The following is a 55,433-nucleotide window of genomic DNA, read 5'->3' on the forward strand; positions in this document are numbered from 1 at the left end:
CCGCCTGGGCGCCGTCGCTGGACATGCTGATCGGGTTCAGGTTCGTGCAGGGCCTGGGCAGCGCACTGACCCTGGTGGTCATCATGAGCATGGTGCGCGATATCAGCACGGGCGTTGCCGCCGCCAAACTGTTTGCCATGTTGATGACCATCGAGGGCGTTGCCCCGATCCTGGCCCCGGCGGCGGGTGGCTTCATCGACACGCACTTCGGTTGGCGGGCGGTGATGCTGGTACTGGCTGCCCTGGGGATCATCGTTCTGCTCAACAGCTGGGTTGCACTTGCAGAGACGCTGGCGCCTGGTAAGCGCGTGGCATTGAGCGTTGGCGCGGCCTGCAGAACCTACCTGGCGATTGCCAGGGACCGGGCATTTCTGCTGCCAGCCCTGGCGGTGTCGGGGGTGTTCTTCTTCCTGTTTGCCTACATCGGCGGTGCGACGTTGGTTTACCAGGAAAGCTACGGTCTGACTGCCCAGCAATTCGGGCTGCTGTTCGGTGCTACGGGTATCACCATCATTCTGGGCGCCATGGTCGCGGGTAAAATGGTGAGCCGCCTTGGCCTTGGCAAGCTGTCGATGCTGGGCGTGCTCTGCATGGCCCTCGGTGCAACGGTTTCGCTGGTGTGCACGGCCACTGGGGTGGGCCTGGTGGGGGTTGTGGCCGGGATGGCTATCGCGCTGTTCGGCCTGGGTATCGCCGAGTCCACGCTGATGTCCCTGGTGATGTCATCGCAGGACACGGCGCTGGGTTCAACCGCAGCCTTGCTGGGGGCATTCCAGCTGTCTTTGTCCTCCACGGCCACACCGCTTGCCGGCCTGATCGTGCAACAGGGCCCGGTGGCGTGGGCGGCATTGCTGGCGGCCAGCGCGGTGGTGGTGTGCGTGCTTACCAAAGTCAGCGTACCGGCTTCGGATGCAGACACTTACAATCTTGCTGAACATTGAGTGGAGGAAGCATGGCTTTGAAAGATTTGAGCGCAGCGGCTGACCGGATCGCCCATCTGGCGCTCAACCATTTTGCCGAACATGGCTATGACGCGGCCTCCATGAATGACATCGCGGTGTTGGCGGGCCTGAAGAAAGCCTCGCTGTACGCCCATTTTCCCAGCAAGGATGCGCTGTACGTCACCGCGCTTGAGATGGCCCTGGAAGCGGAAATCACCTATGTGCGCACGCATTTTTCCAAGGCCCCGCAAGTGAACAGTGTGCCCGGTGAGGGGTACTGGTTCGAGCTGCGCGATCGCTACACGCAAAACGACTCGCTGCGCTTTTTATTGAGGGCGGCGTTCTACCCGCCCCATGCGCTGAGAACCACCGTGATGTCCGGCTTCGATGGCTACCTGGAGGTGCTGCGAGGCTGTTTCACCGAAGCGCGCGTGGTGGGGCAGCAGCGGCTTGCGCCTGAACTGGACGCCTGGCTGGTGGATGCCTACATGGCGGTCATCGACAGCTTGACGGTTGAGCTGATCTACGGGAACGACGAAGGCTACCGCCGTCGCCTTGACGCCTTTACCGGCTTGTATCGCTGGGCGATGAACGCGGCAACAGCGCAGTTGGTGTGATGGAAAGGGACCTCATGGAAAGTACAATTTTCCGCTCGTAACGTGCATTTCAGCGGCGGGGCCGCGCTCACATACTGGATGGGTCATCAAGTACACGGCTGGCTGATCGGCCCCTGGCAAACAGGGTGAGGCGATCAGGCGCCTGGAACGAATTCTCCAATAATAAAGAGACCATCCATGAAAAAGTCCAACCCGCTGCTTGAAGACCTGAAGGCTGTGCTGCCTGCCATTGCAGCCAATGCCACGCAGGCGGAAAAAGACCGTAGCGTGCCGGCCGAGAACATCGCCCTGCTCAAGGGCATTGGCATGCACCGCGCCTTCTTGCCGAAAAAATTCGGCGGCATGGAGATTTCATTGCCTGAGTTTGCCCAGTGCATCGCCGTGCTTGCCGGTTCCTGTGCCAGCACTGCCTGGGCCATGAGCCTGCTGTGCACCCACTCCCACCAGATGGCGATGTTCCCGGCCAAGCTTCAGGAGGAAGTGTGGGGCCGCGACCCCGACGCAACTGCCAGCAGCAGCATCGCGCCGTTTGGGCGCACGGAGGAAGTGCCGGGTGGGGTGACCTTCAGTGGTGAAATGGGCTGGAGCTCGGGGTGTGACCACGCCGAGTGGGCCATTCTGGGGTTCCGCCGCAAAAATGCCGAAGGCACCCAGGACTACTGCTTCGCCATCCTTCCGCGCAGTGACTACCAGATCCGTGACGACTGGTTCGCCATTGGCATGCGCGGCAGCGGCAGCAAGACGCTGATAGTTGAAAATGCCTTCGTTCCTGAGCACCGTATCCAGAAAGCCAAGGACATGATGGAAGGTAAGTCCGCAGGCTTCGGCCTCTACCCGGACAGCAAGATTTTCTATGCACCTTACCGCCCGTACTTCGCCAGTGGCTTCTCCACCATCAGCCTGGGCGTTGCCGAGCGCATGCTCGACGTGTTCCGCGAGAAGACCAAGAACCGTGTTCGCGCCTACACCGGCGCGGCGGTTGGCGCGGCGACCCCGGCACTGATGCGCCTGGCAGAATCCACGCACCAGGTGGCAGCGGCACGGGCGCTGCTTGAGAAAAGCTGGAACGAGATCGCCGAACACAGTGAGCGTCATGAGTACCCTAGCCGCGGCACACTGGCGTTCTGGCGCACCAACCAGGGCTACGCCACCAAGATGTGCATCCAGGCGGTAGACCGGTTGATGGAAGCGGCGGGCGGTGGTGCCTGGTTCGAAAGCAATGAACTGCAGCGCCTGTTCCGCGACGCCCACATGACCGGCGCCCATGCCTATTCCGATTACGACGTTTGCGCACAGATTCTTGGCCGTGAACTGATGGGCCTGGAGCCCGACCCTGCGATGGTCTGAATACCCTTCAACGCCCCAACTGCCGATAAAAACAATCAGAGCAAGCCCTGGGTGGCTTGCTTGGGAGTCTTGCATGTCTACTGAAAGCCAAGCACTTGAATTCGATGCGCGCGCATTCCGCCGCGCCCTGGGTAACTTCGCCACTGGGGTGACCGTTGTCACGGCCCGCGACGCAGACGGGCGCCAGGTGGGCGTGACGGCCAACAGCTTCAACTCGGTATCGCTGGATCCGCCCTTGATCCTGTGGAGCATCGACAAGCGCTCGACCAGCCATGAGGTATTTGAAGCCGCGTCGCATTTTGCGGTCAACGTGCTGGCAGCCGACCAGATCGACGTGTCCAACAATTTCGCCCGGCCCCGGGATGACCGCTTCGCAGGCATCGCCCATGAAGCAGGCGCTGGCGGGGCACCGGTGCTGGAAGATTGCGCTGCGCGGTTCCATTGTGAGAAGTACCAGCAACTCGATGGTGGCGATCACTGGATTTTGGTGGGCAAGGTGGTGGCGTTCGACGACCTTGGCCGCGCGCCGCTGCTCTATCACCAGGGCGCCTATTCGATGGTGCTGCCGCACACGCGCATGACCAAGCGCGAAGAAGGCCAGGCGCCCAGTAGCCACTTCCAGGGCCGGTTGAGCCACAACCTTTATTACCTGATGACCCAAGCGCTGCGTGCCTACCAGGCCAGTTACCAGCCGCGCCAACTGTCGACCGGCCTGCGCACCAGTGAGGCGCGCATGCTGATGGTGCTTGAGAACGACGCAGGCCTGGGCCTTGCCGACCTGCAGCGGGAAGTTGCGATGCCTGCCCGGGAGATCGAGGAAGCCGTGGCGAACTTGAAGCGCAAAGGCCTGGTGGAGGATTTTGGCGAATGTGTTCGGTTGACGGTCAAAGGTGTCGATGACACAGAAGCGCTGTGGACCATTGCCGCTGAGCAGCAAGAGAAAGTGTTTGGTCAGTTCAGCAAGGAACAGGTCGAGACGTTCAAAGAGGTATTGAAGGCCGTTATTCGCGGCTGATAAACGGGTTCAGCCGGGTAGTGCGCCAAGCAGACTACCCGGCCTAAACCTAGCGCCTGTACTCAATGGTGTAGGACTCATCGGTTCTCGGCTCTATGGTGACCGGCATACCGAAAAGCTTCCCGCCACACTCACTGACCACGCAGCGATGGACAGACCCCTGTCGAAGCTGAGCCCACAAGCCTTCGTCATGTATCACGATGCACATGACGCGCTTTTCCGGGTCGTCTCTGACCTGAGCCTCCTGATAGTCCAGGTCGCAGCCGAATTCAGCGCCGGTAAACTCGGTGTCATAGCCAATCAGTACGCCATGTCGCTTCAGGTCGTCCCTTATGCGCTCAATCACCTCATCCGCTTCTTGTTTTAGCATGATGTTCATCTCATGGTGTTTGTACTCAGCAGAATTTTAGCTGACCTTGAGGGTTTGCGTTATCTGCTGGCGAAACAGGCGTCATTGTTCGTAGGGGGCCGCCATTACTGTGGTTGCACGGTTGTTCAACCCCTCCACCGCGGTGAGCCGCGCAATTTCGATACCGTTGCGCACAATCACCACCTCCGTTCCGTAGATCACTTGTTCAAGAATGAACTCAAGGCTTGTCTGGGCCTCGGGGAGGTCGTATTTCACCTGGTGCACGATAGATTCCTTTTGGGAGATTCAAGGGTGGGATAACACCCGTAGGCATGGCGCCGAGGTAGGGCGGCAGGCTCTGCAATATGATGATGCGCGCGAGGAGAAATGTGCTTTCTAATGTTGCTGATATCTTGGCCACCAAGGCATAGATTTTTCAGTTTAGCGGTGCTTGGCGCAACGGTTATGCCTACGGGCTAGCGCTCGCGCCAGCTAACGGTGAATCCGCAAGCACCCTGCCGGCCGCGTTTTGTTAAATGGATCCAACCGTCGGTCCGACTCTTTTAATCCTTCGATGGCATTGATTTGCGCATCCAGCCACGCCCGCTATGGTGGCAGTTAAGCGTTTGATTAATACTAAAGTCGTAGGAGAGTGGAATGAGAATTCGTGGTGATGTCTTCTGGACATGGGCTGATCCAACCCTGCATCACCGCACTCATGACGAAACGCTTGGCGATGGAACATTCATCGATGTTCAGGTACGCCTGTCGCGAACAGGTACTACCCAGATGTTCATAGGCGTCTACGCGCCTGCCGGCATGGCACTGCTTGAAGAGTCCTTCGAGTCGAGGCCGGGGGAGTCCATGACAACTGCATTGGCCTGGGGTGTGGCGCGTGCGAAGCAGGTGGCCAGGGACTGTGGCCCGGCAGCCGGGCGGTTTTCCCACGAGATGTAAAAGTTTGTGGCGAAGGTATTTTGACGCTGGTTATTTGGCTTTTTTCCTGTACGCTGACCGGACAGTCAAACCTCTTCCACTTGTTGAAGGTCCAGCCATGCGCGCTCGCGGCAAGCTTTATTGGGACTGGGCCGACCCGGCGTTGCATTTTCGCAACTACGACGAACGCCTGCCCTGCGGTAAATTGATTAATATTCAGGTGCGGCTCTCACCACAGAACATCACCCAGTTGTTCTTCGGCATTTATGGCGACAAGGGTGTGATGCTGCTCGAAGAGCATTATCCGCAATGCGATGGGCAAACACTGTCGGCTGCCATGGCGTGGGCCCTGCAGCGTGCTCAGGCATGGGTAGGCACGACCTTTGCGCCGCCTGCGGACAAAAGGCCTGAACGGCTGCCAAGGAAAGGCTCGCGGCTCTACAAGTAAGGGGCTGCAAGGCAGCCCTGGTATCTCATCCTTCAGGCGGTGTTACACCGCAAATGAACGCATCCGAGCCTAGGCGGTGCGTGCCGTATTCGACGACATAGCCCTCACCGCGCCGTTGCGCCTCGGCCAGGGCGGTCTTCTGGTCGACATAGACATCCACAAAGTGCCAGGGGTGGCGGTCCCTGAGCACTCCCCAACCGAGTACCCAGCCTGGTTTGTCGGGGTCTGCTGGAAGGTTTCTGGCCAGGCTGCGAATCGACATGCGTTACCTCCGATGGCGTGGGGTTCTCCTACATGAAACTTCACGGGCACCCATGAGTTCCATGAACCTCCCATTTCTGCGCAGTCAAATGATACGCAGGGCCACGCTTCGCCTGGCCGGAGGTACTCACATGAAACGTAAAGCCGCTTGGGTTGTTATCTTGTCTGGCGTGTTGCTGCTCAGTGGATGTTGGCCGTATTGGCATGATGGCTGGCACCACCGGCACTATTACGATGATCACCATGGGCAGGACTATCGCCGCTGGTGAAGCCTGGACGGCTTGAAGTCGGTCTGCTAACAGGGTGTGCCGGAAGGGTGGCGCACCCTGTACAAACTGTAAAGAATTGGAAAAGCTCACCCGAACGGATGAAGGCGGCCTCTACAATCGCCTCGCTGCCCGGCCAAGCGTCAGGCGGGCATCAGATCCTGTTTTCGGAGTGTTGTAATGAAGTTGAATCACGTTTTGCGCGCCGCAGTAGTCGCTACCCTGATTTCTGCGCTTTCGGGTTGCTGGATGTTCATGCCACCCGGCGGTGGCGGCGGGCACGGTGGTGGCCATGGCGGCCCTGGCATGGGCATGGGTGGCATGCATGGCGGCGGCCCGCGTTAATTCGGCCCTTGCTGCACGCATATATCAACGGGAGCCCGCGCAAGCGGGCTCTTCTATTATGAAAAACGAGAATACCGTTCTGCCATTATCCAGCGATACTAAGGTGACAGAACACCCATAACAAAAAAGGGCATCGGGCTTCGCTTTCCAACCTTGATGAAGGGGGCAGCAGGAGCGTGTCGCGTGAAAAGTTCAAGATCGGTTGCAGGTGCAATCATGCTGTCAGCGTTTGCCACCCTGTTGTTGTCAGGGTGCGCGCAGAACCCGGATGTGCGTGATGGCCATGATTCTACATCCGGAATAACCGAAAGAAGCGCGCCCGCTTATTTGGGTTGCGTAAAAGGCGAGTTACCTGGCAATGCCAAGGTCTATGAAGTGGATGATGCCGGCGCGGTGAGGTTGTTCGTCGACAGCACCGACCCTGATAAAGCCAACGGCCTGGTCGAAGTTCGCGGTACGGGCACGCAGCATCAGTTCACGGCTTATCAGCGTGATGCCTGGTATGACCATGGGCGATTGCTCGATGCTGCGCTGATGTGTTCCAAGGCCTGATCTGGCGCAACTTGGAACATGACGTTGGCCCAAAAGCCCGCGCCCGAACGCGGGCTTTTCATAGGGGAAACCCTTGCAAGACTTTGGTGGGTTAGTGCTTTTTTTCAAGTACCGTTAACATGCACCACGCCACTGATGGTTTATTGCAAATGCCAATTCTTCGTATTTTCTTCTATGCTGTTTTTGCCGCAAGCCTCGCGGCGTGTGCAAATCCTGGTAAACCGACTGCCAGCAAGGAAACAGCCAAATCGCCCAGTGAATATGCCGCGTGCGTATTGCCCAAGTGGCAGGCCATTGCACCGCAAACCACGCAGAAATCGATTGCCCACGGTTACCGCCTGACCGCCCCCAGCGCGGTGACCTCTGATGTGGTACTGGAGGTTGTGGAATTCCATAAGGGCAGCCGTGCCACCTTCTACCGGGGCAGCTTCCTCAGTGGAGACACATTGCGCATGGCCGCCCGGGAATGCCTCGATTGAAGGCTGGGTAAGGGTGCTGGCGGCTAGCCAGTACGAAACCTGACGATGCAGTCGGATTGAGTAAAGTTAAGTAAAAGTTGTCTACGCCTTGTCCAAAGGCTGGTTACTTTGTTCTGAACACTCATTACCGATAGCAATCGATGAACACACTTCCGTCGCAGCCCAGTGCTGAACGCGGGGCGTTCTCCAGTTTCGAGGCGTGTCGCAATACCCAGAAAGGCCCCGTGGTGATTCTTGCGTCGGGTGCTTCAGCCCGGCATTTCCCGTTGGGTGATTTTGCCCACCTGCCGGTGATTGCCATGAATGGGTCGGTGTCGCTGACCGCCGCCTGCGGTGTTCGGCCGTTTTTCTACGTGTGCACCGACACCAGCTTCCCCAAGCAGCAACCCGAGCTATTCGCCACTGCCTTGCGCCAGAGCCAGCGGTTGGCCCTGTGGCCCGAGCAGTTCGCCGATGCCGCGATACCCCGTGGCACCGAATGCTACCCCTTGCACAAGGCCGATACCCCGGGTGTTCTGGATGGCCTGCGCGGGGGCGGCAGCCATCACGTCTGCAACCGGGCGCTGTGGAGCAAGCGTGGGCGTTCCATTGCGTTCAGCAAGGACATGTCGAACGGCTATTACGATGCCCGCACTGTTGCCTTCGTGGCCTTGCAACTGGCCTATCACCTGGGGTTTGAGCAGGTGCTGTTGGTGGGGGTCGATCTTGACCAGGGGGCAGGGCGGTTCTACGAAGATGGCAACGCCCAGGTGTCTCCCTGCGGCCTCGATCAGCACTGGGGCAGCCGTATCCTGCCGTCCCTGACACTGATGGCCGAGCAGGTGGTCAACGAGCAGTTTCGGGTTTACAACCTGTCGCAGCAGTCGAGGATTCCCGAGCAGTTGATCCCAAAGATCGGCCTGGATGAAGCCCGTCGCATCGCTGCCTGAAAACAACAACAGCAAGAAAGCGGATGCGCCGCCAACCCTGCGGCGCTACAGTGCGCTGACCTTGGCCTGTAGTGGAATTCCCCGATGTCTTGCGCATTCACCCTGATGCAATCCCCCGTCGGCACCTTGACCCTGGTCGCCCGTGGCGAGCGGCTGGCGGCGGTGTTGTGGCAAGAAGAGCGGGAAAACCGCGTGCGTTTGGGGGAGCTGCACCGGGATGACCAACACCCGACCCTGCGCGAAACTGCCCGTCAACTGGGCGAATACTTCGCCGGCAAGCGTCAGCAGTTCGACCTGATGCTGGATTTCGCCGGTACCGAGTTTCAGCGCCAGGTGTGGTCAGCCTTGCTGACCATCCCGTTTGGCCAGACGCGCAGCTACAGCGACATCGCCCGGCAGATTGGCAACCCTAATGCCGTGCGCGCCGTAGGCGCCGCCAATGGGCGTAACCCCATCTCGATCATTGCGCCGTGCCACCGGGTGATCGGTGCCTCTGGCGGGCTGACCGGGTTTGCCGGAGGCTTGCCGGCCAAGCAGTACCTGTTGGCCTTGGAAGGCCGGCAGAGCTTCACGCTGGATTTGTGATCTGCCTTGGTAGGAGCGAGCGTAGCTCGCGATGGGGCGCGCAGCGGCCCCAGGGTTCCAGCTTCACGGCGGGGCTGCTTTGCAGCCCATCGCGAGCTGCGCTCGCTCCTACAGGGGGATCGCGGCGCGCCTGGTGGTAATGGCCTTGGAAGGCCGGCAAAGCCTCACGCTGGATTTGTGATCTGCCTTGGTAGGAGCGAGCGTAGCTCGCGATGGGGCGCGCAGCGGCCCCAGGGTTTCAGCTTCACGGCGGGGCTGCTTTGCAGCCCATCGCGAGCTGCGCTCGCTCCTACAGGGGAGATCGCGGCGCGCCTGGTGGTAATAATCCCAGGCCGATGCCCTTAGTTGAACCAGCTCACCACCATGCACACCAGCACCGCCAGCACGGTGCCAGCGGCCAGCGTGTACTGCCAGTGCGCCTTGCGAGCATGCGCCCTGATGGCGTCAAGATACTCGGCAGGCGAGGGCGCATCCGGTTGGTGGCGCAGCCCGTCGGCCAGGTCGGCCAGGCGCCCCTGAATCAACAGGCCAACCAGGTAATACGTCAGGGCAAAACTGCCCAAGGTCAGTAGCAGATACTTCATACGCGACCCAGGTCCAGTACCTTGCAGCTGGCCGTTTGCGCCGCGGTATCCAGTATCACCAGGCCTTCCTGGCGCTCATCCAGTGTCGCCAGCAAGTTGCCCTGGCGGTCCCAGGCCGCCGACCCGCCTGCGCCGATGAAAGTGTCGGCCGGGCCTACGCAGTTGGCCAGCAGCACCGGCATGCCCAGGTTGCGGGCGACCTGCGGGTAGTGCTCATAGCCTTCGCGCACGCCTTTGGCCGTCTTGGCCACGCTGACCAGGTACAGGTCGGCGCCCAGCTCCCTGGCGTGCAGGGCATGCTCGATGAACATCGATTCATAGCAGATGGCCGGGGCAATCTGGTGCTCGCCGCCACCGAATACGAACGGCTGCTTGCCCGGGGCGAAGAACGGCAGCTCGTCAGCGTGCAAGCGCTGTTTGGCATAAGCCAGTGGCGCCTGCCCGGGGCGCAGGATTGGCATGCCGATCAATACCCCGTTCGCGCTCGGCAGCGGCAGGCCCGCTGCCACGCTGATACCCAGGCGGTCACACAGGGCCTGCAGCGGCGCAAGGCGCGGGGTGTTCACTGGCAAGGCCAGTTGGCGCGCCAGGGTGGGCTCATAACCGGTCAGGGACAGTTCGGGAAACACCACCAGCCCGGCACCCTGTGCCGCCGCCTGCTCGATACAGTGTTGATGGCGGGCCAGGTTGGCTTCGAAGTCGCCCTTGCGCGAAGCCAGTTGAACAGCACAGAGTTTCATGGAGAGTCCTTCCCCCGGACCAAGTCTAAGGGCCGAGCATACTGCCAGAGCGCGCCGAGGATCAATCAGGACGCTGGCTGCGCCGCGAAGCGCTGGCGGAACCAGTCACCAAGCATGGCCTTCTCGGCGTACAGGCGGTCGCTGCCGTGGCTGGCGCGCCCCGGGCGGCTGAGGTACATCTTGTCGCTGACCCGCTCCTGGGCCTGGCGGTCTGGCTGGCCGGGCTGGCTCAGGGTGTAGTTCAGGTCGATGCTTGGCCAGGTAATCTCGCGCATGAAACGGACGTCGTTCGCACCGCGGTGCCAGGGCTCGTAACGCCCGGCCAGGTCGATGTCGCGGATGTTGACGACCAGGTGCTGGCCCGGCTGCAGATAGCGCTGGCCAAGCGTTTGCAGATACTGGTCGAGGGTCTTCATGACGTAATCATCGGCACCGCGCTCATAGCCTGGGCTGTTCAGGCTGGCGTCGCGAAATTTTTCCGGGTGGTCGAAACGCACCTCGACCTGCGCAGGTGGGGTGCCTTGTGCCATGCTGTTGGCAGACAGCGCCATGAGCACGGCACATACGAGAATGGTACGCATGATGCGGCCTCCAGGGTGGCTTGCGTGTGCCTCCATTTTACGCTTGTGCAGGTAACCCAGCAGAGGAAGATTGTAATGAGCCGGTTTCGGCGGGTAGCCGCCAACAGCAAGGGGCGCGACCTGGCGGTGGGCGATATCCATGGCCATTTTCACAGGCTGCAAGCGTGCCTGGATGACGTTGGGTTCGACCGCCATGTGGATCGCCTGTTCAGTGTCGGTGACCTGGTCGACCGCGGGCCCCACAGCGAAGAGTCCCTGCAATGGCTGGCCCAGCCCTGGTTCCATGCCGTGCAGGGTAACCATGAGTCATTGGCGATCACCCACCTGCGCGGCGGCCGACTGGACCTTGAGATGTACCGCGCCGCAGGGGGAGGCTGGTTCCTTGACCTGCCGGCCGACGAGCAGGCCGTCTACGTGGAGCAGTTCCTGCAACTGCCGATTGCCATGGAGGTGCAGACCGAAGCCGGCCTGATCGGCCTGCTGCATGCCAACAGCCCCTTCGACGACTGGGCTGCCCTGCGCGATAGCCTGCTGTTCGACGATGACCCGCAGGTGCGTGAGGTGTGCCAGTGGTCACGCACGCGGTTGAAAGAGGGCAATACCCAGCCGGTGGCCGGTGTGCGCGCAGTGCTGGTGGGGCACACGCCGGTGCTGCAGGCCAAGGCGCTGGGCAACGTCTGGCACCTGGACACCGGCGGTTGGGCCAACGGCCATTTCAGCCTGATGGACATGGCCAGCCTGGCACTGCTCTACCCGGCAGCGCCAACGCCAGCGCCATCAGCCTGAACCCTGCGCACACGCCGCCGACGGCCATACAGTTTTTGCCTGCGGCTGTACCTTGACCCACGGCTGGCCGGCGGGGACAGTAGCGGCTGGTTGCCTGGAGAACACAATGGACCTGTCGAGCCTGCTGCTATTCATCCCCGCCTGCTTTGCCTTGAACATGGCGCCGGGGCCGAACAACCTGCTGTCGCTGCACAACGCCAGCCGTTATGGCTTGCGCACGGCCTGCGTTGCCGGCGGCGGGCGCATTGCCGCCTTCAGCGCCATGATCGCGCTGGCGGCCATGGGCCTGGCAGTGGTGCTGCACACCAGCGAATACCTGTTCATGGCGATCAAGGTGGTGGGTGCGGCGTACCTGTTCTACATCGCCTGGCAGTTGTGGCGTGCGCCGGTGGGCGAGGCGGTGCTGGCCAGCGAACACCCCCGTGGCACCTGGCGCCTGGCTCGCCAGGAGTTTTGGGTGGCAGCCGGCAACCCCAAGGCCATCCTGATCTTCACCGCATTCCTGCCGCAGTTCGTTTCGGTGGGCAGCGCCACCCCGGTCAGCGAGCAGTTCCTCTGGCTGGGTGTGCTGTTCCTGTTGCTGGAATGGGCGGCGATCGCCATCTATTCGGGCCTTGGCGCCTACCTGCAACGCTGGTTCAGCCAGCCAGGGCCGCGGCGTATGTTCAACCGGATCAGTGCTTCGCTGCTGGGTTGCGCAGGTTTGGGCCTTTTGGCTGCACGCCGCTAGAACTGCCAGCGCACGCCAAGGTTGACGCCGCTGGCTTGCTGCTGGCGGCTGTCGAGGTTGCTGGTGTACTGCACGCCGCCATGCAGGCTCAGTGCCTTGCTCAGCTGTGCTACCAGGCCGCCCTCCAGTTGTAGCGAGGTGAAGCGGTAGTCGGTCTTGATGAGGTCTGTACCATCGAATTTCAGCGTGTCGCGACCGCCATCGCCGTGCCACAGGTTGGCTTGCACGTAGGGCTGCAGCAGGTGGCCGCCGCGGCTGCTGAAGGCGCCTTCCAGGCGCACACCGACACGCCCGGTAAGCTCCACCTGGGCGTTGTGGCTGACCGAGGAAATACCGTCGCTGGCCGTGTCGAGCGAGACTTTCTGAGCGATCAGCTGCGCTTGCGGCTCCAGCGTCCAGTGTTGGGAAAGTGCCATGGGGTAGCCGGACTCCACCGAGGCAGTCCAGGCATGGCCGTCGAGGTTTAGCTGGCCACCGCGGTCGGAGCGGGCACGGCCCTCCAGGTGGGTATATTGCAGCACGGTGTCGAGGTACCCGCCTTGTGGCCCTACCAGGGTCCAGTAGCCGCCCACGCTGTCCCCATCGAGCGTGAGGTCGCCAACCCTGCGGTTGTACATGGCCAGGGCGAAGCCGTTGACGTCGCCGTCTAGCCGGCTGTGGCCGACATACAGGCCCACGTGCTGGCGGTAACCGTTGTCCATGGGTGTGGCGTAGAGGTCCTGGCCGACCTTGAAACCATACAGGTTGCCGTCCAGGGTGGGGCTGACCGTGCCGCTCCATTGTTCGCGTAGGGCACTGCCGTAGGCCTGGCCCCAGCTTGCCGGCAGGGCGCCTGCGCCGGCCAGCAGCATCTGGTCGCCCTGGCGCTGGTGGAAGGTGCCCAGCGCCTGGCGGGCGATGATCGCCGCACCCCGGGGCGCGGCGGCATACACCGCTACCTCGGGGCGGTACAGCGGCAGGCTTTCACCGGCCACCGGGGCTGGCAGTTCAGGCTGGCCGGGGGCAGGGGCCGCCACCGGGGGTGTCAACGCTGGCGCCACGGGGGGCTCGCCCGGTACCTCCTCGATGGGCGCAGCAGGGGCGGCCACCAGGGTTGAGCGCAAGTACCAGCTGTTTTCGCTTCCGGCGGTCACGCCGCCTTTGAACAGGCGGTAATCGTAGGCGCCGGCCGACAGGGTCTGGGTTTGCACAAAGGCACCGTTGCTGCTGGTCGCGCCGTCGCGCGCCTCGACCACCTCGATCCCGTTGCCGGGGGTGGCTGCGCCCGTCCCCCCGAGGTTGTTGACCAGCAGCTCAGTCGTGCCGGTGATCGTGCCCTGGCTCACCACCAACCGGTCGGACGCTGCATCGTCGCCGGCCAGCACGCTATTGACCCGCAGCACCCCGTTGTCGCCCTGGTAATTGCCGACCACGGTCAGCCGGCCGAGGCCGTCGTTGCCGCTGCCCAGGTCGACGGTGCCGGCATTGACCAGCGTGGCGCCAAGGCCGCTGGTGAAGGGCACCAGGCTGCCTTGGCGGGAGATGAGCATGCTGCTGTTATCGAGGTTCAGCTGGCCGGTGCCGCTGGTGGCATCGCCCATGGTCAGCGTGTCGTCGAGGGCCAGGCGGCTGCTGTCGGTGAGGCTGATGCTTTCCCAATTGACGTAGAGCGAACCGCCGGCCACCTCGCTACCCCGGAACAGCAGGCTGTCGTTGCCGGCGCCACCGTCGAGGGTGATGTTCAGGGTGTCGGCCTTCAAGCCGATGATTGTGGCCTGGTCGTCGCCAATGCCCATGTCTACCCTGCCGCCAATACGCCCGCCCGACCAAGTGAACACATCGTTGCCAGCGCTGGCCAGCACGTTGCCCAGCAACTGGCCGCCACTGATGGTGATCTGGTCTACGCCGCCGCTGGTGCTGATGTTGCCGCCAATGGTGCCGCCGCGCAGGATGATCGTGTCGTTGCCGAAACCGCTGACCAGGTTGCCGTCGATGCGGGTTTCCACGTCGGTGTCTTGGGACATCTCGAAGTAGTTGTCGGCCAGTTTCAGGTCCACCCGGCCAATCCGCCCGCCCGAAAAAATAGCGAAATCACCGTCCTCGAAGGCACCGATGATGCGCCCGCCGGACATGTTGAAACGGTCGTAACCCTCGCCTTGGTTGAGCGACTGCACGGTGCCACCCGTCATGGTGAAGTCGTCGATGGCCGGGGTCTGGGAAACCGCGCCAAGGGTGTCGCCGGCCGATACGGTCAAGGACTGGGCATGCACCAGCAGGGGCAGGGTCAACAGCGGCAAGGCGGCGGGGATGTGCAGGCGTGGGTAGCGCATCAGGCAGGTCTCCGTGTCCGCAAGGAGGGACCAGAACCCAGGGCTGTGCAGTGTGATGCAGCCCCAGGCCTGCCTGATTTGTAGGGGAATATGGCTGAGCGGGCAACTAGCAGAAATGCTAGGTGGCCCGCTGCCATTAGTCGCGGTAGAAGGTTTGCACCAGGTGATAGCCGAACTTGCTCTTGATCGGCCCGTGCACGACCCGCAGCGGCTTCTTGAAGATCACCTGGTCGATTGCGCCGACCATCTGGCCTGGGCGAATCTCGCCAAGGTCGCCGCCGCGCTTGCCCGAAGGGCAGATGGAGAACTTGCGGGCCAGCACGTCGAAGGCCTCGCCATTGGCGATGCGCTGCTTGAGCTTTTCGGCTTCATCAGCGGTTTTGACCAGAATGTGGCGGGCTTGAGCTTTCATGGGGCACCTGTACTTCGGGGGCAAAAAAAGGCCGGTATTATGCCTGAACGCAGGGGTTTGTGCGGTTTCAGGCTTGGCCGTCACTGGGCCAGCCAGCCGCCATCGACGTTCCAGGCGGCGCCGCGAACCTGGCTACCGGCCTCGCTGCACAGAAACAGCACCAATTCCCCCAGGTGCTCGGGGGTGACGAACGCCAGCGAAGGCTGTTTCTCGGCCAACAAGTCATGCTGCGCCTGCACGGCATCGCCGCCCTGGGCGGCGCGGTCGTCGATCTGTTTCTGCACCAGCGGGGTCAGCACCCAGCCAGGGCAGATGGCATTGCAGGTGACATTGCTGGTGGCCGTTTCCAGGCCCACCACCTTGGTCAGGCCAACGACTCCATGCTTGGCCGCCACATATGCGGCCTTGCCCGTGGAACCCACCAAGCCATGCACCGAAGCGATATTGATGATCCGCCCCCAATTGCGTGCGCGCATGCCGGGCAGGGCCAGGCGGGTGCCATGAAACACCGCCGAAAGGTTCAAGGCGATGATCTTGTCCCAGCTTTCCACCGGGAACTGTTCCACCGGCGCCACGTGCTGAATGCCGGCATTGTTGACCAGGATGTCGACGCCGCCGAACGCCTGTTCGGCCAGGGCGAACAGCGCTTCGATCTGCCCCACGTCGGACAGGTCGGCCGGATGGTGCAAGGCTTTTACCCCATGGGCGCCGATTTGTGCCAAGGCCGGTGCCGGGTCGCCGAAGCCGTTGAGCAGGATGTTCGCGCCAGCGCGGGCCAGTACCTGGGCGATGCCCAGGCCAATGCCGCTGGTGGAGCCGGTGACGAGTGCGGTCTTGCCTTTGAGGGTCATGCGGTTACTCCTTAGCGTCTAGGGTCGAATGCCTCGCGCAAGGCATCGCCGATAAATACCAGCAGCGACAGGATGACCGCCAGCGCGAAGAAGGCGGTGAAGCCCAGCCACGGTGCCTCCAGGTGCTGTTTGCCCTGGGTCACCAGCTCGCCCAGCGAGGCGCTGCCGGCCGGCATGCCAAAACCGAGGAAGTCCAGCGCCGTCAGCGTGGTGATTGCCCCGGTCAGCATGAACGGTACATAGGTTAGCGTCGCATTCATCGCATTGGGCAGAACATGGCGCAAGAGCACCTGTGTATCCGGCAAGCCCAGTGCCCGCGCCGCTTTCACGTATTCCAGGTTGCGCCCCCGCAGAAACTCGGCGCGCACTACATCCACCAGGGTCAACCAGGAAAACAACGCCATGATGCCCAGCAGCCACCAGAAGTCCGGCTCGACGAAGCCACTGAGGATAATCAGCAGGTAGAGCACGGGCAGCCCGGACCACACCTCCAGCAAGCGTTGCCCCAGCAGGTCGGCCCAGCCGCCGTAGTAGCCCTGCAGCGCGCCGGCCGCAACGCCGATCAGTACGCTGGCCACGGTCAAGGCGAAGGCGAACAGCAACGAGGTGCGGGTGCCATACAGCACCCGGGCAAGCACGTCGCGGCCCTGGTCATCGGTGCCCAGCCAGTTGCTGCTGCTCGGCGGGCTAGGGGTTGGTACCTGCAGGTCGTAGTTGGGGGTGTCGGCGCTGAACGGGATGGGAGCGAACCACATCCAGCCGCCCTGGCCCTCGATCAACTGGCGCACGTAGGCGCTGCGGTAATCGGGCTGGAACGGCAGTTGGCCGCCGAATTGCTGCTCGCTGTAGCGTTTGAGTGCCGGCACGTACAGCTGGCCCTTGTAGCCCAGCAGCAGCGGCTTGTCATTGGCCACCAGCTCGGCGCACAGGCTCAGCACCAGCAGGCCGGCAAACAACCACAGCGACACCCAGCCCAGGCGGTTGCGGCGAAAGCGTTGCAGGCGACGACGGGAAACCGGCGACAGCATCAATGCGCCCTCGTGTCGAAGTCGATGCGCGGGTCGAGCACGGTGAAGGCCAAATCACCGATCAGACGAAACAGCAGGCCGGCGAGGGTGAAAATGAACAGGGTGCCGAACACCACCGGGTAGTCGCGCGACACCGCGGCCTCGTAGCTCATGCGCCCCAGGCCATCGAGGGAAAAGATCACCTCGATCAGCAGCGAGCCTGCGAAAAACACCGTAATCAACGCCTGGGGCAGGCCGGCCAGCACCAGCAGCATGGCGTTGCGCAGCACATGGCCGTACAGCACCCGGCGCTGGCTCAGGCCCTTGGCCCGGGCGGTCACCACGTACTGGCGAGAAATTTCGTCGAGGAAGGCGTTCTTGGTCAGCAGGGTGAGGGTGGCGAAGCCGCCAATCACCAGCGCACCCACCGGCAGTACCAGGTGCCAGAAGTAGTCGGCAAGCTTGCCCAAGAGGCTCAACTGGGCGAAATCTTCCGACACCAGGCCGCGCACCGGAAACCAGTTCAGCGAGGTGCCGCCGGCGAACAGCACGATCAGTAGCAGGGCGAACAGGAACGAGGGCAGGGCATAGCCGACCACGATCAGCGCGCTGCTCCAGGCATCGAAGCGGCTGCCGTGGTGCACGGCCTTGCGAATGCCCAGCGGGATCGACACCAGGTAGGTGATCAAGGTCGCCCAGAAGCCCAGTGACAAGGTGACGGGCAGCTTGTCGAGAATCAGGTCGGTGACCTTGGCGCCACGGAAAAAGCTCTGGCCGAAGTCCAGCCGCGCGTATTGGCCGAGCATCAGCCACAGGCGCTCGGAGGCGGTTTTGTCGAAGCCGTACTGGCGCTTGATCTCTTCGATCAGCTTGGGGTCCAGGCCCCGGGTGGCGCGCGATTCACCGTGCACCACCTCGGCCCGTGCGCCAGGGGCGCCGGCGCCGATGCCCTGCAGGCGCGCCACCGCCTGTTCCACCGGGCCACCTGGGGCGGCCTGGACGATGGCGAAGTTGACCAGCAGGATCGCCAGCAAGGTGGGAATGATCAGCAGCAGGCGCCGCAGGATATAGCGGGTCATGGCGTGCCCTTGAGCCGTTCGGCCATCTGCGAGTTGGTCAGCGCCTGGGGGCTGATTTCCCACCAGCTGTCCAGGCCTTCGTCATAGGCGGGCTGGGTGTGCGGCAAGCCGAAGCGGTTCCACCACACCGTCGAGCTGCCTGGCGGGTAGTAGTTGGGAATCCAGTAGTAGTTCCATTGCAGCACCCGGTCCAGGGCATGGGCGTGGCGCAGCATGTCGGCCTGGGAGTCGGCGCGCACCAGGCCGTCGATCAGGCGGTCCACGGCGGGGTCCTTGAGCACCATCAGGTTGTTCGAACCGGGGTCGTGGGCGGCTGCCGAGCCGAAGTAGCTGTACAGCTCCGTACCCGGCGACAGGGTGACGGGGTAGCCGGTGACGATCATGTCGTAGTCGCGGGCCATCACGCGGTTCACGTACTGCGCCGCATCGACGTTGCGGATGTTCAGGGTGACGCCGATCTGGGCCAGGTTGCGCTTCCACGGCAGCAGCAGCCGTTCCATGCCGGACTGGCCGTTGAGGAAGGTGAACTGCAGCGGCTCGCCCTGGGCATCGACCAGACGATCGCCTTCAGGCCGCCAACCGGCTTGTTGCAGCAGGGCCAGGGCTTGCAACTGCTGCGGGCGAACGATGCCTGAACCATCGGTGACCGGCGCCTTGAACACCTGGTTGAACACTTCGTCCGGCACCTGCCCACGCAGCGGTTCAAGCAGCTTCAACTCGGCGGCATCCGGCAGGTCGCGGGCGGCCAGTGGGGTATTGGAGAACAGGCTCTGCTGGCGGATGTACATGGAACGCATCATCTGCCGGTTGCTCCACTCGAAGTCCCACAACAACGCCAGCGCCTGGCGCACGCGGCGGTCCTTGAACGGTGGTTTGTCCAGGTTGAACACGAAGCCCTGGGCGGCTTGCGGCTTCGCCGGGCCCAGGTGGGCGCGTTGCAGGCGCCCGTCGTCCAGTTGCGCGCCGTTGTAGCCGAGGGTGTAGGCGGTGGCCGAGAACTCGCGGTTGTAGTCGTAGCCGCCGCCCTTGAGCACCTGGCGGGCAACCTCGGTGTCACCGAAGTATTCGATGCGGATGCGTGCGAAGTTGTAGCGGCCACGGTTGACGGGCAGGTCTTTGGCCCACCAGTCCGGGTCGCGCTCGAAGGTGATGCTGCGGCCATTGTCGAGGGGGCCGATGCGGTAGGGGCCGCTGCCAACCGGCTTGTCGAAACCGGCGCCGTTGGCAAAATCGCGTGTGGCCCAGTCGTGTTCGGGCAACACCGGCAGGCTGGCCACGTCCAGTGCCAGGGTGCGGCCGTGGGGCTGCTTGAAGTCGAAACGCACCTGGCGCGGCCCTTCCACCGTGACATTGGCCACGTCGGCGAACTGGGTGCGGTACTTCAGGCTGCCTCGGGCCATGAGCGTGTCGAAGCTGAAGCGCACATCTTCGGCGCGCACAGGCTGGCCATCGGCAAAGGTGGCGCGTGGGTCGATTTCAAAGCGCAGCCAGGCATCGTCTGGGCCGCGCTCCATGCGCCGGGCGATCAGGCCGTAAACAGTAAAAGGCTCGTCGAACGAGCGCTGGGCCAATGGCGCATACAGCCAGCCGTCAACTTCACTGACGCCGGTGCCTTTGTCGATATAGGGCAGGATATGGTCGAACTGGCCGATCTCGATGGCCGAACGGCGCAGCAGGCCGCCCTTGGGCGCGTCGGGGTTGGCGTAGTCGAAGTGCTGGAAGGTGTCGGGGTAACGCGGCGCTTCACCATAAACGGTGAGTGCGTGGGTGGGGGCTGCCTGGGCGATACCGGCCATGCACAACAGCATCAGCCCCTGTAGGAGATCACCCAGCCCTTGCGGGCTAGGGACCATTGCTCGCAAGCGCGCCGCAATTACCTGTAGGAGCGGACTTGCCCCGCGAACACCGGCGTAGCCGGTGCCATGCACCGCGGTGCTGGCTTCGCGGGTCAAGCCCGCTCCTACAAGGGGCATGATCTGCTGATCAGTCCTGGCGGCTGGTCACTTCCAGCAGGTGGTAGCCGAACTGGGTCTTGACTGGGCCTTGCACGGTGTTCACCGGGGCGCTGAATACCACGGTGTCGAATTCCTTGACCATCTGGCCCGGGCCGAACGAACCCAGGTCACCGCCTTGGCGGCTGGATGGGCAGGTGGAGTTGGCCTTGGCGATTTCGGCGAAGTCGGCGCCGGCTTCGATCTGGGCCTTGAGTTCGTTGCACTTCTCTTCGCTGTTGACGAGGATGTGGCGGGCAGTGGCGCGTGCCATGGGTACTACTCCTTAGGGTGAAAAGCGCAAGCCTAGCGCACTTGGTCGGGTCATGTCTCGCCAGGCTTGCCACGGCCCATCAAAGGCGGGCGGCAGCCTCGCGCAGCAAGGCTTCGGTCGAGTCCCAGCCCAGGCAGCCATCGGTGATCGACACCCCGTATTTCAGCGCCCCCTTGCCCAGTGCCTGGCAGCCATCGAACAGGTGCCCTTCGAGCATTACCCCTACCAGCGAGCGGTCGCCGGCCAGGCGCTGGGCCAGCACGTCCTCGAACACCGCCGGCTGGCGCGCCGGGTCCTTGCCGCTGTTGGCATGGCTGCAGTCGACCATGATCCGCGCCTGCAACCCGGCCTTGGCCAGCCCCTGGCGGGCCTGGGCGACGCTGGTGGCATCGAAGTTCGGGCCCTTGTGGCCGCCGCGCAGCACCAGGTGGGTGTCCGGGTTGCCCAGGGTTTCGATGACCGCCGGGTAGCCTTGGGCATCCATGCCGAAGTGGCGGTGCGGGGCTGCGGCGCTGCGCATGGCGTCGCAGGCGATACCCACGCCGCCGTCGGTGCCATTCTTGAAGCCGACCGGCAGCTCCAGGCCGCTGACCATTTCCCGGTGGACCTGCGACTCGGTGGTACGCGCACCAATGGCAGCCCAGCCCAGTAGGTCGTCGAAGTAACCGGCGGCCATGGGTTGCAGCAGTTCGGTGGCAATCGGCAGGCCGCGTTCGAGCATGCTCAGCATCAGGCCACGGGAAAGGGCGATACCCGAGTGCATGTCGTCGCTGCCGTCGAGGTGCGGGTCGTAGGCCAGGCCCTTCCAGCCCACCGTGGTGCGGGGTTTTTCCACGTAGGCGCGCATCACCAGCAGCAGCTTGTCATCGACGTCGCGGCTCAGGGCGGCCAGGCGGTCGGCGTATTCAAGGGCCGAGCGCGGGTCGTGGATCGAGCACGGGCCAACGATTACCAGCAGGCGCGGGTCGCGGCCTTCGAGGATGGCGCGGATGGCCTGGCGGTGCTGGTGGACTTGCTGGGCGAGTTCGGCAGACAGCGGCATTTGCTGCTTGAGCAGGTGCGGGCTGGGCAGGCGCTTGCTGACGGTGGTGTTGGCAGCGTGCGGCTGGGTCAGGGGCAGGGCGAGGTTCGAGGCTTGCATGGCGTAATTTCCCTGGGCGGACGGCGGGTTCTGGCCCGCGCGGTCGGCCCTATCGAGGTGTTCGACTATTCGTTGATTGATTCGCAGCATTGCCACCAGTGATGGACCGAACGGAGGCGGCAGGCTGGCCCGAACGGGATTGGCTAAATCGCCAGGCATAGGTGCTTGCGTAGTAATAAGTGGCGTAGTTCATGAATCTGTCCTCGGTATGAATCGGTAAAAGTGCAATGGCCTGAAAAGCAAAACCCCCGGTCGGGGAGCCGACCGGGGGTTTGAGTATTCTCATGTTCGGCGGCCCCTCGAAGGTGGGCGCCGTGTGGGTATTCGGCGCCTAGTGGCTAAACCAATACCCAAAATAAAAGCTGGCGGCAGCCTGGCAGCCGGCAACGGCCAGCACAGGGCGCAGGGTGCGACCGGTGTGGTTGGCGAGGTTGCGGGGACGGTTAGGCATGTTGCTCTCCAGTGAATGAGCCCGAGCTTACTTCAGGCGATGCTCGCTGTTCAATGGATAAATGCTATTGCCGCGATAATTGCAGAAAACGGATAGCGCTGTGCAGCCATTGGATAGTGCCACGCTTGGGCACACCCTAACTTGACCGGGCCTGAACAATAACAATTGGAGACCCTGGCCATGTCCCTGGGATTCGACTACCTCAATGCCATGCTAGAGGACGATCGCGAAACCGGCGTGTATCGCTGCAAGCGCGAAATGTTCACCGACCCGCGCCTGTTCGACCTGGAGATGAAACACATCTTCGAAGGCAACTGGATCTACCTGGCCCATGAAAGCCAGATTCCCGAGAACAACGACTTCCTGACCTTGACCATGGGGCGCCAGCCGATATTCATTGCGCGCAACAAGGACGGGGCACTCAACGCCTTCCTCAACGCCTGCAGCCATCGCGGCGCGATGCTCTGCCGGCACAAGCGCGGCAACCGCGCCAGCTACACCTGCCCGTTCCACGGCTGGACCTTCAACAACAGCGGCAAGTTGCTCAAGGTCAAGGACCCAGGCAATGCCGGCTACCCGGCCAGTTTCAACTGCGACGGCTCCCACGACCTGACCAAGGTTGCACGCTTCGAATCGTACCGGGGCTTTTTGTTCGGCAGCCTCAATGCCGAGGTCAAGCCACTGCGCGAGCACCTGGGCGAGTCGGCGAAAGTCATCGACATGATCGTCGACCAGTCCCCGGAAGGCCTGGAAGTATTGCGTGGGTCCAGTTCCTACATCTACGAAGGCAATTGGAAACTCACCGCCGAAAACGGCGCCGATGGCTATCACGTCAGTTCCGTGCACTGGAACTACGCCGCCACCCAGAACCAGCGTAACCAGCGCGAGGCGGGGGATGCGATCAAGACCATGAGCGCAGGCGCCTGGGCCAAGCAGGGCGGCGGCTTCTATTCCTTCGACCATGGCCACCTGCTGCTGTGGACCCGCTGGGCCAACCCCGAGGACCGCCCGGCGTTCGAACGCCGCGACCAGTTGGCCGCCGAGTTCGGCCAGGCCCGCGCCAACTGGATGATCGAAAATTCGCGCAACCTGTGCCTGTACCCGAACGTGTACCTGATGGACCAGTTCAGCTCGCAAATTCGCATCGCCCGGCCGATTTCCGTGAACAAGACCGAAATCACCATCTACTGCATCGCGCCCAAGGGTGAGAGCGCCGAGGCACGGGCCAAGCGTATTCGCCAGTACGAAGATTTCTTCAACGTCAGCGGCATGGCCACCCCGGACGACCTCGAAGAATTCCGCTCCTGCCAGACGGGTTATGGCGGCGGTACTGGCTGGAACGACATGTGCCGTGGTGCGGCGCACTGGGTAGAGGGGGCCGATGAGGCCGCGCGGGAAATCGAACTCAAGCCGTTGTTGTCGGGCGTGCGTACCGAGGATGAAGGCCTGTTCGTGCTGCAGCACAAATATTGGCAAAGCATGATGCTCAAGGCCCTCGAACAGGACGCGCAGCGCATTCCCGTGGAGGCCGTGCAATGAGCCTGCATGACACCGTGCGCGATTTCCTCTACCGCGAAGCGCGCTACCTGGACGATGGCCAGTGGGACCAGTGGCTGGAACTGTACGCCAGCGATGCCACGTTCTGGATGCCGTCCTGGGACGACGACGACACCCTCACCCAGGATCCGCAAAGCGAGGTATCACTGATCTGGTACGGCAACCGTGGCGGCCTGGAGGACCGGGTGTTCCGTATCAAGACCGAACGCTCCAGTGCGACCGTGCCCGACACCCGCACCTCGCACAACATCAGCAACATCGAGGTTGTCGAGCACGGCGAGGGCAGCTGCCAGGTGCGCTTCAACTGGCACACCTTGAGCTTTCGCTACAAGACCACCGACAGCTATTTCGGCAGCAGCTTCTACACGCTCGACCTGCGCGGCGAACAGCCGCTGATCAAGGCCAAGAAGGTGGTGCTGAAAAACGATTACGTGCGTCAGGTCATCGACATCTACCACATCTGATCCGAAGTCACGCAAGCCGCCCCAGTGCGCCATGAAAGGCCCACTGCGGCCAGGCTCGCCTGCGAGGTGCACCATGAGCTTTCAAATTGCGCTTAATTTCGAAGACGGGGTAACCCGCTTCATCGAGGCCAGCGGCCATGAAACCGTGGCCGACGCTGCCTACCGCCAGGGCATCAACATTCCCCTGGACTGCCGCGATGGTGCCTGCGGCACCTGCAAGTGCAAGGCGGAATCCGGGCACTACGACCTGGGCGACAACTTCATTGAAGACGCCCTGAATGACGAGGAAATGGCCGAAGGCTATGTGCTCACCTGCCAAATGCGCGCGATGAGCGATTGCGTGGTGCGTATTCCGGCCTCCTCGCAACTGTGCAAGACCGAGCAGGCCAATTTCGAGGCCGCCATCAGCGAAGTGCGGCAACTGTCCGCCAGTACCATTGCCTTGTCGCTCAAGGGCGAGGGGTTGGCGCGCCTGGCCTTTCTGCCGGGGCAGTACGTCAACCTCAAGGTGCCGGGCAGCGACCAGAGCCGCGCCTATTCCTTCAGCTCGCTGCAAAAGGGCGGTGAGGTGCGCTTCCTGATCCGCAATGTACCGGGTGGGTTGATGAGCCACTTCCTGACCAGCCTGGCCAAGGCGGGCGACAGCCTGAGCCTGGCCGGCCCGCTGGGTAGTTTCTACCTGCGCCCCATCCAGCGCCCGCTGTTGCTGCTGGCTGGCGGTACGGGCCTGGCACCGTTCACGGCGATGCTGGAGAAGATTGCCGAGCAGGGCAGCACACACCCGCTGCACCTGATCTACGGCGTCACCCACGACTTCGACCTGGTCGAGCTCGACCGCCTGCAGGCCCTGGCCGCGCGGATTCCCAACTTCACCTTCAGTGCCTGCGTGGCCAGCCCCGACAGCCAGTACCCGCAGAAGGGCTACGTGACCCAGCACATCGAGCCGCGCCACCTCAACGAGGGGGATGTCGATGTCTACCTGTGCGGGCCACCGCCGATGGTCGAGGCGGTCAGCCAGTACCTGCGCGAGCAGGGCATCACCCCAGCGAATTTCTACTTCGAGAAGTTCGCGGCGGCAGCGGCCTGAGCGCGTCCAGCGCCTGCAGAGGCCTGTTGAATTATGGAGAAACAACCATGATGGCAAGATTCCACAACAAGGTTGCCCTGGTCACCGGCGCTGCCCAGGGCATTGGCCGTGGTGTGTGCTGGCGGCTCAAGGCCGAAGGTGCACGGGTGGTGGCGGTGGACCGTTCCGAGCTGGTTCACGAATTGGCCGGGGAAGGCATGCTGACCCTAACCGCCGACCTTGAACGCCACGATGAATGTGCGCAGGTGATGGCCACGGCAGTCGAAACCTTCGGCGGCCTCGATATCCTCGTCAACAACGTTGGTGGCACGATCTGGGCCAAGCCGTTCGAGCATTACGACGTGGCCCAGATCGAGGCCGAAGTGCGCCGGTCGCTGTTTCCCACCTTGTGGTGCTGCCACGCGGCGCTGCCTTACATGCTCGAACGCGGCCAGGGCGCCATCGTCAATGTCTCGTCGGTGGCCACCCGTGGCGTCAACCGCGTGCCCTACGGCGCCGCCAAAGGCGGTGTGAACGCACTGACGGCCTGCCTGGCCTTCGAAACGGCAGGCCGCGGCATTCGCGTCAACGCCACCGCACCGGGCGGCACCGAGGCGCCGCCCCGGCGGGTGCCGCGCAATACCGATGCACAAAGCGAGCAGGACAAGCGCTGGTACCAGCAGATCGTCGAGCAGACCCTCGACAGCAGCCTGATGCACCGCTACGGCAGCATTGACGAGCAAGTGGGCGCCATCCTGTTCCTGGCCTCTGACGAGGCTTCCTACATCACCGGGGTAACCCTGCCCGTGGGCGGTGGCGACCTCGGCTAAGGGCACCGATCTCGGCGTTGATCGGGCGGCGCTTGCAATATGCAAATTCGCACCCATCTAAGCGGGTCTTCCGTCAGCCCAGGACCTTGCCATGGAACCCAACCGCTTCGGTGACATCGCCGCCTTCGTCAGTGCCGTGAAGGCTGGCAGCTTCACCGCTGCCGCAGCCAGCCTGGGCCTGACCCGTTCAGCGGTGGGCAAGAGCATCGCCCGCCTGGAGGCGCGCATGGCCGTGCGCCTGCTCAACCGCACCACACGCAAGTTGAGCCTGACCGACGAGGGCCTGGTGGCGTATGAGCGCTGGCGGCAGATTCTCGATGACCTGGACGAGGTGGAAAGCACCATGGCCCTGCGCCGTGGCAAGCCCACGGGCACGTTGCGCCTGACTGCGCCGCTGTCGCTGGGGCAGCGTCATGTGCGGCCGATCCTGGATACCTACCTCAAGCAGTGGCCGGAACTGCGCGCCGATATCCGTTTTACCGACCGTTTCGTCGATTTGGTGGAGGAGGGCGTGGACGTTGCCGTGCGCATCGGCGCGCCAAAGGAAGACTCTCAGCTGCTCACCCGCACCGTGGGCTGGCAGCAGTTCGTGACCTGCGCCTCACCCGATTACCTGCGCCAGCACGGCACGCCAACGGTGCCCGCCGACCTCTACGGGCACGACAAGATTGCTTTCCTGGCCGGCGAGAAGTCGATGCCCTGGCGTTTTCACACCGCTGAAGGGCTGCACCTGTGCGAGGAGCCGGGGCGGCTCAACATAGACAGTTCCGAAGCGATGTTGGACGGCGCGCGGGCAGGTTTCGGGCTGATTCACCTGCCTACCTATATCACCGGCGACGACCTGCGCGCAGGTACGTTGGTGGAGGTGCTGCAGGAGTACCGGCCCCCGGCAGACCCAATTCGCGTGGTTTACCCGAGCAAGCGGCACTTGTCGCCACGGGTTCGGGGGTTTATCGACCTGCTGGTGGCGAGTTGGGAACAGCGGGTGCCTTGGGAAGATTGATAGACCTGCGGCCGAGCGCCGCTCGCACAATCCCGTAGGAGCGAGCGTAGCTCGCGATGCGGTCGCGCAGGTCAGGCGCGCTTGAGGAACGGGTAATCCGTGTACCCCTCAGGCCCGTTGGCATAGTCGAACTGCGCCCGGTGTTCGTTCAGCGGCGCCTGCAACCGCAGCCGCTCCACCAGGTCAGGGTTGGCAATGTAGCTGCGCCCGAACGCCACGGCATCGATCAGGCCACGGGCGATCAAGTCTTCGCCTTTCTCTGCGGTGTAGGCACCCGCTGCGATGATCACGCCCGGATAGGCCTCACGAATCTGCTCACGGAACGCCTCACGCAGCGGCTTGCCACCCGCCCAGTCCGGCTCGGACAGGTGCAGGTAGGCGAGGTTGCGCTTGGCCAGCTCACGGATCAGGTACAGCCCGGCGGCCTCCTGGTCTTCGCCGTTGTCCACGCCATTGAACCCACCCAGCGGGAACACCCGAATACCCACGCGCTCGGCGCTCCACTGGGCAACGGCTGCGTCCACCGCTTCAAGCACGATGCGCGCGCGGTTCTCCACGCTGCCGCCGTAGCGGTCTTCGCGCTGGTTCGAACTCGGGGTGAGGAACTGGTGCAGCAGGTAGCCATGGGCGGCGTGCAGTTCGATGAAGTCGAACCCGGCTTCGCGGGCATTGACCGCCGCCTGGCCGAAGTCGGCCACGATACCGGCGATCTCTTCCTCGCTCAGGGCCCGTGGCGTGGAGGTTTCCACCCGTACCAGGTTGCCTTGCTCGTCACGCAGGGTCGTGCGGGCGTTGGCGGGCAGGGCAGACGGCGCCACCGGCGCTTCACCACCCGGTTGCAGCGAGGTGTGCGACACCCGGCCGGTGTGCCACACCTGCACCGCACTGTGGCCGCCGTCGGCGTGGATGCCTTCGTTGATCACTTTCCAGGCAGCGATCTGTTCGGCGCTGTGGATGCCCGGCGAACCGGAGTAGCCCTTGGCCTGGAAGGAAATCTGCGTGGCCTCGGTGATGATCAGGCCGGCGCTTGCGCGCTGGCGGTAGTACTCGGCCATCATCGGCGTTGGCACGTCGCCCGGCTCCAGGCTGCGCAGGCGGGTGAGGGGTGCCATGAACACACGGTTGGGCAAGGTCAGGGGGCCGATCTGCAGGGGTTGCAAGAGTTTCATTGCTGCTCCGAAGGTGGGAAAACCAATGGGGCGCACGATACGCGGAAGATTGGGGAAAGGGGGGACCGGGACCCCGGCGTAGAGCTCCCCAATGGCGCTTGCATGTACCGGCCTGTTCGCGGGGCACAGGAGAACCTCCAGCGCCGCAATGGCTGACACACCTGTGTCACCCCTGCGCCAGCTGTGCCATCGCTGCACCAGCCCCGGCACCCCGCAGCCATTCTCGCTTTCGCCGCAACCCCTCTGTTCAGCGCCTCGCAAGCCATTCTCAGGCCCCTGGCACAGCGGTTGCTCTGTGCATAGCCGACGCCTGCCGCGGTGTCGCCATAACAAGAACGGAGAACCCAGCATGAACCGAACCGGCCCGTACCGCCTGCTAATGAGCTGCCTGGCCCTGGGCATGGCCTGCAGCACCCCTGCCTTTGCCGCCGAGGTCGATGGCCAGCGCATCATCGCTGCCGACAAGGAACCCGGTAACTGGATGAGCCATGGCCGAACCTACGACGAGCAACGCTTCAGCCCGCTCAAGGCCATTGACCAGAGCAACGTCAACCAGCTTGGCCTGGCCTGGAGCTACAAGCTCGACCTCGACCGGGGCGTGGAGGCAACGCCCATCGTGGTCGACGGGGTGATGTACACCACCGGGCCGTTTTCCGTGGTCTATGCCCTGGACGCCCGCAACGGCAAGCTGCTGTGGAAGTACGACCCGCAATCGGACCGCCACCGCGCCGGCGAGGCGTGCTGCGACGCAGTCAACCGCGGCGTGGCGGTGTGGCAGGGCAAGGTGTATGTCGGGGTGCTCGATGGCCGCCTGGAAGCCATCGATGCCAAGACCGGCCAGCGCGTGTGGTCGGTAGACACCCGTGACGATCACAAACGCAGCTACACCATCACCGGTGCGCCGCGGGTGGTCAACGGCAAGGTCATCATCGGCAACGGCGGCGCCGAGTTCGGCGTGCGCGGCTACGTCACGGCCTATGATGCCGAAACCGGCAAGCAGGCCTGGCGCTTTTTCACCGTGCCGGGTGACCCGAAGCTGCCGCCGGAAAACAAGGCCATGCAGATCGCCAGCAAAACCTGGCACGGCGATGCCTTCGTCGAATGGGGCGGTGGTGGCACGGCGTGGGACTCGTTCGCCTACGACCCGGAACTGAACCTGCTGTACATCGGCGTGGGCAACGGCTCGATGTGGGACCCGAAATGGCGCAGCCAGGCCAAGGGCGACAACCTGTTCCTGTCGTCGATCGTGGCCGTGAACGCCGACACCGGCGAGTACGCCTGGCATTACCAGACCACGCCCGGCGATGCCTGGGACTTCACCGCCACCCAGCACATGATCCTGGCCGAGCTGCCGATCAACGGCAAGCAGCGCAAAGTGCTGATGCAAGCGCCGAAGAACGGCTTCTTCTACGTGCTCGACCGCGCCACCGGCGAGTTGCTGTCGGCCAAGAACATCGTACCGGTGAACTGGGCCAAGGGCATCGACATGAAAACCGGCCGGCCGATCCTCGACGAGCAGGCAGCGGCCTACTGGAAGGACGGCAAGCGCAAGCTGGTGACCCCGGCATTCTGGGGCGCCCATGACTGGCACCCGATGTCCTACAACCCGCAGACTGGGCTGGTGTATATCCCGGCGCACATCATGTCGGCCTATTACGAGCACATTCCCGAGGCGCCCAAGCGCAACCCATTCAAGAGCGTGTACCAGCTGGGCCTGCGCACCGGCATGATGCCCGAAGGGGCCGACGGCCTGCTGGAAATGGCCAAGACCTGGTCCGGCAAGTTGATCGCCTGGGACCCGGTCAAGCAGGCGCCGGCCTGGGAAGTGCCCTACATCACCATCTTCAACGGTGGCACCCTGAGCACGGCGGGTAACCTGGTATTCGAGGGCAGCGCCGATGGCCGGGTCATCGCCTACGCCGCCGACTCGGGCAAGAAACTGTGGGAATCGCCGGCGGCCAGCGGGGTGATGGCGGCGCCCATTACTTACTCGGTGGACGGTGAGCAGTACGTGACCTTCATGGCCGGCTGGGGCGGCGCGTTCTCCACCTTTGCCGGGGCCTTGTCGCTACGTGCCGGGGTGCAGCCGTTCGCCCAGGTGCTGACCTATAAGCTCGGTGGCACCGCCCCGTTGCAGGAGCCCGCGCCACCTGCCGATGCGCCGGAACCGCCTGCGCTGACCGCCGATGCCAAGACCGTTGCAGCCGGCGCCGCGTTGTACGACGGCAACTGCTCGCAATGCCACGGCATCCATGCGGTCAGCGGCGGGGTGCTGCCAGACCTGCGCAAGCTCAGCAGCGAAAAGCACCAGATGTTCCTCGGCATCCTCTACGGCGGCCGGGTGCCGGACGGCATGCCATCGTTCGCCGATAACCTCAAGCCCGAGCAGGTCGAGCAGGTGCACCAGTACCTGATCAAGCGCGCCCATGACCTCAAGCGCGAAGGCAATGCCTGGCAGCAGTTCAGCGCCAAGCCGGCCGCCCAATCGTCGCTGGCCGACAACCACCCACAGGAGTGACACGACCATGACCGATTCGGTTTACCAGAACTACATCGACAACGCGTTCGTCGCCAGCGAAGCGCTGATCGAGGTGTATAACCCGGCCAACGGCCAGTTGCTCGGCCGCGTGCCCGAGTCCCCTGGCGAGCAGGTCGAGCGGGCCATCGCCGCAGCGCGCAAGGCGCAGCAAGGCTGGGCGGCGAAGACGGCCATCGAGCGGGCCGGTTACCTGCGCCAGATCGCTGCCAAGGTGCGGGCCAACGCCGACCGCCTGGCCCGCCTCATCGTCCAGGAGGGCGGCAAGGTGCCGGGGCTGGCCCAGGTGGAGGTCAACTTCACTGCCGATTACCTGGATTACATGGCCGAGTGGGCACGCCGCCTGGAAGGCGAGGTGCTGACCAGCGACCGCGCCAACGAACATATCTTCTTGATGCGCAAGCCCCTGGGTGTGGTGGCCGGGATCCTGCCGTGGAACTTCCCGTTCTTCCTGATCGCCCGCAAGATGGCCCCGGCCTTGCTGACCGGCAACACCATCGTGATCAAGCCCAGCGAGGAAACCCCGCTCAACTGCTTCGAGTTTGCACGGCTGGTGGCCGAAACCGAGCTGCCTGCCGGGGTGTTCAACGTGGTCGGCGGCAAGGGTGCGAGCGTGGGCCATGGCCTGTCGAGCCACGCCGGGGTCGACCTGGTGAGCTTCACCGGCAGTGTCGCCACCGGCGCAAGGATCATGGCCGCAGCGGCGCCGAACATCACCAAGTTGAACCTGGAACTGGGCGGCAAGGCGCCTGCGATCGTGCTGGCTGATGCCGACCTTGCGCTGGCGGTGAAGGCCATCGTCGCTTCGCGGGTAATCAACACCGGCCAGGTGTGCAACTGCGCCGAGCGGGTGTACGTGGAGCGCAAGGTGGCCGATGCCTTCATCGACAAGGTGGCCCAGGCCATGGCCGCCACCCGCTATGGCGACCCGTCGCTGCAGGCCGACCTGGACATGGGGCCGTTGATCAACCAGGCCGGGCTGGACAAGGTGGCGCAGATGGTGCGCACGGCGACCGGGCAGGGCGCCCAGTTGGTGACGGGGGGCAAGGTGGCCGACCTGGGAGCGGGGTTCCACTACCAGCCTACCGTGCTGGCCGGTTGCAAGGCGGATATGGAGATCATGCGCAAGGAAATTTTCGGCCCGGTGTTGCCGATTCAGGTGGTGGATGGCCTGGATGAGGCGATTGCCTTGGCCAACGACAGCGAATACGGGCTGACCTCGTCGATCTATACCCGGGATTTGAATGCGGCCCTGAAGGCTTGCCGCGAAATCGACTTTGGCGAAACCTACATCAACCGCGAAAACTTCGAGGCGATGCAAGGGTTCCACGCCGGGGCACGCAAGTCGGGGATCGGCGGGGCCGATGGCAAGCATGGGTTGTATGAATACACCCGGACCCAGGTGGTGTACATCCAAGGGTAACCCCGGTAGGAGCGAGCGCAGCTCGCGATGGGCTGCAAGGCAGCCCCGACACTGTGAGCTGCGAAGCTAAAACCGTGGGGCCGCTACGCGCCCCATCGCGAGCTGCGCTCGCTCCTACCAGGTCGGCGCAAAATCCGTAGGCTTGGGAAGAGGCCGGCCTGTTCAACCCACCTGGTTCGGTTGAACGATCCCGTAGCGTTTCATCTTCCGGTACAACGTCGAGCGCGAAATCCCCGCCGCCTCGGCCGCGGCGCTCATGTTCCAACGCTCGCGCCGCAATACCTCCAGCAGGTGCCGGGCCTCGGCATCTTCGACCTGCTGTTCCAATGCCAAGGGCCTGCTCAACGCCACGCCTACCTGCAAGTCTTCCGGCAGGTCGTCCAGTTCGATCACGCCACCCTCGGCCAGCGCCACCGCCTGGCGCAAGGCATTGAGCAACTGCCGCACATTCCCGGGCCAGGCGTTGTCCAGCAAGCAGTCCCGCGCCGCATCGCTCAGTCGCATCCCCGCCGACAAATCCGCCAGCAGCCGCTCAATCAACGCGCGCCGGTCGCTGCGCTCACGCAAGGCCGGCAGTTTCATGCGCAGGCCACACAAGCGGTAGTACAGGTCTTCGCGAAAACGCTGCTGGGCAATCATTGCGGGCAAGTCCTGGTGGGTCGCTGAGATCACCTGCACATCCAGCTGCACGGGGGTTTCGCCACCCAGCGGCAACAGCTCGCGTTCAGCCAGCACCCGCAGCAGCCGGGTTTGCAGGTGGGCGGGCATGTCGCCGATCTCGTCGAGGAACAACGTGCCGCCATTGGCCTGCTCCAGCTTGCCCTTCATGCCCTTGCGGCTGGCACCGGTGAAACTGCCGGCGCGGTAGCCGAACAACTCGCTTTCGATCAGCGACTCAGGGATGGCGGCGCAGTTCAGCGCCACGAACGGCTTGGCGTGGCGCTGGCTGGCCTGGTGCAGGGCACGGGCGAAGGCTTCTTTGCCGGTGCCGGTTTCACCGGTGAGCAGAATGGCAATGTCCTTGTCCAGCACCTTGCGCAGCCGGCGCACGCCTTGTTGCAACTGCAGGTCCTGGCCGGCCAACTGCTCCAGGCATGGGTGCGTCTTGGCTGCAGCGCCGCCAGTGGCCCGCGGCGCCTGGCGATAGCCTGCCGGTGCCCGCAGGCCGACATCCAGCAACTGGCGTTCGTCATGGCTGCGCAGCTGCGTGCCACGCGCGCCACCGCGGGTAAGTTCCAGCAACTGGTCGATATTGGCGGGCAGCAGGCAGTCGATGCGCTGGCCGAGCAGGTCGGCGCCCTGGGCCAGGAACGCAGCGCGGTTGCCACCGATCACCCGGCCGCCCTCGTCCAGTGCCAGCAATTGCTCGGCGGCAAGGTCGGCGAAGCCGTCGCGGGTTTTCAGCGCCAGGGTCAGGTGGCCCCGAAAGCGTTGGCGGAAGTGGCTGTTTTCGATCAGGCGGGCATACAGGTTCACCAGCTGCAGGGTCAGGTGCTGGGCCTGCTTGGGGCCGTCGTTGTACAGGCAGGTGGCGTTGAGGCAGCCCAGCAACTGGTTGTGCGCATCGAAGATCGGTGACACTGAACAGCTCAGGCGGGCGTTGGCGGCCAGGAAGTGCTCCTGGCGGTGGATGGTCAGCGCCTGTTGCGAGGCCAGGGCGGTGCCAATGCCGTTGGTGCCGGCGATGGACTCATCCCAGCGCGCGCCAACGATCAGCCCGGAACGCGTGTAGCGCTGGGCGTCGGCGGGCAGCCGGGCGTCGAGGGTGATGCCGTCGGCGTCGCTGAGCAGCACCGCGAACCCTGCGTCGACCACACGCCGGGCCAGGCCGCTGACGCCCTGGCTGGCAATGGCCAGGTACGCTTCGTGCTGGGCCTGGTGCTGGCGGATCTCGGCGGCGCTGAGGATGTTGTCGACGTGGCGCAGTTCGGGGTCCAGGTGGTGCTGGGTAATGCTCCGGTACCAGGATTCGGCGATCACGGTTTCTGGCATCAGGCCACGGTCGGGGAAGTGGCAGTCAACGAAGGCGGCCAGTTCACTGGCGCGGGATTGAGCGGGCATGGGCGCTCCTTGGGTTCTTGTTATTTGATGTGGGGGAAACCATAGCTGGTTTTGCGAAGGCAGGACCGGCCCTTCGTTTTGTACGCCCGTAACCGCACCGCCACCCTCTGTAGGAGCGGGCTTGCCCCGCGAACACCGGCGCAGCCGGTGCCATGCACCGCGGTGCTTGCTTCGCGGGTCAAGCCCGCTCCTACAGGCGAATGGGCCGCAAATCTAACCAATCAACACCAAGGCCTCGTCCAGCCGCAACGCCCGCTTCATCCGCTGCGAAAGCCTTGCCATGGCATCCGAGTACCCGGCAGCCACCACCGCCACGACCTGGTCCCCTACACACTGCAACGCCACGAAGTCGCCCTGCTCCGGCGCCCCGACGAACACGATCCGCTCCCATGCCCGGACATGCCCCAGCACCTCATAGGTGTGCCCATGCTGGTAAGTCCAGAAAAACGGCACGTCGTTGTAGCGGCGCTGTTCCCCAAGCATGTTCGTCGCTGCAATCACTCCATGCTGCTGGGCCAGGCGCCAGTGTTCGATACGCACCGGCTGCCCGGCAAGCGGGAAGGTGGCAATATCGCCAGCCGCCCACAGGCCCTCGGCGGCTTGCAGCTCGGCGTTCACCGGCAGCGACTGGTCCTTGGCCAATGCCACGCCCTGCACGAACGCCGTGGCGGGTTTGACCCCGGTGCCGAGCAGCACCAGCGATGTGGCCAACCGCTCACCATTGGCCAGCTCCACGGCCTCGACCCGTTCGCTGCCGACCACGCGCAGCACCTCGGTCGGGCCATGGAAGACCACGCCCTTGCGTTCATGCAGCGCGCGGATGCAGCGCCCGATACGTTCACCCACCTGCTTTACCAGCGGCACTTCGTGGCGGCTGACCACATGCACCTGCGCGCCATAGCTGCGCAGGGCCGCTGCCGCTTCCAGGCCGATGAAGCCATCGCCGACGATCACCACCGGTTGCCCCGGTTCCGCCGCATCCAGCAGGCAGGCGGCATCTTCGCGCGAGCGCAAGGTCATCACGCCCGCCAGGTCGATACCCGGAATGTTCGGGCGCAGCGGTTTGCCGCCCGTGGCCAGCAGGGCGGCGTCGTAGTGCAGGTGCTGGCCATCGGCAAGGGTGATTTGGCGCCGTTTGGCATCCAGCGCCCGCACCTTGCCCAGGCGCCGGTCCAGGTGGCCTTTGCGCAGTTGGTCCGGTTCCAGCAGTGCCGGCACTTCGTCGGGCGGCATCTCGCCGGCAATGACGAATTTGCTCAGGGCAGTGCGGTCGTAGGCCGGCTGACGCTCCTGGTCGAGCCAGATCAGGTGCCCGCCAAAGCCATGGTCGAGCAGGGTGGCCACCGCCGCCGAACCCGCGGCACCGGCACCGACCACCACGAAGGTGCGGGCGTCGCTGTGGCGTGGGGGTTCGCTGTGCACCTGGGGCTGGTCATCAACCCAGATTTCACCGGCCTTTATCCAGGTGCGATAACGCCGCAGCCCAACCAGCGCTGGCGGCTCGCACACCGCGCCTTCGTCGACCGCAAAGGCCGCCTTGTGCCACGGGCACACCAGCAGGCCATTGCAAATCACGCCTTCCTCAAGGGGCGCGCCGGAATGTGGGCAGTTGGCCTGGTAGGCATGCACCAAGTCGCCCTGGCGGATGAGGATGATTTCTTCGTTGCCAGCCTGGGCGCGCAGGGGGCGGTTGGGGTCGAGCTGGTCGAGGCGGGCCACGGCGTGCTGAGTCATGGGGCTGCTCCAAAGGGGGCCTTTGGAATCATTTGACGCCGAGGGAATGGGAGGGATGCGTCGGGCTGACGATCGGCTCACAGGGTTAACGCCAGCCTTGTAGGAGCGGGCTTGCCCGCGATGAGGCCGGCCCATGCAACAAAACCGCCAAATAGAAACATGCTGAAAGAAGTGAACAAGAACCAATAGATATGTAACGCAATCGACGACGTTCGAAACATCAGCCTGAGCCCTACAGAGAAGGAGAATCTGTATGGCTCAAAACACACTCAACGACAATTCCACGGGTGAAGTCGTCATCACCCCAGGCTCCTCGGGCTCCAGCAGCGGCGGGGGTGGTTTTTTCAGCATTGGCGGTGGCGGTGGCTTCGGCGGCGGTTTCGGTGGGTCCAGCCGCCGGCGCCGCAAGAAGCGGGCGAGGGCTCGCGCGGCTGCGCTTGCACAAGCACAGGCCGAAGACCAGGCACGCCAGGCGGCGGCAGCTGCTGCACATGCCCAAGCGCTGGCCCGCTCGCAGCAAGAACGCATGGCGGCCTTCAACCAGGCGCGGGATAACCGCCGCGCTCAACTCGACACCCACTACGCCGCCCAGGCGCAAGGCCTGGCCCAGGCACTGCAGAGCGAGATCGATGCCGCCCGCACACGTCCGAACCATGAAGGTGGCGAGCGCTGGCAACTCTACCTGCTGACCAAGGCGCGTAACGAAATACAAGGGCTGATTGCCGCCAAGCAACCCGCGCTGGCTGAGTATCAAGCCCTGGCCAATGCCTTTGCGGGTGTTGATGCAACCGCAGACAGCTATACCTCACGGCTGGCTGGGCTGGCCACCGCCGAGCAGATGCAGCAACTGCATCGTGACTGGGAAGCGGCCTACACCGCAGCTCATCAAGCGCGGCTGCTGGAGGAGGCGATCCGGCAGCTGTCGCAGCGCTCGGCCGATTTGCTGGCTGAGCATGCCACGCAGACGCAGCTATGGCGGCAGCGAGAGGCACTTTGGGAGCAGCAGCGCCAGTACGCGGTACAGCGCGAAGCACGGGTTGATCACAAGCAAAAGGCCGACGAGGATCGGCGCCTGCAGCGGCTGGCTGAGGCTGCGACGCTCAGCGCGCCCGTTGCCGCAGCTAACGCCGGCGGTGTTTTGCTGACCCATAGCGGAGCGCGGGTCGCGCTGGAGCTCGCCAACGCCATTTCCCAGGCCATGCTCAATGCGCGCATCGAGCTTGCCAGGGTTACTGCGATCCGGGTTGGGCCAAAGGCACGCCTGTTCGTCTCGGCCATGGTGTATTCACCGAGGCTGGGCGATGGCGAGCTGACCGCCGAGCAGCGTCGGCAGCGCCTGGAGGGTGTGGGTGTAGGTGCCGACCTGCTAGGTGTGGAACCCGGGCAGGATTTGCAGGCCATAGCCGATGCGGGCGGTTCGGCGCGCCTTGCCAGTCGCATCAGGGTTGAGCAGCTGGCGGCAGGCACTGGCATCGCGGTGGCGTCGACAGGCAGCGAGATTTCCCCCGAAGTTCGGGTCAGAAATGCCGTTTTCGACCCGCTGACCGAAACCTACCGAGTACAGGCCGAGACACCCGCAGGCAAATCCATCGTCCTGGGTGGCCCAGCGGCGCCTGCGGTAAGCGCTCCCGCCGGCAGGGTGCTTGCACTTGAGCCGGAGGTGAGCGCTATTGGCGCGGGCATGGACCTGCGGTTTGACGACTGCATTGTCTGCATACCCGGCCAACCCCCTCAGTACTTCTCGTTCACAGTGCCAGCGGCCGGGACCGGTGTCGTCAATGGCAGGGGCGAGGTGGCGGCAGGTAACTGGTGGCCCGGCAACAGGGCCGCTGCCGGGGTTGCCCTGCCTGAGCAAGTTGGCAACCAGTTGCGTGGTCGGTTGTTCACGCAAATGGACGCCTTTGAAAGCGCGGTCTGGCGGGCCATCGCAGCGGACCAGGGCCTGCTCGGGCAATTTGATGAGCTGAACCAGCGCCGAATCTTGAGCGGATTTGCGCCCATCGCAGCGAAGGCGAGTTGGAGCGGCGCACGGCGCGCGTTCGAGTTGCGTCATGTGGCAGCAGCGGGTGTTGGCGCCGGGCTGTACAACCTCGACCAGATCAGGATTCACCCGCCGGCTGACACAACTGGTGTGCTGACGGCGATCCAGCCGTTCCAACCCTGGTTCAGCACCCAGGTGGCCTTGGCGTTCGATTCAACCGCCGTTCCAGGCCAACCCACCCGCACCTGGACGCCGCTGGTAGCGCCAGGCGCTGAACTGCTCGGCCCGACGGGGTTGCCGCAAGCGCCGCAGCTGCCCGGGATGCTGCCGGGCACAGCCACCGATCCGGTGGGGCCAAGTCTTGAAATACTTCCGGGCGAGAATCCGGGTGAAACCGGGGCCATAATCCCAGGATTCGGCGGCGACACCGATCTGCCCGCACCTGGGGTGGTGAATAATGAGCCTGCGAAGCCTTTGGAGGTTGGAGAGTACAGGGATCTTGCGCGTAGGAGCATTAATGATCGAATGGATGTGGATCATATTGTATCGCGGAAAGCATACGAACGATTTTTGGTTAAAAATAATCGCATGTTGGAAGCGCATGAGATCAAGTTTTTGCTGGAAACCGCCCCGAGTGTAGTGATTCCTGCAGCGGTACATAGAAAATATAGTGAGACTTATGGCGGTAGGAACAGTGTAGAGAGACAGTTAAAAGATGCTTCAGATTTGCGTGCGGCTGTTGATAGTAATATAGATGCGCTGAGGCCTGGGCTATTGGAATATGGTTTCAGTGAGCACGAAATAGAACAGGTTCGAAGGGAGCTGCACGCTCTTCACCAAAAGAAAGGAATATCCAAATGACACCTGAGAAACTGAGCGCATACTTAACAGGCCTGGGTAAACCTCATGACGAGCTGGTCCGGCAGGGGGTCCTACCGCCTGGTGAGTTCATCGAGGTGTATCCTGGAGCCTTATCCATTTATAGGGAAATTATGCCAGGCCTGGAGCTACGTTTCTGGGCCGAAGATCAACGCTTTGAGGCATTGACGATTTCGCTCGCCGAGAAGGCTACTTCGTCATCAGTCTATTCGCATGAGCTCCCCGAGCCTTATGCTAAGTGTTTAAGTCGGGCAATGACATTGAGTGTTTTTGGTGAGCCAATTCAGTCGCAGTCCCCCTATGAAAAACCAGCGTCCCTGGGCAAAAGCGGCGGCTGGGATGAGTTTGATATAGCGGGCGGTGAATACGAAAAGCTGTGTGTTATCTTTGAATATGATGTGCTCATGAATGTAATTAGGCTGTGTTTTTCTGTGAAGGAGACTGGTTACGATCGGGACCGTAATGAGTTTCAGTGGTCTATTGATAGCTGAAAATACCCTTTAAAGTAAAAAAAGGTAAAAATTATGGATATCAGACCCCACCTGAACCAGTACGATGAACCTGCCTTTCTCGGGTTTGTAGAAGCCATATGGCAGCTTGAGGCCGACCAAGCCTCACATAATGAGTGGATCACCCACTTCAACCAGATTGTCGGCCACCCCGACGGTAGCGATTTGCTGTTCTATCCGAATTTGCTCGATGACGTCGCGCGGAACTCCCCCCAGCACATCGTCGAGACGATCAAGTGGTGGTATCGGCAAAATGGCCAGGCGGCCTTCAAAGATCAGTTGTTGCAACCCCCGGTCGTTCACCAAACCCTCAGCCGCGAGCAGCGTGCCAACCAGTTGTCCACCCGCAACTTGGAAAACGGGCGCAAATTGATAGCAGAGGTCCATGCTGCCGAGTTGCAGACCAGTCAGCAACTCGATGCTTTAGAGCGGTCCCTGGCCGCTGACCCGGCAGGTAGCACGCCAGAGCAACAGTTGGCCCTAAGCGTAGAGGCTCTGCGTACGCTGGTCACGGTCCAGCACCAGGCCAAGCGCGCCGTGTATGAGCTTCAGCGCTTGGAGATGGGGGTGAGAAACGCCCATCAAGCTGCCGTTCGCGAGGCCACGAGCCCGTTCTATAACGCCGCTATCCAGGCCGTGCTATTGCAAGAAATCACTGCTGGCAGCCAGCGTCATGCCGGAGCCCTGGCCGCTGCGCAGGCACGCCACCCGGGCATGTTCGCCCGTGGCGTAGAGTTGATCGAACGCCTGGAAGCCCGGGTTGCCCAATTGGCCAGAGCCACGGGCACCGGCCCGGGCCATGGCCCATTGACCTTGGCCGCTGCAGCTGCAACGGCAACGCTTCATCCGGTACTGCTGACAGCGCAGGGCTTGTCCCGTGAAGTTGCCAAGAGGCAGCACGCGTTGATCAAGAGCGTTCGCTCCGCTGTTGCCGAAATGGAATGGCAGGCAACCTCCGCACACGGTGAACATCCAGGTACCTATGCCGATATCCTTCAATTCGTGCTGGGCACCCCGAGCGACGACCCTCGTTTTGCGGTAACGGTGCCATTATATGAAATGCTCGACAACGAGCGCTCGGACTGGGAGGCGTTGGCAGCGGAGCGGGCCGAGGTGGATTTGCCGGTACGCCTGTGTAGCGCATTGCGCCCAGCCAGCGGCCCGGCCACTACCGGCGTCAAGCCGTTCACCCGCTACTCCCACGTGCTCCTTACCTCTACCCAGGGCAGCACTGTTGCTTCGCGGGTAAGGGTGCGCTCGGCGGATTGGGATGCTGCACGTCAGGCATTCGCCTTCAGCACTGACGGTAGCGGGCCTGTAACCGTGTTGTGGCAGAAGGGCCGCAGTCCTCACAAACCACTGGACCACTGGCACCCCTCGGCAATTGGGCTTCTGCGCATTCCCGAGGTGCCCTCGGAAGCGCGTTTCGCAGACCTTGCGCAGGTGCAGTTCGATGATTACATCGTCGTATTCCCTGCAGACTCCGGCCTGACGCCCCTCTACCTTATGTTCAGGGACCGTCGAGAGCTTTAGCCCCCGGCCTGAAGCGGTCAATGTAGGCGCGACAGGCTGTCGCGCCTACATCAATCCTCAATCGGCCCGTGCAGTGCTCAGTGCACCGGCCCGCGATACCCGCAAGGCCACCAAGCTACCCACCACGATCAATGCCGCCAGCGAATACAGCGCCGCGTCGGTCGAACCGGTCTGGTCCTTGATGAACCCGACCAGGTACGGGCTGAGGAAGCCGGCCATCTGGCCCACCGAGTTGATGATCGCCAGGCCCGCCACGGCGGCACTGGCGCTGAGCAGCGCGGTTGGCATCGGCCAGAACATCGGCAGGCCGGTGAGGGCGCCCATGGTGGCGATCGACAGGCCAAGAATGGCGATGGTCGGGTTGCCAGCGAAGTTGACCGCGATCAACAGGCCGACGGCCCCCATCAGCATCGGCACCACCAAATGCCAGCGGCGTTCGTTACGCAGGTCTGCCGAGCGCCCGCAGAGAATCATGAATACCCCCGCCAGCAGGTACGGGATGGCGCTCAGCCAGCCGATCAGCAGCGGGTTGTCGAAGCCCATGCTCTTGATGATCGACGGCAACCAGAAGTTGATCGCGTATACGCCGCTCTGGATGCAGAAATACACGAAACCGAAGGTCCAGATCAGCGGGTTGCTGAGCACCGCGAGCACGCTGTCGCCCGTGGTATTGGGCTTGCTGGCAGCGTCGGCGGCAAGGTCGGCGGCGATCAGCTGGCGTTCGGCAGGGCTCAGCCAATCCGCTTTCTGGTAACCGTCGCTGAGCAGTTTGATCGCCAGCACGCCCAACGCCACGGTTGGCAGGCCCTGGATCAGGAACATCCACTGCCAGCCGGCCAGGCCATGCTGGCCGGCGGCGAAGTGTTCGAGAATCCAGCCGGAGAATGGCCCGCCAAGCAGGCCCGATACCGGGATCGCCGACATGAACAGGGCCATGATGCGGCCACGGCGGTCAGCCGGGAACCAGCGCGAGAGGTACAGCACCACGCCAGGGAAGAACCCGGCCTCGGCGGCGCCGGTCAGCAGCCGCAGGGTGTAGAACTCGGTGGGGGTGGTGACGAACAGCAGGCAGGTCGACAGGCTGCCCCAGGCGATCATCATCGCCGCAATCCAGCGCCGTGGGCCGAAGCGGTTGAGCGCCAGGTTGCTGGGCAGGCCGCACAGCACGTAGCCGATGAAGAAGATGCCGGCGCCAAGGCCGTACACCGTTTCGCTGAATTTCAGCGCGTCGAGCATCTGCAGCTTGGCAAAGCCGACGTTGACGCGGTCCAGGTAGTTGAACAGGTAGCAGATGAAAATGAACGGAATCAGCCGCAAGGTGATGCGCCGGTACAGCGCGTTGCGGGTGGTGTCCGTGCCTTGGTCAGGGGCTGGGCTGTGTGCCATGATCGGGATCTCTGTTGTTATGGTTGTTGCCGCGTCGCCTGTGCCGGCGCTCGCTCCGTGGAGTCTCAGGGAGTATGGCGCACCTGTCTTTGTGCGTTTGCACAGCGTATGCTGCCGGGCGCTGTGCCGCAGAACAAAACCTCACCGTACAAGGATCGCCGCATGTTCGAACTGGACCACGACCTGGCACAGGAAATCGTCGACCGGGCGATGGCTATTCTGCCATGCAACGTCAACGTCATGGACAGCCAGGGCTTGATCCTGGGCAGTGGTGAGCCTGAACGCATCAACACCCGCCATGAGGGTGCACAGCTGGTGCTTGCCAATGGCCGGGTGGTGGAACTGGATGAGGATGCCGCCAAGTGCCTGAAGGGCGTGCAGCCGGGGGTTAACCTGCCGCTGATGCTCGATGACCGGCTGATCGGCGTGCTTGGCCTGACCGGCGAACCGCAGCAGTTGCGCACCTATGGTGAGCTGGTGCGCATGACCGCCGAGATGCTTGTGGCCCAGCGCCACTTGCAGGTGGAGCAGCAATGGCGGCGCCAGCGCTGCGACGACTTGCTGGCCTTGCTGTTGGGCGGTAGCGGTGATTCGCCACGGCTGCTCGACGAGGCCCGGCAACTGGGGCTTAAACCCCAGCTGCCACGGGTGCCGTGCCTGTTCGAGTTGCGCAGCGGCCCACCTGCCGAAGCGCTGTCGGCCTGGCTGCTGAACCGTTACCCCGACAGCTGGTGCGTAAGCCCCGCACGCGAGTCGTTGTTGTGGTGCCGCCCGGCAGGGTTGGTGCTGGACGAAGCGCGCCTGGTCGAGCGCCTGCAACGCCATGGTTGGGAGGTTGAGCGCCTGGCGCTGGGCTGCGCGGCGCATAGCCTGGAACAACTTCGCCGGGGCTACCGGCGGGTGCGCGACCTGTTGGCGTATGGCCTCGAAGTGTTGCCCCAGGCGCAGTTGTTGAGCTTAAGCCGCTATCGCCTGCCTGCGCTGCTCTGGCGCCATCGCCACGAAGATGCCCTGGACGAACTGCTTGAACCGCTGCAGCGTATTCGCGCCAGGGATGCCAGCGGCCAGCTGCTGGCCACCCTGCGTGCCTGGTGCGCCCACGACGGCCAGAGCCAGGCCTGCGCCGATGCCTTGGGCATCCACCGCAACAGCCTGCGCTACCGCCTGGAGCGGGTGGCCGAACTGGGCGAGGTAGACCCGCTGCGCCTGGAAGGCATGCTCAGCCTGTACCTGGGTTTGCAGTTGCTGCCGGCCGATTGATCCGCAAAAAGGCAATTGCCCAAATAACGCTTCCTGGCTTTTGTGCATTCGACTAAGGCCTCTGCGCCAGACAGCTGTCAGCATGCCGCTTATCTGGACAGGAGAACCCCATGAAGATCGTCATTGCCCCCGACTCGTTCAAGGACAGCCTCGATGCTGCCGGCGTCGCCCGTGCCATCGCCAGCGGCCTGGCCGAGGCGTGGCCGGCGGCCACGCTGGTCGAGTGCCCAATGGCCGATGGTGGCGAAGGCACCATGGACGCGATTCTGGCCGCAAGCCACGGTGAGCTGCGCCGGCAGACCGTGCGCGGGCCCCTGGGGCAACGTGTCGAGGCCGGCTGGGGGTGGCTGGCAGAGAGCCGCACCGCCGTGATCGAGATGGCCCAGGCCAGTGGTATCCAATTGGTGCCCAGCGGCCAGCGCGACGCCTGCCGCAGCAGCACGTGGGGCACCGGCGAGCTGATTGAAGCAGCGCTCGATGCCGGCGCCCAGCGTATCGTCCTGGCCATTGGTGGCAGCGCCACCAACGACGGCGGCAGCGGTATGCTGCGCGCCCTGGGCATGCGCTTGCTGGATGCCGACGGCCAGGCGCTGGAAGAGGGTGGCCTGGCCTTGAGCCGGCTCGCCCGTATCGACGCCAGCGCACTTGACCCGCGCCTTGCGCAGGTTCAGGTAGAGGTGGCCGCCGATGTCGACAACCCGCTGTGTGGCCCCCAGGGTGCCTCGGCGATCTTCGGCCCGCAGAAGGGCGCCAATGCCCAGCAGGTGCAAGCACTGGACCAGGCCCTGGGCCACTTCGCCGACCACTGTGCAGTGCTGTTGGGTGAGGACGTTCGCGCGTTTCCCGGTTGTGGTGCAGCCGGCGGCATGGGCTTCGCCGCCAAGGCTTTCATGGGCGCGCGCTTTCGCCCTGGGGTGGAAGTGGTGGCGGAACTGGCCGACCTCGACACCCTGGTGCAGGGCGCTGACCTGGTGATCACTGGCGAAGGACGCTTCGATGCCCAGACCCTGCGCGGCAAAACCCCGATGGGCGTCGCCCGGGTGGCCAAGCGCCATGGGGTGCCGGTGGTGGTGCTGGCGGGCACCTTGGGCGAGGGTTACCAGCAGCTGTATGCCCATGGCATCGATGCGGCGTTCGCCCTGGCCAGCGGGCCGATGACGTTGCAGCAGGCCTGCGCCGATGCCGCGCAACTGTTGCAGGCTAGGGCATGCGATGTGGCGCGGTTGTGGCGCTGCGCAAAGCAGGTTTGACTTGTAGGCGATCACCCAGCCCTCGCGGGCTGCGTTGTCGCACAGGGAACAGTGCCAGCAGTCGCGCTGCAATTCCCTGTGGGAGCGGGCTTGCCCGCGAAGCAGGCGGCGCGGTGTATGGCACCGGCTTCGCCGGTGTTCGCGGGCAAGCCCGCTCCCACAAAATTCACCGTTAAGTTCGATAGTTACGATGCGTTCTGGGCTTGCTGAGGAAGCCGGCCTGCCGGCGATGCCGCCGGAAGCGCCAGCACAAAGGCCACCAGCGCCGCCGCCACGCTGGCCAGTGGCAGGTAGCCCAAGCCCAGCCGCTCGATCACCCAGCCGCCCAAACCACCGCCCAGCGCCGTCCCCAGGTTGAACGCCGCGATGCTCAGGCCCGAGGCCACCCCGGTGGCGTGGGGCGCCATCTGCTTGGCAAGACCGATCAGGCGCAGGGTCGACAAGGTAACGATGGCGAAGAACAGCGCCCCCAGTAAGCCGATCAGGGCGACCACTGCCCAAGGCGTTTCCCGGCCCACGTAAAGCAGGGCCAGGTTGGCCGCAAGCCCCGCCAGCGCTACCTGAAGGCAACGCCCTGCCTCGAAGCGGTCTGCGCCAAGCCCGCCAAGCAGGTTGCCGAGCAGGGTGGCTGCGCCGAACATCAGCATCGCCAGGCTCAGCAAATGCACGCTGCCTTGGGTAACCTCCAGCAGGAACGGCGACACGTAGGTCAGAAACGAAAAGGTCGCCACGCTGACCAGCATGGCGATAGCCGCAGCCGCCAGTACGGGCCGCCGCATCAGCGCGGCAAGGCCCGCCATGCGCCCACTGGCGGGTACTCGCGGCGCCGCCTCGCTCGGCATCAGGCGCCACAGCCCCAGCAGGCTGAACAGGCCAAGCACGCCGAGGGCGACGAAGATCGCCCGCCACGACCACAGGCTGCCCAGCAGCGTGCCGGCCGGTACGCCCAGCGCCAGGGCCAGGGTCAAACCGAGCCATACCAATGACAGGGCGCGGCCTGCACGCGCAGCATCGACCCGCTTGACCGCCACATCCGCCGCCACTGCCATGAACACGCCGTGGGCCAGGCCAATCACGAAACGCACCAGGTTCACGGCCCACAACGGCTCGATCCAGGCGAACGCCAGGCTGCCGGCGGCCAGCACCGCCAAGGTCAGCAGCAGGCTGCTGCGCTCACGCCAGCCCAGCAGCACGGCTGTCAGCAGGGGCGCTCCGATGGCGGCGCCCAGGGCATAGGCGGCGATCGCCGAGCCCACCGCGGTGGTAGAAAGGCCGAGGTCGTCGGCCATGGCCGATACCAGGCCAGCGACCACGAACTCCGACAGGCCGAAGGTGAAGGTACACAGGGAAAACACATAGATGACGATAGGCATGGTGGCTACTGATTCTTCCGTGATCGTAGGGTTCAAGGGTGCTGTTGCCAGTTGCTGGCATCCAGGCTGACGCGCAAGGCCAATTCCATGGCCTGGTCGGCGTTCAACCGTGGGTCGACCTGGCTCAGGTAGCGCCGGCCAAGGTCGGCTGGCTGCAACCCGGCTGCGCCGCCCAGGCATTCGGTGACCGCATCACCGGTGGCTTCCAGGTGCAATCCACCGAGGGTCGAGCCGTGGCGGGCATGCACCGCAAAGGCGGCGGCGATTTCCGCAAGGATGTCGTCAAACGCTCGGGTTTTGGTGCCGCAGGGCAGGGTACGGGTGTTGCCATGCATGGGGTCGCACAGCCACAGCACCTTGGCGCCGTGCAGCTTGACGGTATCGATCAGTGCGCCAAGGCGTTGGTGCAAGCGCGGGCCCATGCGGTGGATCAGGGTCAGGCGGCCCGGTTCGTTGTGCGGGTTGAGCCGTTCAAGCAGCTGCAGCAGCTGCGTGGTGTCGGTGTCGGGGCCGACTTTCACGGCCAACGGGTTGGCCAGGCCGCGCAAGTATTCGACGTGGGCGCCGTCGGGTTGGGCCGTGCGCAGGCCGATCCAGGGCAGGTGGGTTGCAAGGTTGATCCAGCGGCCATCGGCGTGCTGGCGGGTCAGTGCCCGTTCGTATTCGAGCAGTAAGGCTTCATGGGAAACGTACAGCTCGCGGTACAAAAATTCCCCTGGCTGGGAACTGGCCAGGGTGCGCATGAAGCGCAGCGTGCCGTGCACCTCGTCCAGCAGGGCGCGCAGGCGTGGCGCATCCGCCGCCTGGTCGAGCCAGCCCAGTGACCATTGCCCGGCCTGCAGCAGGTTGTCGATGCCGGCTTTGTGCAGGGCCTGCAGGTGCTTGAGGGTGAGGGCCGAATGCGCGTGGGCCTGCAGCATGCGCTGGGGGTCGGCACGCCGGGCATCGGCGCTGAAAGCGGCATGGTTGACGATATCACCGCGGTACGCCGGCAGGCTCACACCGTTGCGCTGGTCCATATCACTGGACCGTGGTTTGGCATATTGCCCGGCCAGGCGGCCGATTTGCACGACGGGCAACTGCAGGCCATGCATCAGCACCTGGCTCATCTGCTGCAGCAACGCCACTTGCCGGGTAGTGCGCACCAGGGTGTTGTCGGCGAAGCGCTCGGCGCAATCGCCCATCTGCAGCACGAAGCGCCGCCCCTGCTGGGCTTCGCCGAGCAGGCAGCGCAGTTGCAGGATGCGTTCGGCACCTACCAGTGCCGGTTGTTGCCCAAGCGTGTCGAGCACTTGGCGCACGGCGGCCGGGTCATCGTAGGCCGGTTGCTGAAGGGCCGGGCAGCCACGCCACGAATCAATGGCCCAGGTGGCCTGGGCAAACGGCACGGCAGCGGAAGGGGGCAGCATGGTGTGTCACTCCTGAGAGGGTCATCGCTCGTTCTGGCCGAGGAGCAGGTGAGGGCGATAGTGCGCAGGGCGAACACGGCTTGGGAAATACCAAATATATCTTTGTCTGATATGTCACCGAAAATTGGGAACGATTCCTCAGTTCTGAGCAGAATAGGCTTACTAAGCGGTGCGTATTTGTCCGTTTCAAGGGGGGATTAATACCTTGTGACTCTCACCGCTGGTTGCAAATTAGTATTTTACTTGGCCCCGTCGCTCGCCAATTCTCTGCCCTGTTTATTCGAGAGGGCGAGTCGATGTTAGTTCACAGCGACCAGGATTACGGCGTGCTGAAAGACGCGGAACGCGAGCTTCAGCTGCACGTGGGGCACATCCCCGACGCCGCATTTTATGAACGCAAGTTGCAAGCTGTATGGATGCGAGCACAACAGAGCGCCCACTACAGTGATATTGGCCAATACAGCTTTGATGCATTCAGGGCATTGCCGCCGACGGCAAAGTCGCTGCTCAAGCGCGAGCCATTGAAGTTCTGCACCGTGGAACTGGGCGATGCTGCCAAGTACTACGCCACCACCGGCACCACAGGTGAACCAACGCCCACCCCGCGCCTGAAAGAGGACATCATCTGGAACGCCGTGAGCGTTGCCAGCCATTGGCGTTCGGTATTGCGCCCCGGTGCGCGGGTGGCCAACCTGATGCCATCGGACATCGTGCCGGTCGGCGACCTGATTGCCAACGTGTGCGAGTACCTGGACGTGTCCCATGTGCGGTTGTACCCGTTCACCACGGGTATCACCGACTGGGAGCGGGTGTGCAAGACCTTCGACACCTACCGCCCGACCGTGCTGTTCATCGCACCGGGGGTACTGGTGCAACTGACCCGCTACCTGAAGCAGCGCGAGCTTTTGCAGGTGTTCGCCGCGTCGGTGCGCTCGATCATGCTGCTGGGCGAGGTCAATACCCGGCCGTTTCGTGAACGCCTGGCGCGCTGGTGGCAGTGCGAGGTATTCGATGCCAGTTACGGCAGCACCGAAACCGGCACCCTCGCGGCGGTAGGTGACGACCAGCAGATGCGCCTGGCCACGGCCACCAACTATTTCGAACTGCTGCTGCCCGACGGCAGCCTGGTCACCCCGGCCGAAGGCCTGACCGGGCGCCTCGTAGTCACCCCCCTGAACCTGCACGCACGGCCCTTGCTGCGCCTGGACACCGGCGACAGCGTGACCATCACCGCACCTTGGGACCCCGGGCGCGCCAGCCCGAGTCTGCTGATCAATGGCCGCGACAGCGACAGCATCGTGGTGGCCGGGGTCGACCTGGAAATCCGTGCGGTCGAGGAGGTGGTGTACGGCACATGCGACGCCACCGGGTATGTCATCGAGGTGGATCGGCAAAGCGACAGTGCGGCGCTGATTCTGGAACGTGACGTCAACTGGGACAGCAGCCAGGAGGAGCACTTGCTGGCACGCCTGCTGGAACGCTCCGAGCAGCACATGGGCCTGCGCTGGAGCCGGGTGTTGTTCGTCAACAACCTGTCGGCGCTGAACAAGAGTGGCGCTTCGCAAAAGAGCTGGAAGAAGACCAACCTGCGTTTCGTGGGAGGCCAGCCATGACGGCGCCGCGTTTTCCCGGCGGCCAAGGCCTGGGCAATGGCCAGCCAGACCTGTGGTGCACCTATGCCGCGATCCGCAGCCTGGCCTGGGTCGAGCGCCTGGACGGTGCCGACGCCCCGGCCTTGCAGGCGTACATCCAGTCGCGGCGCAACCGCGACGGTGGCTTTGCCTGGAGCAAGGGCATGCCATCGGATGCCTGGGCCACGTTCTATTGCACCGAAACGCTCCACGACCTGGGCGTGGCGGTCGAGCGCCGCGAAGACACCGCCGAGTGGATCCACACCCTGTTCGACGGTGACGCCTATGCCATGTGCCCGGGCCAGACCGCCGACGTGTGGGCCAGCCACTATGCGCTGCGCACCTTGATCGAGGTGTGCCAGGGCCGGGTGCGGGCTGCCGAGCCGCTGTACACCTGGCTCGACGGTTTGCAATGTGCCAACGGCGGGTTGAGCTGGTCTGCCGACTTCGCCCGGCGCGACCTGGCCGATACCCGTGCCTGTTTCTACGGCGTGATGGCGGCCCGCGCCCTGGCCCGTCAGGGTTTGCCGGCACCGCGCTGGGATGTGCCACGCCTGGTTGGCTGGCTGCAAGCGCAGCAGCAGGATTGCGGCGGTTTCCGTTTCAGCGAAGCGGCGGATGTACCGTGCCTGTGGGCGACCTATCGCGCCACCGCCAGCCTTGCGGCCTTGCAGGCCCAACCGTTGCAGCGCAGCCGCTGCGTGGCATGGATCGACGGCCTGCGCGGCCCGACCGGCGCCTTCGTGCGCTGGGCCGGCTATGACGGTGAGGATGTGTGGGCGGCGTTCTGTGCCGTGGGCTCGCTCAAGGCCCTGGGTGAGCCGGTTGCGCACCTGGCAGACGAGGTGGCCGCCTATATCGCCACCCTGGCGATGCCCCAGGGTGGCTACACCTACCGCCGTGCAGACAGCGCCGCCGATGTGCTGAGCAGCGCCGCTGCCGTGTTGGGCGGGGCGCTGACGGCGGCGCAACAGGCCGCGGCGCTGGGCTGGATCGAAGGCTGCCAGATGCCCAATGAGCCGGGCATCATGTACATGCCGGGCCGTGGCGCAGAAGTGCGCTGCACCAACTGGGGCCTGGCGGCCGGTGCGTTCGCTGGGCAGCCGGGGCCGCGCCGGGCGATCGGCCAATGGCTGGCGTCGTTGCAGAACCCCGACGGCGGTTTCGGTTTCTGGGAAGGGCGCGGCTCGGACATGGTGTCCACCGCCTCGGCGGTGTCGATCCTGCGCCAGTTGGGCGACGCCAGCGGTGTCGACCTCAAGGCCCTGGAAGGCTATGTCTCAAGCTGCCGACAAGCACAGGGTTACGCCTCGTTCCCGGGGGGCGACAGCTCACTGCGCGCTGGCCTGCAGGCCCTGAGTTGCCTGGCCCATGTGGGCCATGACGTGCGCGAAGCCGCCGCCCAGCTACTGGCCGCGCACAAGGTGCGCCAGGGCGGTTTTGCCAACCAGGGGCAACGCATTCCCGATTTGCTCAGCACTTACCAGGCTGTGGCGCTGGCCAGCGACCTCGGCTTGCCGGTGGACCTGGCGCACCTGGGCGTGTTCCTCGACAAGGTGCACAGCGAGGCGGGCCACGCTTGGTCGCCGCTGTTCCTGCAAGGGGTAGACGCGCTGTCGGCCTGCCTGGGCCGCCTGCTGCAGGCGTTCGCCAGCAGCCAGCGCCAGCAGTTGCCCAGCCTGCAGCTGTCGTAAGGAGGCCCCATGCCAACCCTCACCGTTTCCTGCGCACCGCTGCAACCCCTGGACCGCAAGCGCCTGGCCTTGGCCTTTACCCGCCAGCTCAAGGCGCTGGGCGCCGACACCGCGCACTGCATGGTGTTCTTCACGCCGCTGGCCCAGGGCTGCGTATTCAGTGCCGGCATGCCACTGCCGGTCACCGACCGCGAAGGCCTGCCCGCGCAGTTTCATGTGCGCATCAACGTGTCGGCCAGCCGCGACCGGCTGGCCCATGAAAGCCTGGCCAGCGGGCTTACCCAGTGCCTGCGCACGCAATTCCCGCAGGCCTTCATCTACCTGCAATTCGACCCGATTCTGCCCGAGCACGTGTACTTCAGTGCCGGTGCGGACTTGATCAACGCTGCCAACCCACAAGGAATGACCGGCTCGTGAGCGACCTCAACATTGAACACCGTATTCGTCAGGCCCTCGGCCAACTGCTGGGCGAGGAAGTGACCCTGATCGACAAAGACGCCAGCTTCCGGGACTTTCTCGGTGAGCGTTTCGACAGCCTGATGGCCGTGGAGGTGATCACCGTGATCGAAGGCAGTTTTGGCTTTGAGGTGGACTACTTGAGCGACGATGTGCGCTTCTGGTTCGAAACCCTGGCCAAGATGGAGCGCTTCGTCACCCAGAAGCTCGAAGACCAGCTGACCCTGCAGGCCGCCGAGTGAGCGCCGAGCACTGCTTTACCACCTCAGGCTCCACCGGGGCGCCACGCCAGTGGTGGCGCAGCGTGGCGCAAATGGAGCGCGAAGCGGCGCTGATCCTGCGCCGCTGGGCGCCCGAGGTGCAGGAGATTCTGGCGTTCGCCCCGGCCAGTCACAGTTACGGGATGATCCTTGGCGAGGTCGGCGCACGGGTAATGAATGCCCGGCTGCAAGCATGCTCGCTGGAGCAGCAGCGCCTGCCGCTGCTCGATGGCCAGGGGCCGTGCGTGATCCTGGCCATCGCCAGTACCTGGTGCCTACTGCCGGCCTTGCTCGGCCGCTTGGCACCCCGGCGCCAGGTGCTGGTGCTGCACAGCGCCTCAATGCTGCCGCCAGGGGCCTTGGCCACCGTGCGCCAGCATGCCGGGCCGCAGGTGCGTTTCGTTGAGCTGCTGGGCTCCACCGAGACGGGCGCCATGGCCTACCGCGAGCTCGATGTGCGCAGCGATGCCGAACAGCCCTGGACGCTGCTCGACGATGTGGCATTGCTGTGTTTGCCAGGCCAGCCCGCTGCATTGGCCGTCAGCAGCCCGCGTATTGCCCGCGCCCAGGGCCAGGCGCGGCCAGCACCGAGCCATCATTGCGATGACCAGGTGCTGGCGCTGGACGAGCGCCGCTTCCAGTGGCTGGGCCGGGCCAGCAGCCTGATCAAGGTCAATGGCCTGCGCTTGGACCTGGCGCGCCTGGCCGGCGAGCTCAGCGCGCGCCTGGGCTGCCCGGCCCTGGCCTGCGTCGCGGTGCCCGATGCCTTGCGCGGCGAAGCCTTCGAGGTGCTGTACAGCGATGCGGCGCTCACCGAGCGCGCGGTACTTGAAGCCTTCACCGAACTGCCCCCCGGGCACCCACGGCCGGTGGCGGTTCGCGGCCTTGCCAACCTGCCGCTATCTGCCACCGGCAAGCCCCAACCGTGGGCGGCCACCCCTGCTGTCAAGGAATACACCCATGAGCCACGCTGATACCCAAAGCACCATCACCTACTACCTCGGCCAGTGCGGCGCCGACCCCAGCATTGGCCGCGAACAGCCGGAATACCTTGGTTTGGCGCTGCGCAAGCGCCACGAGCTGCTGGAGCGTAACCCCGCACTGGCGGCGGATTGGGCCGCCCAGTACGCCCACTGGCAGGTGCACGCCGACAGCCATTACCGCTGCCTGACCAGCACCCGCCCGGCCGAAGCACCCTGGTACCGCCTGGGGGTGAAGGACACCGTCGACGTTGCCGGCCTGCCGACCCGCCTGGGCCTGCGTGCCTACCGCCATTACCCGCAGCGCAGCGCCGATGCGCTGACTTTCCTTGACCCGCGCATCGCGCTGACCGCCAAGGTTGCCACCACCGAACTGAACATCGCTTTCGGCGCTGGCTGCCGTAACCCGCATTTCCCCACCATCGACCCGTCCGGTTCCAGCACGGGCTCGGCGGTGTCGGTTGCCGCTGGGCTGTGTGATATCTCGCTGGGCACCGATGTGCTGGGTTCGGTGCGCTGGCCGGCGTCGCATTGCGGCATGGTCGGCCTGCGCATGACCCAGAAAGCCCAGAGCCTGGGTGGGGTGTTCCCGCTGTCGCCGCGCATGGATGCCCTGGGCTGGGTAACCCGCAGCGCCGATGACCTGCAGCTGTTGTTCCCGATGCTAGGCCTGGATGCGTTGCTGGGCCAGCAACAACCGTTGAAGGAGCGCTACCAGGTGGCGATCCTTGAACACGCCCTGGACCCTGGGCTGACCAGCCCGGCGATGCTCGACATGCTCGGCCAGGCGCGTGGAGCACTGGCTGAACTGGGCATGGCCCCGAGCGAGGTGCGCATGCCTGAGCTGTGGGCGTGCCGTGGCGATGCCTGGCAGCTGTGCGCACGCGACGCCTGGCTGGCCTCGGCCGCCTGGATGCGCCGGTTCGACTGCGAGCTGCACTGGTCGACATTGAGCGCCCTGGGCGTGGGCGAGGGCGTCAGTGACGCCGAGTACCAGCGCATTCAGCAGCGCATGGACAGCGTGCGCGCCGGCATCGACGCCTGGTTCGATGACGCCGGGGTGGACTTCGTGGTGTTCCCCATGGACCCCAACCGGCCGTTCGACCGCCGCAACCCGCAGCCGGGTGACTCGACCATCCCGTCACCTGCCGATGAAGGCTATTCGCAGAAAATCAGCTTCACCCCGTTGGCCAGTTTCAGCGGCTTGCCGGCAATCACCGTGCCGATCTGCTTGAGCAGCGACGGCAAGGCGCCACTGGCCGTGCAGGTGATGGGCCGCCGCGACAGCGAGCACCAGCTGCTGGACATCGCCCGCCGCCTGCAGGGTGTGACCGGCCTGCTGCCGACCCGTCGCTTGCACGTATAAGGAGCCAACCATGTGTGGAATTACAGGCTGGGTGGACTACACCCGTGACCTTGGCCAAGCGGGCGCGGCCCTGGCGGCCATGACCGACACCCTGGCCCTGCGTGGGCCGGATGCCGCCGGCGCCTGGCAGCACCGCCATGCGCTGCTGGGCCATCGCCGCCTGGCGATCATCGACCTGGCCGGCGGCGTGCAGCCGATGACGTTCCGTTGCCCCGGCGGCGAGGAGGTGACGCTGGTGTACACCGGCGAAGTCTACAACCACGATGCCCTACGCGAGCGCCTGCGCCAGGCCGGGCATGCGTTTCAAACCCGCAGCGACACCGAAGTGGTGCTGCACGCCTACCTGGAATGGGGCGAGCAGTGCACCGAGCACTTGAGTGGCATGTTCGCCTTTGCCGTGTTCGATGGGCGCGACGGCCATTTCCTGATGGTGCGCGACCGACTGGGGGTCAAGCCGCTGTACTACGCGCGCCATCAGCAGGGCTTGCTGTTCGGTTCGGAGATCAAGGCGATTCTGGCCCACCCGGAATTCACCCGGGCGCTGGACGTGGTCGGCCTGGTGGATGCCCTGAGCCTGTCGCGGGGCACCACGCGCACCGCCTTGCGCGGCATCAGCGAACTGCCGCCTGGGCACCGGTTGTCGTGGCGCCCCAGCGGCCTGCCGAAAGTCAGCCGTTACTGGCAACTGCAACGGCGCGAGCACCTGGACGACGAGGCCACGACCGTGGCGCGTACCCGCGAGCTGCTGGGCAACGCGCTGGGCGAGCAGCTGTACGCCGATGTGCCGGTGTGCGCCTTGCTGTCCGGCGGGCTGGATTCGACCATCCTCACCGCCATGGCCCAACAGCGGCTGCACGCGGAGCAGGGCGGCACGGTCAATTCCTTCTCGGTGGACTTCGTTGGCCAGGCCGAGCAGTTCCAGGCCGATGCGTTTCGCCCTGAGCGCGACCAGCCCTATGCGCTGGCGGCCGCCGACTACATTGGCAGCCGCCACCAGACCATCCTGATCGACAACCGCGAGCTGGTGGCCGACCCTGCGCGCCTGGCGGTGTACCGGGCCAATGACTCGGCCGCCACCTTCGGCGATGTCGACACCTCGCTGTACCTGCTGTTCAAGGCCATCCGCGCGCATTCCACGGTGGCCATTTCCGGCGAAGCGGCGGACGAGGTGTTCGGCGGCTACGCCTGGTTCCGTGACCCGCAGGCCATCGCCGCGCAGCGCTTCCCATGGTTGTCGCGCATGCAGCTGCTGCAGCCCGAGCTGATCAACCCTGAGTTCAATCGCCTGTACGATTTCGCCCAGCACCAGGACAACTGCTACCACCAGGCCCTGGACAGCGTCGAGCATCTGCCTGGCGACAGCCCGCAGGAGCGGCGCATGCGCGAGGTGAGCCACATGCACCTGCAGCGCTGGTTGCCGATTCTGCTCGACCGCAAGGACCGCCTGAGCATGGCCGCCAGCCTGGAAGTGCGGGTGCCGTTTACTGACCATGCGCTGGTGGAGTACGTGTACAACGTGCCCTGGGCGCTCAAGGGCAAGAACGGTGAGGAGAAGTGGCTGCTCAAGCAGGCCTGTGCCGACATCCTGCCCCCGGCGGTGCTGCAGCGGCGCAAGAG

At 64.1% G+C, this 55,433-nt stretch carries 53 protein-coding genes (2 of these 53 running past the window's edge); 33 read left to right on the plus strand and 20 right to left on the minus strand.

The genetic code is table 11. From position 1 onward, the window contains the following. The 4 genes from F3J45_RS10100 to F3J45_RS10115 form a co-directional block, all read left to right on the plus strand. Positions 1 to 941, plus strand: partial view of a multidrug effflux MFS transporter gene (locus tag F3J45_RS10100; protein ID WP_167061106.1) — the 3' portion only. 277 nt of this gene lie to the left of the window's left edge; the window shows 941 of its 1,218 coding nt (coding positions 278-1,218); its start codon lies off the left edge, out of view; its stop codon occupies positions 939 to 941. 11 nt (positions 942 to 952) lie between these two features. Beyond that, positions 953 to 1,558, plus strand: a complete 606-nt coding sequence (locus F3J45_RS10105) for a TetR/AcrR family transcriptional regulator (RefSeq protein WP_167061109.1) — start codon at positions 953 to 955, stop codon at positions 1,556 to 1,558. 177 nt (positions 1,559 to 1,735) lie between these two features. Further along, complete coding sequence (locus F3J45_RS10110; RefSeq protein ID WP_167061111.1) at positions 1,736 to 2,905, plus strand: p-hydroxyphenylacetate 3-hydroxylase oxygenase component; 1,170 nt, start codon at positions 1,736 to 1,738, stop codon at positions 2,903 to 2,905. 73 nt (positions 2,906 to 2,978) lie between these two features. Continuing rightward, a complete protein-coding gene (locus tag F3J45_RS10115) occupies positions 2,979 to 3,920 on the plus strand; it encodes a p-hydroxyphenylacetate 3-hydroxylase reductase component (protein ID WP_167061114.1) in 942 nt (313 codons plus the stop codon). A 49-nt stretch (positions 3,921 to 3,969) separates the two neighbouring features. Here F3J45_RS10115 and F3J45_RS10120 read toward each other — a convergent pair whose 3' ends face one another. Beyond that, positions 3,970 to 4,290 carry a hypothetical protein gene (locus F3J45_RS10120; RefSeq protein WP_167061117.1) on the minus strand — a complete coding sequence of 107 codons (321 nt, stop codon included), beginning with the start codon at positions 4,288 to 4,290 and terminating at the stop codon, positions 3,970 to 3,972. Between the two features lie 81 nt (positions 4,291 to 4,371). Next, positions 4,372 to 4,554, minus strand: coding sequence for a type II toxin-antitoxin system Phd/YefM family antitoxin (locus tag F3J45_RS10125; RefSeq protein WP_167061119.1), 183 nt, complete (start codon positions 4,552 to 4,554; stop codon positions 4,372 to 4,374). Between the two features lie 372 nt (positions 4,555 to 4,926). On the opposite strand from F3J45_RS10125, the gene F3J45_RS10130 reads away from it, so the two are divergent. Both F3J45_RS10130 and F3J45_RS10135 read left to right on the plus strand, forming a co-directional pair. Then, the gene (locus F3J45_RS10130) at positions 4,927 to 5,226 is read left to right on the plus strand and encodes a hypothetical protein (RefSeq protein ID WP_167061122.1); all 300 of its coding nucleotides are present in this window, start codon (positions 4,927 to 4,929) and stop codon (positions 5,224 to 5,226) included. Positions 5,227 to 5,323: 97 nt separating this feature from the next. Continuing rightward, positions 5,324 to 5,653 carry a hypothetical protein gene (locus F3J45_RS10135; protein WP_167061125.1) on the plus strand — a complete coding sequence of 110 codons (330 nt, stop codon included), beginning with the start codon at positions 5,324 to 5,326 and terminating at the stop codon, positions 5,651 to 5,653. Between the two features lie 25 nt (positions 5,654 to 5,678). On the opposite strand, the gene F3J45_RS10140 is transcribed toward F3J45_RS10135, so the two are convergent. Further along, positions 5,679 to 5,915 carry a hypothetical protein gene (locus tag F3J45_RS10140; RefSeq protein ID WP_167061128.1) on the minus strand — a complete coding sequence of 79 codons (237 nt, stop codon included), beginning with the start codon at positions 5,913 to 5,915 and terminating at the stop codon, positions 5,679 to 5,681. Positions 5,916 to 6,045: 130 nt separating this feature from the next. Here F3J45_RS10140 and F3J45_RS10145 point away from each other — a divergent pair, with 130 nt between their 5' ends. From F3J45_RS10145 to F3J45_RS10170, 6 genes are all read left to right on the plus strand, one after another. Continuing rightward, positions 6,046 to 6,183: a hypothetical protein gene (locus F3J45_RS10145; protein WP_167061130.1), complete on the plus strand. Its 138-nt coding sequence runs from the start codon at positions 6,046 to 6,048 to the stop codon at positions 6,181 to 6,183. 177 nt (positions 6,184 to 6,360) lie between these two features. Further along, on the plus strand, positions 6,361 to 6,525 hold the full coding sequence (locus F3J45_RS10150; RefSeq protein ID WP_167061132.1) for a hypothetical protein: 165 nt from the start codon (positions 6,361 to 6,363) through the stop codon (positions 6,523 to 6,525). Positions 6,526 to 6,708: 183 nt separating this feature from the next. Beyond that, positions 6,709 to 7,077 carry a hypothetical protein gene (locus tag F3J45_RS10155; protein WP_167061134.1) on the plus strand — a complete coding sequence of 123 codons (369 nt, stop codon included), beginning with the start codon at positions 6,709 to 6,711 and terminating at the stop codon, positions 7,075 to 7,077. Positions 7,078 to 7,196: 119 nt separating this feature from the next. Continuing rightward, a complete protein-coding gene (locus F3J45_RS10160) occupies positions 7,197 to 7,556 on the plus strand; it encodes a hypothetical protein (RefSeq protein ID WP_205300465.1) in 360 nt (119 codons plus the stop codon). A 140-nt stretch (positions 7,557 to 7,696) separates the two neighbouring features. After that, positions 7,697 to 8,485, plus strand: a complete 789-nt coding sequence (locus F3J45_RS10165; RefSeq protein ID WP_167061136.1) for a lipopolysaccharide biosynthesis protein — start codon at positions 7,697 to 7,699, stop codon at positions 8,483 to 8,485. Between the two features lie 84 nt (positions 8,486 to 8,569). Next, a complete protein-coding gene (locus tag F3J45_RS10170) occupies positions 8,570 to 9,070 on the plus strand; it encodes a methylated-DNA--[protein]-cysteine S-methyltransferase (protein ID WP_167061138.1) in 501 nt (166 codons plus the stop codon). A 341-nt stretch (positions 9,071 to 9,411) separates the two neighbouring features. On the opposite strand, the gene F3J45_RS10175 is transcribed toward F3J45_RS10170, so the two are convergent. The 3 genes from F3J45_RS10175 to F3J45_RS10185 all read right to left on the minus strand — a co-directional run bounded on the left by F3J45_RS10175 (position 9,412) and on the right by F3J45_RS10185 (position 10,975). Next, entirely contained in the window at positions 9,412 to 9,654 is a 243-nt protein-coding gene (locus F3J45_RS10175) for a hypothetical protein (protein WP_167061140.1), read from the minus strand. Further along, positions 9,651 to 10,394, minus strand: coding sequence for a carbon-nitrogen hydrolase family protein (locus F3J45_RS10180; RefSeq protein WP_167061143.1), 744 nt, complete (start codon positions 10,392 to 10,394; stop codon positions 9,651 to 9,653). Before F3J45_RS10180 ends, F3J45_RS10175 begins: the two co-directional genes overlap by 4 nt. Before the next feature lie 65 nt (positions 10,395 to 10,459). Further along, positions 10,460 to 10,975 (minus strand): DUF3016 domain-containing protein, encoded by a 516-nt coding sequence (locus tag F3J45_RS10185; protein ID WP_167061145.1) that lies wholly within the window; start codon positions 10,973 to 10,975, stop codon positions 10,460 to 10,462. Between the two features lie 75 nt (positions 10,976 to 11,050). Here F3J45_RS10185 and F3J45_RS10190 point away from each other — a divergent pair, with 75 nt between their 5' ends. After that, a complete protein-coding gene (locus tag F3J45_RS10190; RefSeq protein ID WP_167061148.1) occupies positions 11,051 to 11,761 on the plus strand; it encodes a metallophosphoesterase in 711 nt (236 codons plus the stop codon). Positions 11,762 to 11,867: 106 nt separating this feature from the next. Then, positions 11,868 to 12,491 (plus strand): LysE family translocator, encoded by a 624-nt coding sequence (locus tag F3J45_RS10195; RefSeq protein ID WP_167061151.1) that lies wholly within the window; start codon positions 11,868 to 11,870, stop codon positions 12,489 to 12,491. Here the strand turns inward: F3J45_RS10195 and F3J45_RS10200 are convergent. The 8 genes from F3J45_RS10200 to F3J45_RS10235 all read right to left on the minus strand — a co-directional run bounded on the left by F3J45_RS10200 (position 12,488) and on the right by F3J45_RS10235 (position 21,555). After that, positions 12,488 to 14,800 (minus strand): autotransporter outer membrane beta-barrel domain-containing protein, encoded by a 2,313-nt coding sequence (locus F3J45_RS10200; RefSeq protein ID WP_167061154.1) that lies wholly within the window; start codon positions 14,798 to 14,800, stop codon positions 12,488 to 12,490. The two genes, F3J45_RS10195 and F3J45_RS10200, sit on opposite strands and share 4 nt — an antisense overlap. A gap of 136 nt (positions 14,801 to 14,936) precedes the next feature. Beyond that, a complete protein-coding gene (locus tag F3J45_RS10205; RefSeq protein ID WP_167061156.1) occupies positions 14,937 to 15,212 on the minus strand; it encodes a peptidylprolyl isomerase in 276 nt (91 codons plus the stop codon). Between the two features lie 80 nt (positions 15,213 to 15,292). Next, a complete protein-coding gene (gene hbdH, locus F3J45_RS10210) occupies positions 15,293 to 16,063 on the minus strand; it encodes a 3-hydroxybutyrate dehydrogenase (RefSeq protein WP_167061159.1) in 771 nt (256 codons plus the stop codon). A gap of 11 nt (positions 16,064 to 16,074) precedes the next feature. Further along, positions 16,075 to 17,094 carry an ABC transporter permease gene (locus F3J45_RS10215; protein WP_205300466.1) on the minus strand — a complete coding sequence of 340 codons (1,020 nt, stop codon included), beginning with the start codon at positions 17,092 to 17,094 and terminating at the stop codon, positions 16,075 to 16,077. After that, positions 17,091 to 18,149, minus strand: a complete 1,059-nt coding sequence (locus F3J45_RS10220) for a microcin C ABC transporter permease YejB (RefSeq protein WP_167061166.1) — start codon at positions 18,147 to 18,149, stop codon at positions 17,091 to 17,093. The genes F3J45_RS10215 and F3J45_RS10220 overlap by 4 nt, the downstream gene beginning before the upstream one ends. Continuing rightward, on the minus strand, positions 18,146 to 20,101 hold the full coding sequence (locus tag F3J45_RS10225) for an extracellular solute-binding protein (protein WP_205300467.1): 1,956 nt from the start codon (positions 20,099 to 20,101) through the stop codon (positions 18,146 to 18,148). The genes F3J45_RS10220 and F3J45_RS10225 overlap by 4 nt, the downstream gene beginning before the upstream one ends. Before the next feature lie 31 nt (positions 20,102 to 20,132). Beyond that, entirely contained in the window at positions 20,133 to 20,414 is a 282-nt protein-coding gene (locus F3J45_RS10230; protein ID WP_054899523.1) for a peptidylprolyl isomerase, read from the minus strand. 79 nt (positions 20,415 to 20,493) lie between these two features. Beyond that, positions 20,494 to 21,555: a 3-deoxy-7-phosphoheptulonate synthase gene (locus F3J45_RS10235; RefSeq protein ID WP_167061169.1), complete on the minus strand. Its 1,062-nt coding sequence runs from the start codon at positions 21,553 to 21,555 to the stop codon at positions 20,494 to 20,496. A gap of 631 nt (positions 21,556 to 22,186) precedes the next feature. Between F3J45_RS10235 and benA the strand changes: the two genes are divergently transcribed. From benA to F3J45_RS10260, 5 genes are all read left to right on the plus strand, one after another. Further along, positions 22,187 to 23,545, plus strand: coding sequence for a benzoate 1,2-dioxygenase large subunit (benA, locus tag F3J45_RS10240; RefSeq protein ID WP_167061172.1), 1,359 nt, complete (start codon positions 22,187 to 22,189; stop codon positions 23,543 to 23,545). After that, entirely contained in the window at positions 23,542 to 24,027 is a 486-nt protein-coding gene (gene benB / locus F3J45_RS10245) for a benzoate 1,2-dioxygenase small subunit (protein WP_167061175.1), read from the plus strand. The genes benA and benB overlap by 4 nt, the downstream gene beginning before the upstream one ends. Before the next feature lie 73 nt (positions 24,028 to 24,100). Continuing rightward, positions 24,101 to 25,114, plus strand: coding sequence for a benzoate 1,2-dioxygenase electron transfer component BenC (benC, locus tag F3J45_RS10250; RefSeq protein WP_167061178.1), 1,014 nt, complete (start codon positions 24,101 to 24,103; stop codon positions 25,112 to 25,114). A 50-nt stretch (positions 25,115 to 25,164) separates the two neighbouring features. Then, positions 25,165 to 25,923, plus strand: coding sequence for a 1,6-dihydroxycyclohexa-2,4-diene-1-carboxylate dehydrogenase (locus tag F3J45_RS10255; protein WP_205300219.1), 759 nt, complete (start codon positions 25,165 to 25,167; stop codon positions 25,921 to 25,923). 91 nt (positions 25,924 to 26,014) lie between these two features. Beyond that, the gene (locus tag F3J45_RS10260) at positions 26,015 to 26,926 is read left to right on the plus strand and encodes a LysR family transcriptional regulator (RefSeq protein ID WP_167061184.1); all 912 of its coding nucleotides are present in this window, start codon (positions 26,015 to 26,017) and stop codon (positions 26,924 to 26,926) included. Positions 26,927 to 26,997: 71 nt separating this feature from the next. Here the strand turns inward: F3J45_RS10260 and F3J45_RS10265 are convergent, their stop codons facing one another. Beyond that, positions 26,998 to 28,095 carry an alkene reductase gene (locus F3J45_RS10265; protein ID WP_167061187.1) on the minus strand — a complete coding sequence of 366 codons (1,098 nt, stop codon included), beginning with the start codon at positions 28,093 to 28,095 and terminating at the stop codon, positions 26,998 to 27,000. Between the two features lie 349 nt (positions 28,096 to 28,444). Here F3J45_RS10265 and F3J45_RS10270 point away from each other — a divergent pair, with 349 nt between their 5' ends. Together F3J45_RS10270 and aldA are read left to right on the plus strand one after the other, a co-directional pair. Beyond that, positions 28,445 to 30,613: a PQQ-dependent dehydrogenase, methanol/ethanol family gene (locus F3J45_RS10270; protein ID WP_167061189.1), complete on the plus strand. Its 2,169-nt coding sequence runs from the start codon at positions 28,445 to 28,447 to the stop codon at positions 30,611 to 30,613. Between the two features lie 7 nt (positions 30,614 to 30,620). Continuing rightward, the gene (gene aldA / locus F3J45_RS10275; protein WP_167061192.1) at positions 30,621 to 32,054 is read left to right on the plus strand and encodes an aldehyde dehydrogenase; all 1,434 of its coding nucleotides are present in this window, start codon (positions 30,621 to 30,623) and stop codon (positions 32,052 to 32,054) included. 162 nt (positions 32,055 to 32,216) lie between these two features. On the opposite strand, the gene F3J45_RS10280 is transcribed toward aldA, so the two are convergent. Continuing rightward, entirely contained in the window at positions 32,217 to 34,115 is a 1,899-nt protein-coding gene (locus F3J45_RS10280; protein ID WP_167061195.1) for a sigma-54-dependent Fis family transcriptional regulator, read from the minus strand. 213 nt (positions 34,116 to 34,328) lie between these two features. Further along, positions 34,329 to 35,849 (minus strand): FAD-dependent oxidoreductase, encoded by a 1,521-nt coding sequence (locus F3J45_RS10285; protein WP_167061198.1) that lies wholly within the window; start codon positions 35,847 to 35,849, stop codon positions 34,329 to 34,331. Between the two features lie 253 nt (positions 35,850 to 36,102). Here F3J45_RS10285 and F3J45_RS10290 point away from each other — a divergent pair, with 253 nt between their 5' ends. From F3J45_RS10290 to F3J45_RS10300, 3 genes are read left to right on the plus strand one after another with little or no spacing between them, the layout of a single operon-like run. Continuing rightward, the gene (locus tag F3J45_RS10290; protein WP_167061201.1) at positions 36,103 to 38,691 is read left to right on the plus strand and encodes an S-type pyocin domain-containing protein; all 2,589 of its coding nucleotides are present in this window, start codon (positions 36,103 to 36,105) and stop codon (positions 38,689 to 38,691) included. After that, a complete protein-coding gene (locus F3J45_RS10295) occupies positions 38,688 to 39,200 on the plus strand; it encodes a DUF6392 family protein (RefSeq protein WP_167061204.1) in 513 nt (170 codons plus the stop codon). Before F3J45_RS10290 ends, F3J45_RS10295 begins: the two co-directional genes overlap by 4 nt. A gap of 33 nt (positions 39,201 to 39,233) precedes the next feature. Continuing rightward, positions 39,234 to 40,751: an S-type pyocin domain-containing protein gene (locus F3J45_RS10300; protein ID WP_167061207.1), complete on the plus strand. Its 1,518-nt coding sequence runs from the start codon at positions 39,234 to 39,236 to the stop codon at positions 40,749 to 40,751. A gap of 57 nt (positions 40,752 to 40,808) precedes the next feature. Here the strand turns inward: F3J45_RS10300 and F3J45_RS10305 are convergent, their stop codons facing one another. Further along, a complete protein-coding gene (locus F3J45_RS10305) occupies positions 40,809 to 42,137 on the minus strand; it encodes an MFS transporter (RefSeq protein WP_167061209.1) in 1,329 nt (442 codons plus the stop codon). 162 nt (positions 42,138 to 42,299) lie between these two features. Between F3J45_RS10305 and F3J45_RS10310 the strand changes: the two genes are divergently transcribed. Together F3J45_RS10310 and F3J45_RS10315 are read left to right on the plus strand one after the other, a co-directional pair. Further along, on the plus strand, positions 42,300 to 43,397 hold the full coding sequence (locus tag F3J45_RS10310) for a sugar diacid recognition domain-containing protein (protein ID WP_167061212.1): 1,098 nt from the start codon (positions 42,300 to 42,302) through the stop codon (positions 43,395 to 43,397). 110 nt (positions 43,398 to 43,507) lie between these two features. After that, complete coding sequence (locus F3J45_RS10315) at positions 43,508 to 44,647, plus strand: glycerate kinase (protein ID WP_167061214.1); 1,140 nt, start codon at positions 43,508 to 43,510, stop codon at positions 44,645 to 44,647. A 185-nt stretch (positions 44,648 to 44,832) separates the two neighbouring features. Here F3J45_RS10315 and F3J45_RS10320 read toward each other — a convergent pair whose 3' ends face one another. Together F3J45_RS10320 and F3J45_RS10325 are read right to left on the minus strand one after the other, a co-directional pair. Next, a complete protein-coding gene (locus F3J45_RS10320; protein ID WP_167061216.1) occupies positions 44,833 to 46,020 on the minus strand; it encodes an MFS transporter in 1,188 nt (395 codons plus the stop codon). Between the two features lie 32 nt (positions 46,021 to 46,052). Then, complete coding sequence (locus tag F3J45_RS10325; protein ID WP_167061219.1) at positions 46,053 to 47,429, minus strand: 3-deoxy-7-phosphoheptulonate synthase class II; 1,377 nt, start codon at positions 47,427 to 47,429, stop codon at positions 46,053 to 46,055. 296 nt (positions 47,430 to 47,725) lie between these two features. Here F3J45_RS10325 and F3J45_RS10330 point away from each other — a divergent pair, with 296 nt between their 5' ends. The 7 genes in view from F3J45_RS10330 to asnB are tightly spaced (at most 10 nt apart) and all read left to right on the plus strand, a layout consistent with a single transcriptional unit that may run on beyond the window. Further along, on the plus strand, positions 47,726 to 49,042 hold the full coding sequence (locus F3J45_RS10330) for a phenylacetate--CoA ligase family protein (protein ID WP_167061222.1): 1,317 nt from the start codon (positions 47,726 to 47,728) through the stop codon (positions 49,040 to 49,042). Continuing rightward, entirely contained in the window at positions 49,039 to 50,754 is a 1,716-nt protein-coding gene (locus F3J45_RS10335; protein ID WP_167061225.1) for a prenyltransferase/squalene oxidase repeat-containing protein, read from the plus strand. Before F3J45_RS10330 ends, F3J45_RS10335 begins: the two co-directional genes overlap by 4 nt. 9 nt (positions 50,755 to 50,763) lie before the next feature. After that, positions 50,764 to 51,171 carry a hypothetical protein gene (locus F3J45_RS10340; RefSeq protein ID WP_167061228.1) on the plus strand — a complete coding sequence of 136 codons (408 nt, stop codon included), beginning with the start codon at positions 50,764 to 50,766 and terminating at the stop codon, positions 51,169 to 51,171. Then, the gene (locus tag F3J45_RS10345; protein ID WP_167061231.1) at positions 51,168 to 51,452 is read left to right on the plus strand and encodes an acyl carrier protein; all 285 of its coding nucleotides are present in this window, start codon (positions 51,168 to 51,170) and stop codon (positions 51,450 to 51,452) included. The genes F3J45_RS10340 and F3J45_RS10345 overlap by 4 nt, the downstream gene beginning before the upstream one ends. After that, on the plus strand, positions 51,449 to 52,444 hold the full coding sequence (locus tag F3J45_RS10350; RefSeq protein WP_167061236.1) for an acyl--CoA ligase: 996 nt from the start codon (positions 51,449 to 51,451) through the stop codon (positions 52,442 to 52,444). The genes F3J45_RS10345 and F3J45_RS10350 overlap by 4 nt, the downstream gene beginning before the upstream one ends. Next, the gene (locus F3J45_RS10355; RefSeq protein WP_167061239.1) at positions 52,431 to 53,816 is read left to right on the plus strand and encodes an amidase; all 1,386 of its coding nucleotides are present in this window, start codon (positions 52,431 to 52,433) and stop codon (positions 53,814 to 53,816) included. Before F3J45_RS10350 ends, F3J45_RS10355 begins: the two co-directional genes overlap by 14 nt. A 10-nt stretch (positions 53,817 to 53,826) precedes the next feature. Continuing rightward, on the plus strand, positions 53,827 to 55,433 hold the 5' portion of the coding sequence (gene asnB / locus F3J45_RS10360) for an asparagine synthase (glutamine-hydrolyzing) (protein ID WP_167061242.1). Its footprint extends 229 nt past the window's final position; 1,607 of the gene's 1,836 nt are visible here — the first part of the coding sequence; its start codon is at positions 53,827 to 53,829; its stop codon lies beyond the right edge, outside the window.

It is taken from the genome of Pantoea sp. Ap-967 (assembly GCF_011752565.1).
Taxonomy (GTDB): Bacteria; Pseudomonadota; Gammaproteobacteria; order Pseudomonadales; family Pseudomonadaceae; genus Aquipseudomonas.

Excerpts from the sequence above, each read along its gene's own strand:
- F3J45_RS10105 (WP_167061109.1), top strand. The coding sequence starts at position 953 with ATGGCTTTGAAAGATTTGAGCGCAGCGGCTGACCGGATCGCCCATCTG.
- F3J45_RS10110 (WP_167061111.1), top strand. The coding sequence starts at position 1,736 with ATGAAAAAGTCCAACCCGCTGCTTGAAGACCTGAAGGCTGTGCTGCCT.
- F3J45_RS10115 (WP_167061114.1), top strand. The coding sequence starts at position 2,979 with ATGTCTACTGAAAGCCAAGCACTTGAATTCGATGCGCGCGCATTCCGC.
- F3J45_RS10120 (WP_167061117.1), bottom strand. The coding sequence starts at position 4,290 with ATGCTAAAACAAGAAGCGGATGAGGTGATTGAGCGCATAAGGGACGAC.
- F3J45_RS10130 (WP_167061122.1), top strand. The coding sequence starts at position 4,927 with ATGAGAATTCGTGGTGATGTCTTCTGGACATGGGCTGATCCAACCCTG.
- F3J45_RS10135 (WP_167061125.1), top strand. The coding sequence starts at position 5,324 with ATGCGCGCTCGCGGCAAGCTTTATTGGGACTGGGCCGACCCGGCGTTG.
- F3J45_RS10140 (WP_167061128.1), bottom strand. The coding sequence starts at position 5,915 with ATGTCGATTCGCAGCCTGGCCAGAAACCTTCCAGCAGACCCCGACAAA.
- F3J45_RS10145 (WP_167061130.1), top strand. The coding sequence starts at position 6,046 with ATGAAACGTAAAGCCGCTTGGGTTGTTATCTTGTCTGGCGTGTTGCTG.
- F3J45_RS10150 (WP_167061132.1), top strand. The coding sequence starts at position 6,361 with ATGAAGTTGAATCACGTTTTGCGCGCCGCAGTAGTCGCTACCCTGATT.
- F3J45_RS10160 (WP_205300465.1), top strand. The coding sequence starts at position 7,197 with ATGCACCACGCCACTGATGGTTTATTGCAAATGCCAATTCTTCGTATT.
- F3J45_RS10165 (WP_167061136.1), top strand. The coding sequence starts at position 7,697 with ATGAACACACTTCCGTCGCAGCCCAGTGCTGAACGCGGGGCGTTCTCC.
- F3J45_RS10170 (WP_167061138.1), top strand. The coding sequence starts at position 8,570 with ATGTCTTGCGCATTCACCCTGATGCAATCCCCCGTCGGCACCTTGACC.
- F3J45_RS10175 (WP_167061140.1), bottom strand. The coding sequence starts at position 9,654 with ATGAAGTATCTGCTACTGACCTTGGGCAGTTTTGCCCTGACGTATTAC.
- F3J45_RS10180 (WP_167061143.1), bottom strand. The coding sequence starts at position 10,394 with ATGAAACTCTGTGCTGTTCAACTGGCTTCGCGCAAGGGCGACTTCGAA.
- F3J45_RS10185 (WP_167061145.1), bottom strand. The coding sequence starts at position 10,975 with ATGCGTACCATTCTCGTATGTGCCGTGCTCATGGCGCTGTCTGCCAAC.
- F3J45_RS10190 (WP_167061148.1), top strand. The coding sequence starts at position 11,051 with ATGAGCCGGTTTCGGCGGGTAGCCGCCAACAGCAAGGGGCGCGACCTG.
- F3J45_RS10195 (WP_167061151.1), top strand. The coding sequence starts at position 11,868 with ATGGACCTGTCGAGCCTGCTGCTATTCATCCCCGCCTGCTTTGCCTTG.
- F3J45_RS10200 (WP_167061154.1), bottom strand. The coding sequence starts at position 14,800 with ATGCGCTACCCACGCCTGCACATCCCCGCCGCCTTGCCGCTGTTGACC.
- F3J45_RS10205 (WP_167061156.1), bottom strand. The coding sequence starts at position 15,212 with ATGAAAGCTCAAGCCCGCCACATTCTGGTCAAAACCGCTGATGAAGCC.
- hbdH (WP_167061159.1), bottom strand. The coding sequence starts at position 16,063 with ATGACCCTCAAAGGCAAGACCGCACTCGTCACCGGCTCCACCAGCGGC.
- F3J45_RS10220 (WP_167061166.1), bottom strand. The coding sequence starts at position 18,149 with ATGACCCGCTATATCCTGCGGCGCCTGCTGCTGATCATTCCCACCTTG.
- F3J45_RS10230 (WP_054899523.1), bottom strand. The coding sequence starts at position 20,414 with ATGGCACGCGCCACTGCCCGCCACATCCTCGTCAACAGCGAAGAGAAG.
- F3J45_RS10235 (WP_167061169.1), bottom strand. The coding sequence starts at position 21,555 with ATGCAAGCCTCGAACCTCGCCCTGCCCCTGACCCAGCCGCACGCTGCC.
- benA (WP_167061172.1), top strand. The coding sequence starts at position 22,187 with ATGTCCCTGGGATTCGACTACCTCAATGCCATGCTAGAGGACGATCGC.
- benB (WP_167061175.1), top strand. The coding sequence starts at position 23,542 with ATGAGCCTGCATGACACCGTGCGCGATTTCCTCTACCGCGAAGCGCGC.
- benC (WP_167061178.1), top strand. The coding sequence starts at position 24,101 with ATGAGCTTTCAAATTGCGCTTAATTTCGAAGACGGGGTAACCCGCTTC.
- F3J45_RS10255 (WP_205300219.1), top strand. The coding sequence starts at position 25,165 with ATGGCAAGATTCCACAACAAGGTTGCCCTGGTCACCGGCGCTGCCCAG.
- F3J45_RS10260 (WP_167061184.1), top strand. The coding sequence starts at position 26,015 with ATGGAACCCAACCGCTTCGGTGACATCGCCGCCTTCGTCAGTGCCGTG.
- F3J45_RS10265 (WP_167061187.1), bottom strand. The coding sequence starts at position 28,095 with ATGAAACTCTTGCAACCCCTGCAGATCGGCCCCCTGACCTTGCCCAAC.
- F3J45_RS10270 (WP_167061189.1), top strand. The coding sequence starts at position 28,445 with ATGAACCGAACCGGCCCGTACCGCCTGCTAATGAGCTGCCTGGCCCTG.
- aldA (WP_167061192.1), top strand. The coding sequence starts at position 30,621 with ATGACCGATTCGGTTTACCAGAACTACATCGACAACGCGTTCGTCGCC.
- F3J45_RS10280 (WP_167061195.1), bottom strand. The coding sequence starts at position 34,115 with ATGCCCGCTCAATCCCGCGCCAGTGAACTGGCCGCCTTCGTTGACTGC.
- F3J45_RS10285 (WP_167061198.1), bottom strand. The coding sequence starts at position 35,849 with ATGACTCAGCACGCCGTGGCCCGCCTCGACCAGCTCGACCCCAACCGC.
- F3J45_RS10290 (WP_167061201.1), top strand. The coding sequence starts at position 36,103 with ATGGCTCAAAACACACTCAACGACAATTCCACGGGTGAAGTCGTCATC.
- F3J45_RS10295 (WP_167061204.1), top strand. The coding sequence starts at position 38,688 with ATGACACCTGAGAAACTGAGCGCATACTTAACAGGCCTGGGTAAACCT.
- F3J45_RS10300 (WP_167061207.1), top strand. The coding sequence starts at position 39,234 with ATGGATATCAGACCCCACCTGAACCAGTACGATGAACCTGCCTTTCTC.
- F3J45_RS10305 (WP_167061209.1), bottom strand. The coding sequence starts at position 42,137 with ATGGCACACAGCCCAGCCCCTGACCAAGGCACGGACACCACCCGCAAC.
- F3J45_RS10310 (WP_167061212.1), top strand. The coding sequence starts at position 42,300 with ATGTTCGAACTGGACCACGACCTGGCACAGGAAATCGTCGACCGGGCG.
- F3J45_RS10315 (WP_167061214.1), top strand. The coding sequence starts at position 43,508 with ATGAAGATCGTCATTGCCCCCGACTCGTTCAAGGACAGCCTCGATGCT.
- F3J45_RS10320 (WP_167061216.1), bottom strand. The coding sequence starts at position 46,020 with ATGCCTATCGTCATCTATGTGTTTTCCCTGTGTACCTTCACCTTCGGC.
- F3J45_RS10325 (WP_167061219.1), bottom strand. The coding sequence starts at position 47,429 with ATGCTGCCCCCTTCCGCTGCCGTGCCGTTTGCCCAGGCCACCTGGGCC.
- F3J45_RS10330 (WP_167061222.1), top strand. The coding sequence starts at position 47,726 with ATGTTAGTTCACAGCGACCAGGATTACGGCGTGCTGAAAGACGCGGAA.
- F3J45_RS10335 (WP_167061225.1), top strand. The coding sequence starts at position 49,039 with ATGACGGCGCCGCGTTTTCCCGGCGGCCAAGGCCTGGGCAATGGCCAG.
- F3J45_RS10340 (WP_167061228.1), top strand. The coding sequence starts at position 50,764 with ATGCCAACCCTCACCGTTTCCTGCGCACCGCTGCAACCCCTGGACCGC.
- F3J45_RS10355 (WP_167061239.1), top strand. The coding sequence starts at position 52,431 with ATGAGCCACGCTGATACCCAAAGCACCATCACCTACTACCTCGGCCAG.